Here is a 49,362-nt window from a genome sequence, read left to right as displayed (position 1 = left end):
TAATCTCTTCTTTAGAAAATAGTTTTTTGTTCATAATTACTCAACTCCTTAATGAATATTTTACACAAAAATAAACCCTATACAAGTAAACACTTTTTCTAGTATCCACTTTATAGGGTCCATTTTATTATGCTTAATAACTACATTCTATTTAGTATGCTACTATTTCTTTAATTATAAACTCTTTTCCACTAAGTAAGTCCCAAACTTTGCTGTCACAATGTGGACATACTCCTTTGTTTTCTTTTATATTAAATACTTTATTACAACTTTTACACATACCATTTCCTGGCATAACTTCTATTTCTAGCTCTGTGTTTTGCAATACTGTATTTTCTATTGCTGCTGGATAACAAGCTTCTATATATTTAGGAATCATTGATGATAATTCTCCAATTTGCAATACTAATTTCTCTATTTTAGCTAAGTCATTTTCCACTGCAACTTTTTCTACAGTTTTAACAACTTCTATTACTACTCCTAGTTCATGCAAATTTTTCACCTACTCTCATTGTCTATCTACTTATTTTCAAAAGCTACTTCTCTATAAGCATTTGACTGTCTATAAATTTCATCTTTTAAAGGATTAAGTTTATTTTTTCTTATTTTGCTAAATTGATAAATAGCTAAAGCTGCGTTAGCTACTAAAGATACTAAACTTACTACAAAGAATGCTGTTGGATTATGTGTTGTAGCAACTGGTGCTATTCTATCAGCAAATTGCGGTACAGTCATAACAAACATAATCCAAAGAGCTAGTGTTTGAGCACGATGTTGTAGCCAAGCTCCTTTTTTTATAAAGAATGTTGGTATAGTACATGAAAGTAATAATGCTGCTCCACAATAAATTGAGTGATCTGATATGCAGTTATAAGTATAAGCAAAGTTCCATAAATCATAAGCTATTATCCATGCCCATATCATATCTGGCCATATCATATCCTTTGTTTTATCTTTTGATATGAATATTCCACACCAACCACATATTGTGATTATGTTTAGTATTCCTGCTATACCATTCATAATATTCCACGGTCCAGAAATAGTCCAAAGATTATCAACTACTCCCCCTCCAGTTAATCCATAGCTGAATATTTGAAAATCTCTAACTGCAGCTTCTAATATGTTAACTGCTAAAATAATTGCTGGTAAAGCTAGTGCCCATTTTTTCTTTTGTAAAGATGGTATATATCTAATTGCCATAAACCAAATACATCCAGCTAGTGCAGAATATGTTTTTACCCAGTTAAACCAAGTTCCTGTTCCATATTCATTCCCTGCAGCTGCCGTAGTTGGCCATACATAAATTGTTAAAAATGTAGGTACTATTATAAATAACAATATTCCAGTCCATTTTGTTGATCTTCCAAGTTCATTAAAAGCCATAAGTGCTAATAATACAAATAGGAATATTGCCCATCCCTGAAATGTCATCTGTTCATATAAAATTCCCATAATAAGTACTCCTATCTATTGTTTTATTTTACAAATATATCCTTAACTTTCTTAGCTACAATTCTACCTTGACGTTTTATAGTTGTTTTAACTACTGCTGGTTTAAGCTCTTCATAAGCTAAGCCTTCTGCGTCATATTTTCTAACTAAAGATATGGCATCAAATTTACATTTAGTAGTACATTGGCCACATCCTACGCACATATATTCATCAACAACAGTTGCACCACAACCTAAACATCTTTCTGTTTCTTTTTTCATTTGTTCTTCTGTAAAAGTAAGACGAATATCTTTGAATGATTCTTTTGCTTTTATATCTGTTTTATGTTCAGCTTTTTGTCTTGGTGTATTGTCATATCCTTCTATTTGTAAACTTTCTTTATCAAATTCATGATAATCTCTTCTGTCACGTCCATTTACTAAACTTTGTCCTGGTTGAACAAAACGGTGAATTGATATAGCACCTTGTTTACCTGCTGCTATGGCATCAATTGCAAATCTTGGACCAGTATATGAGTCTCCACCAGCAAATATATCTGGTTCATTTGTTTGATAAGTGAATGAATCAGCTTTAATTGTATTGTTAGGATTTAACTCTACTTTGCTACCTTCTAATAAATTACCCCAGTCTATACTTTGACCTACTGAAATTAAAACATAGTCTGCATCTACTACTTTTACATCAGCTTCATCAAATTTTGGAGAGAATCTTCCATTCTCATCAAATACAGAAATACATTTTTTAAATTCTACCCCTACTACTTTACCTTTTTGTGTAATTACTCTACTTGGTCCGTAAGAGTTGTTTATTACTATATCTTCTTGTAATGCCTCTTCAATTTCCTCATCTAAAGCTGGCATTTGTTCACGACTTTCTAGACAGAACATTTCTACACTATCTGCCCCTACTCTTACAGCATTTCTTGCCACGTCTATAGCAACATTTCCGCCACCGATAACTACTACTTTTCCATTAAGCTTAACATCATTTCCTAAATTAACATCACGTACAAATTCTACCCCTGGGATAACCCCTTTTGCATCTTCACCTTCTATATTTAATCTTCTACCAGCTTGTGCCCCTATTGCTACGTAGAAAGCTTTATATCCTTCTTTTCTTAATTCATCTAAAGTAATATCTTTACCTACTTCTACCCCTGTTTTAAATTCTACGCCCATTTGTCTTAGTATTTCTATCTCTGCATTAACTACTTCTTTTTCCAATCTGAAAGAAGGAATTCCTAGAGTTAACATACCTCCTAGAGCCTTTTGTTTTTCAAATACTGTTACTTTGTATCCATCTATAGCTAAGTAATAAGCACATGAAAGTCCTGATGGACCACCACCTATAATTGCAATCTTTTTACCATAATCATGTCTCTTTTTAGGAACAAATCTATGCTCTTCTTTTAAATCTTGTTCAGCTACAAACTTTTTGATTTCGTCTATAGCAAGTGGTGAATCTATGTCCCCTCTTGTACAAGCTGATTCACACTTTCTAGGACAAATACGTCCACATATTGCAGGGAATGGATTTTCCTTTTTTATAAGTTCTAACGCTTCTTTGTATCTTCCTTGTGAAGCAAGTTTTATATATCCTTGAACAGCTATATGAGCAGGACATGCAGTTTTACATGGACTTGTTCCACTTTCTACTACATCCTCTCTATTAGTTCTATAGTCTTCATTCCATCTTTCTGGCCCCCACTTAGTATTTCTTGGAGTTTCTTTTCTTTCTATTTTGTCTACAACTGGTTTACTAGAACATAGTTTTTGACCAAGTTTTAGAGCATTTGTTGGACAATTTACTACACATTCACCACAAGCAACACATTTGTCTTTGTCTACTTTAGATACGTAGTTAGAACGTACCATATCAGAATTGGCAAACATATTTGCTCCTTTTAATGCTAAACAAGAACATCCACAACAGTTACATATTGCATGAGTTTTTCCTGATCCATCTAAATTTGGTATCTGGTGCATTAATCCATTTTCTTCTGCTCTTTTTATTATTTCAAAAGCTTCTTCTCTAGTTATTTCTCTACCTCTACCTGTTCTTATATAATATTCAGCAGCATGACCTAATTGAATACACATGTCTTCTTTTAAGTGACCGCATCCTTCTCCCATACTTTCTCTTGCTGTACGACATGAACAGTCTGATACTGAGAATTTATCACTATCGTTTAAATATTTTGATATTTCTTCATAAGATGCTCTTCTTGTTTCACCATCTATGGCAGTTTCTATTGGAATAACACGCATAAGCCCTACTCCAGGAGGAAAACTTCCTGTAGATCTTGGTCCATTTTCTACTCCATAATCATGAAAAGCCTTAGGAATTTGCGGATATTTTTTTGCTTGATCCTTCCTATTAACCATCATTTCCATAATTCCTGGTACCCAAGTTTCATACCAGAAAGTATCTACACCATCTATTTCATTAACAAATACTACACCTATTTCTGATAATTCTAGTAAAAGTTCACTACATCTTTCAACACTTTTACCACATAAAGGTGCCACTTTTTCTGCAGTTGTTTTTTGTCTTATTTTCATACAAAGTAAAACTTCTGCCATCTCCTCAGTCACTACTGGTTCTAAAATTTTATAACGTGCATCTTCTACACCAAAGTACCCTCTAGATCCGGGCTTCTTTCCACTTACTTGATTTGCAAATTGAAGAACCTTTTCTTTTACTGCCATAATAATCCCCCTCTAAATTTTAATAAAATATTAATTATTCCACTCTTTTACTTCTTTTCTTAACCAGTTAATCCATTCCTCAATACCTTCACCAGTTTTTGCTGATATTGGTATAACCTTTATATTTGGATTTAGTTTTTTAATATATTTTTTTACTAAATCTAAATCAAAATCAAAATATTCTATGGCGTCAATTTTATTTATTAAAACTACGTCAACAATTGAAAACATTAGAGGATATTTTAAAGGTTTATCATGTCCTTCTGGTACACTAAGTATCATGGCATTTTTTGAAGAACCTGTATCAAATTCTGCTGGACATACTAAATTTCCCACATTTTCCAATATTGCAAAATCTATATCTTCAGTTCCAAGTTCTACTAAACCTTGCTTTGTCATATCTGCATCAAGATGGCACATGCCTCCTGTATGTAACTGTATTACTTTTGCTCCTGTTTTTGATACAGTAGCAGCATCCACATCAGAATCTATATCTGCCTCCATAACTCCTATTCTCATCTCATCTTTTAAAGATTCAATCGTTCTTAAAACTGTAGTCGTCTTACCTGAACCTGGAGAAGACATTAAATTCAATAAAAAAGTATTATCATTTTTTAGGTCTGCTCTTAGTAAATCTGCTTGTTTATCATTGTTTCCGAAAACATTTTCCTTTATCTCGATTACTTTGTATTTATCCATAATTCTCCCCTTAACATTTTGTTAAATTTGTAACACTATTTCATATAGAATAAGATTCACCGAATCTCGTTCTGTAATTAAAATATATCACAGTTTACCATAATTTGTAAACATTGTCTTATGGTTTTTATCTATTTTTTTACCACAAATAATATTATATATTTGCTTTTTTTTATGCTATACTAAATAATCATATAACTTACTGTATTAACATTGCAGTTTTATAAAGAGGTATTTTACATGGAAAAATTAACGCATAGACAAAGGCAAGCTATTGCAACTAAAATTAGAATCACTCAAGTAGCCACTGAACTTTTTAAGTTAAAGGGCTTTGAAAGTGTAAAAATTCAAGATATTTGCCAAGCTGCAGAAATTTCAACAGGAGCTTTTTATCATCATTTTAAATCGAAGATGGAAATAATTAATACAGCTTATGAGCAAGTAGATATATTAGTAATGGATCGATTTAAAGCAAGAAATTTTTCTTCTAACCTGGAAAAATTGTTATTTCTCTTATGCGAAGGCGCTAAGATGATGGAGGAGCTTGGATGGGTATTTGTAGGCGAAATATACAAAAACTTACTTTCTATTGAGGGAAAATACTCTACAAAACCTGATCGACATATTGCTCTAAAGGTTAAATCTATAGTTGAGGATTCGCTAAAAAGTGGAGAGCTAGACAATTCTATTTCTCCTACAAACTTAACTATGATAATAATGAGAATCTCCCGAGGCGCTATATTTGATTGGTGTCTTTATCAAGGCAGTTATGATCTTAAATCTAGAATGGAATTTGACTTAAATTTAATACTCTCTAATTTTAAACCAAAAGATTCAGATAAAAAAGTTCGTCCTTAAGACGACTTTTTTTATTTATTTTTACATTTTTTAGATAATTTTTTAACATTATTAACGTTGATTTTCCAGTGTTTTCAGCTTAGTTTCTATTTTGTCAGAATTATTAAATTATATTTTTACACTTGTGTTTTATAATTTAATGGTGCTAATATTATAATAATTTTATAACTAATAAAATTGAATCATTATTTAATATTGGGGGACAGTAAAATGTTTTTATTTGAAGCACAGCCAATAAGCAATTGGCTAATGTTATTATTAGTATTTGCAGTACTTATGCTGCTTAATGAATTCAGCCGTCGCTGGAAATGGGCAGGATTAGCATGTTTTTTAGTATTACCTATAATTTTAACAGTTTTTGTATGGCCTAAAACTACAAAAGGTACAAGTGTTGGAACATGGTTCCACTTTGCAAAAGTTTATTCAGCTTTAGCTGGATGTATGGGATTTTGGTTAATTCGCTATGTTAAAGGTGCAATTAATCATAAATGGGTTTTATATTTCCCGCCTTTAATCCTTGCAATTAACATTATGGAAGCAGTTATACGTGATTTCCAAATTGGTGGATTAGGTTATAAAGCTCAAATTTTTGAAGGTATGATGGTAACTAGTGGTTCTTGGAATTATATGAATGGTATAGCAGGTATTTTAAATATTATAACTATCACTGGTTGGCTTGGAATTTGTATTAGTAAGAAAAAAAGCAAAGATATGTTATGGCCAGACATGTGTTGGTTCTGGATTATAGCTTATGATTTATGGAACTTTGCTTATACATACAACTGTTTAGGAGATCATGCTTGGTATTGTGGTATAGCTTTATTATTTGCACCTACTGTATGTGCATTTGTATTTGGAAAAGGTGCTTGGTTGCAACACCGCGCTCATACACTTGCATTTTGGGTAATGTTTGCTATGACTGTACCATCATTTATAGACCAATCACAATTCTCAGTTAAAGCATCACAAAATACAACTGCATTATTTATAGTAAGTTTAATTGCTTTACTTGCTAATATAGCAGTATTTATTTATATGGTTTGCAAAGCTAGAAAAACTAAGATAAATCCATATACAAGTGAACTTTATACTGATTTAGATTGTTATAAAGAAGTAAAATCTTTAGCTTAAAGATACAAAGCCATTTATTGTTTGAAGTAAATATACTCTTTAAACAACAAATGGCTTTTTTGAAATTAAAACTTTTTTAATTTCAATTTTTTATTAAAATATAATTTTTATTTTTTATAAATCAAAATCAACACAGAAATTATTTTCAATCTTTTTATCTAGTATTTCTCTGCTTAAATTAATCCAACTTTTGCATTTATTTAAAATAATTGCGTCACTACTAATAACATTGTCCAATGTTTCTAAAGTTGAATCCACATTATTAATATTCATAACTTCCACTTCAAAATCAAAGTTATTCAATAATTCTTCTATCTTTTTCTTTAAATTTCCCGAGTTAGAGACTGGCGCATCTAAATAAAAATTAGCTTTTTTAATTTTATATTTTTCTAAAGTTTCTCCTATTTTCATAATTGATAATTCTGTCTTATCTATAATACGATACGTTCTTCGAAGGCCTGCTAAATCTCTTATTGTTCCATCCATACACTTAATTAATAGTGAATTAGATAGGGCAACTTCCAGTGTTATTATAGTATTAAATCCATCAATATTCACAATACTATTTTCCATATTATTCTTAATTTCTTTATCTTTTCTAATCTTTATATTTTTCTCAGGAGAAATTGCTCTTGATAAAGCTAATCTTTGTCTTTTAGACAATAAGTAGTGATTTCCCACAAAAACTGATGCTCCTTTTATGTTATATCCTTGATTTAATAAATAATATAAATCCTGTCCAGCCTTATATAATTTATCAAGATGTTTACCTGTAAACTCTTTTTCATCACTGGGAAAATGCCCTCTTTTAACAATTTTGCACATAATCACACTCCAATATTTTAATTTACTCTATAGTTTTCACAAAATTAAGTATTATCATCATTAATTATACTTTTATTTATTTTTTACATATAAATCCTTTTTTTATACTTCATATATAAAATTATCAATCAGTCTAGTTTTGTTTATATATACAGCTATTGCGACTAATACAGATCTGTCAAGTATATAGATCTCCTCTTTCTACTGCACCTGTCAAACTGTCTACCAGACCTTGTTTTTTAATATTTTCCACATTATTTTCTATCAAGAGGAAAAATGGCATTTAAGCTATCCTCTCTGGAGAAATCACAAGTTTCTACGAAATTAACGCCAATACTAAATTACTCACTGTAACACAAGCAGTATTATACAAAATCTTATTTTCGCTGGAAATAGCACCTACTTGGTTTCCTAAGTTTTTAAACAAACTCACAAAATAGTCTTTAAATTTTTCATCACCTTCTATGATAATAAACGCTTTTTGAAAATCTTTATAAGAATTACACTTGCTACAAATAGCAAACATTGGATGGATAGAATAAGCATATGCATTGTAGTTATTTACATTCGAAAAAATTGTTGAGGAAATTGAACCGCTACAATGGCTGATAACCTTATCTCTTATATTCAATTGTTTTAATTCATCATACACCTGTTGTATATGTGAATCAGGTGTAGTAATAAATATAACATCACTGTTATTAACTAATTCATTTAAGTTTTGAAATTGTTTAGTATTTGTAAAAAATGCCTCTTCTTACTATAATACCCTACTACATTTATTTTATTTTCTTTTAAATATTTGCCAATAATTTTTGTATTTATAATTTTTATAGTATATAAATAGCTCATACCCTTATTTGGTATGAGCTAAAATTTATAACTTTTATAATAATAAACATTTATCTCCAACTTGTACAGTTCCACTATTAAGAACTTTAGTAAATATCCCATTCTTAGGCATAATACATTCTCCTACTTGATAATATATCTGACATTTATCATGGCACTTCTTCCCAATTTGAGTTACTTCAAGTAAAACATCGCCTATTTGTATTTTCTGACCTATTGGAAGAGTATGTAATTCTATTCCTTCCACAACTAAATTTTCTCCAAAAGCTCCAAAATCTACATTGGCACCTTTTTTTCTAAACTCATCTATTTTATTAAATTCCAATAAGCTAACTTGCCTATGCCACTTTCCTGCATGGGCATCATTTTCTATTCCAAAATCTTCAATAAACTCAGCTTCATTTATTTCAGTTTTTAATGTTCCTTTTTTCTCGCTTATACAAATTGCTAATACTTTCCCCATTGTCTATCCTCCAATTTGGTTCATATATTTATTTTATTCTTTTACATCTTTAAACTTTGATTTTATTATATTTAGTATTTCTTTATTATTTGTTCCCTTATGTTTTTTTGCTGCTCCTATTTACCAAATGAGCAATGAGGGAAAGTACAAACTCCACAACTCAAACACATTCCACCATTTCCATAGGATGCTATATCTTCAAAAGATAATTTTTCATCTGCTAAAACCCTTGGTAATACTAGATCAAATATGGTTCTTTTGGAATACATGGCACAGCTTGGAACTCCAAGAATAGGTGTATTTTTATAATATGCAAGTAAAAACATTGCCCCTGGAAGTACTGGTGCACCATAAGTTACTATCTCGCCATTAAAATCTTTTATAGCTGAGGGTGTAACGTCATCTGGATCAACTGACATTCCCCCAGTACAAATTATCATATCAGCTTTTTCTTCCTCTATTGCTTTTAAAATATTCAATCTTATTATATCTTTATTATCAGGTAAAATAATTTGTTTTACTATCTCTCCACCATAATATTCTAGCTTTTCTTTCATTACAGGTAAAAAAGCATCTTTTATTCTACCTTTATAAATCTCATTTCCTGTAGTTATAAGAACTGCTTCCTTAGGCTTTATTTCTTTTACACTTATTATTTTTTCTTTTATTAATTTTTCAGCTTCTATTATTTTTTCTTCATTTATTATTAAAGGAATAACTCTAGTTGATCCTATTTTTTCACCAACTTTTACCGGAGTATTGTTATGCATCGTGGATACTATTATTTCACCTAACATATTTAATTTTAAAAGTAAGTCCTTATTTACCTTTAATACCCCTTGTTTAGCAGAAAAAAAATCTATTTTACCCTCTTTTATTTCATCTGATATGTAGCATTTTTCACCCAAAACTAAATTTTTTATTCTTACTGCTGCATCATTTTCATGAACCTCGCCTTCCTTTGGCTCCCAAACATATATATGTTCTTTTCCTATATCTAAAAGTTTAGGTATGTCTTCCTTTTTAATAACATGACCTTTTTTAAATAATCTTCCTTTAAATTCTCCAGGTACTATTTTTGTAACATCATGAGATAAAATACAACCTATAGCATCTTCTATTTTTATTTGTTTCATACTCTGCTCTCCTAAATTATGTCTATTTTCGATATTTAATTAAATTTTACTAATAGCGTTTAATATTTTTATACATCAATTATTATAACACATATTTTTAGATCAAATAAGCGTTTATTGTACGTATTTTTATAATAAATACGTTTTGAATGTAATATATTAGTTTAAAACATGTTTGACTTCCAATAAAAAATTCACTTCGCTTAAGCCACTGCGTGGGCGCTATGAAATTTCAGGCAACGACCTTAATCAAAAATACATTTCTCATATTTTCTAAATGAGTTATATAACTTAATTCCAGAGTTTATCAACAGCGTAAATTCAACTATAATATCCTAACATAAAAAAAGGCATATTTCTTTCAATATACCTTTTTGATAACTTATTCACTTCATACCGCTTCACTATATTCATATTCTATACTTTCTTTGCTCTTCTTAAGTACATTTTTAGAAATCGCAAGTACAATAAGCTCAGATACAAGCGTTGCTATCCATATACCAAATCCACCAAATATAAGAATCATCACTATTAAAGTTATTGTTATTACAACAACTCCCCTACCTAATGATACTATTCCTGCTTGAACCGGCATATCTACAGCCACACAGAATCCTGAAGTTATTACATTATATCCCATTATTAAAAATGCTGGTGAAAATATCCTTAAAACATTTACTGTATAATTAAATAATCCTTCGTCTACATTGTTAAGAAATAATGATACCAATTGATTTGCAAATACAAATACTATTAAAAATGACACAATTGATGAAATTTTTATTGTTTTCATTCCCATTTTTAAAATTGATAAAACAGAATCTTTATCTTTTTTGCCATAATAATAACTACAAATTGGTTGTATTCCTTGTGATATTCCCATCATAGTTGTTAGAACCAATGTGTTTATATAACAAACAACACTATAACTTACTAATGCATTTTCACCAATTACTCTTAATATACTTTGATTAAAAATTAAAATTACAACTGCCACACTTAATTCTGTTGCAGAATCTGGAATACCTATAAATAGTACTTTTTTGACAACACCAAAATCAAAATGGAATTTCGTAAATTTAAGCTTACCTCTTTTTCTTAAAAAATGTATAAAGAAAAATGAGAATGAAAATACTCTTGCTATTCCCGTTGCATATGCAGCTCCTTTAACTCCATAACCAAGTTTTATTACAAATATATAATCCAATACTATATTAGTTATTGCAGATATTATTACACCTATTGTTGCAAGATGAGGATAACCATCACTTTTTATTAAGACCTCTAAGTAGTAGGAAGCTAAATAAAATAAAACAAACAGCATTATAGTTCCCACATATTCTTTAACATAAACCACTGTTGAGCTAGTTGCACCTAAGAATACTGCTATTTTATCTAAATTTAATAAACTGATTAACATTATAATTACTGCTAATATTACCATTACAACTAAATTTAATGTAAAATACTCATTTGCTTTTTTATTCTCTGAACTTCCTAACTTAATAGCAACTACAGTACTTGCCCCCGTTGCGAATAAAATAGATATTGCAAATAACATATTAATGTATGGTGTAGATATATTTACTGCTGCCAGAGCATCACTGCCTACTCCTTTACTTACAAATATCCCGTCTACCATTGAATATAATGAAAATACCCACATTGCTGCTACTGAAGGTACTACATACTTTTTAAATTGCGATTTTAAACTTATTGTATTTTCCATATTATTCATCTCCTTCCACTATAAAACTATAAACTGTGGTATAATACACATGTCAATAAATATTTTTTAATTTTTTTGAGGTGATTTTTTGAAAAGAAAATATTATAAAACTGGTGAACTTTCAAAGATATATAAATTAGGTAGAGATTCAATAAAATACTATGAGAAACTAGGTCTTTTAAATCCTACTAGAGACACCAATTCCTATAGAATGTACACAATTAAAGATATATGCAACTTAAATCTTATTCGTGAGCTTAGAACTCTAGATTTTTCTATGCAAAGAATCAAAGAATATATTGAAAATAGAAATATTGAAACTACTAGAAAAATGCTTTCTGAAGAAATTGATTTAATAGAAAAAAAGGTAGAAGTTTTAAATTCTCACAAAGACTCTTTAAGCAAAAGATTGTCCTCTATAGACAAATGTATAGAGCATACTACTTTTAATAGAATTGAACTTTTATATATGACCAAAAGAAAAGCACTTACAGTAGATTCCAACGAGTCTTTTGCAGAAAATAATGATTATTTAATCCAAAAATTAAGCGATAAATTTGAAGATAAGTTTTATGTATTAGGTAATAGCAACTTTGGAGCTGTTTTTGATTCTAAAAGTATTTCCAACGGAATTTATAATTATTACAAGCATACATTTTGTTTATTAGATGAGGATGCTTCTGATTATAACTTTGTCTTAGATGAAGGGTACTATGTTACGTATACTTACAAAGGTGACTATAATCAGTATGAACAAGTTTTTGAAATACTTTACAAATTTATCGAGATTAATAAATATACTATTTTAGGTGATCCTATAGAGATTTACAAAATAGATGTTTACGAAACTTCCCTAGAAGATGAGTACGTTACACAAGTTCAGATTCCAGTTAAACTTTTAAGCGACCTTTCTTTCTAAAATATAAAAAGATATTGTCTTTAGGCAATATCTTTTTATTAATTTCAATGTTGGATAAAATAAAGAATCACTCTAATGGCTATCAGAGTGATTCTTTTAAAATTAATGTATCTTTGTATTACTTTTCTCTAATATTAACTATTTTTGTAATCAATAAGCTTAAAATCACAAAAGCTATACTTCTAATCCAAGTTTTTATTTCAAAATTATATAATAATAAATTAATCCCTGAAGCAGCAATCAAAACATAGCTAACAGATAGTACTATTATATTTTTAGCATTTTTTTTAGATAAAATCATTCGTATACTTAATGCAAGCATCCGTATACCTATAAACGCCATGAGTATGCCTATAATATCTTGAATTATATAGTAATAATGAAACTCCATATATATTTACTCCTCTTTATATAGCGTCTACAGATTCAGCAATTATATCAAATTCTTCATCTGTATAAGTAGTCATTGTAAATCCAGTCACACCATATATAAATGTTATTATTGGAGTTATCCAACTTATGAAACAGTATGGTATAAACTCATATGGACTAACACCTAATGTTTGACTACAAAATATGGCATTAGAATTCCAAGGTATTAATGGTGCACCAATTGTTGCAGTATCTTGTATTATTCTAGATAAATTTTCTGGCTTTAACTTAAATTCCTTGTATAAGGGTGACATTACAGTCCCAACAAATACAGAAGTAAACATCATAGATGAACTAAATGCATTTGCAAGATAACTAGCTATAAATGTACTTCCAATTAGTTTAGTTCTTGATTTTCCTATTTTATTTAACATAGGCTCTAATAACACTTCTAAGAACCCTGTCTTTTGTAGTATACCAGCTATTACAAATACTACAAACACTAAAAGTACAGTCTCCGCCATGCTCATTATTCCACCTCTATTTAGCAATCCGTCTGTATAAGTAAGGCCTGTCTCTATAGAGTAACCATTAAGCATATAACCTAGTAATTTGTTAACACTTTCTCCTTCTTGAATAAATGCTATAACTGAACCTACTACTGCAGAAGATAATATAGAAACTATAGGTGGCTTTTGCAATAATAATAAAATAAATAAGAATATTATTGGAATTACTGCTATAAATCCTATATTAAAATTAGCTTTTATAACTTCCATTACTTGATTTATTTGATTATAATCTATAGTGTTATTAGCATATTTAAATCCCATAACTGCATATAAAACAGTACATATTATATAAGATGGCACCGTTGACGAAGTCATATGTTTTATATGAGTTATAACATCTGTTTTACAAACTGCGGCTGATAAGTTTGTAGTATCTGAAAGTGGTGAAATCTTATCACCAAAGAATGCACCAGATATTATTGCTCCAGCAGTTAAACCAGCAGGAACTCCCATACTAGTACCTATACTCATTAAAGCTATACCAGAAGTTCCTAAAGTCCCCCAAGAAGTTCCCGTGGCTACAGATGTTAAAGAACATACTATAAATGTTGTAACTAAAAAATATTTAGGTGTTATCATTGCAAGCCCACCATAAACTATAGTAGGAATTGTACCTGCTGCTATCCAGGCAGCAATTAACACTCCAACAGAAAGTACAATTAAGTTGGATTGGAAAGCTCCCTTTCCTACGTCAAATCCTAATTCTTCAATTTCACTATTCGTATAACCTAATTTCATAGCTGCTGGTACTACTATTAACCATGATAACAAAAACATTATTGTTATTGATGCATTAAATACAACCATACCAACTGTAGTTAGAGATATAATTGCGATCATAACTAAAGCCGCAAACTTAAATGTAGGTTTTCTTTTTTCAATATTCATACTCATTTCATATTTCCATCCTTTTTGATTTTTTTACTCAAACGTCCAGATAACGTTATCATTTTAAACGCAGATAACTTTTCCTATTATGACTAGCTTAATTATCATTAAGCTAGTCTGCTGTAACTATCCAATTATAGCTTTTTTTATTCTATTTAATCCTTCTTCGACCATAGATCTTGGGCAGGCAAGGTTTATCCTTTGATACCCTTTTCCTCCAATACCGAAAGAATTTCCACTATTTAAAGCTACCTTCCCTTTTTCAACTAATAATTTACAAACTTCATCATCGCTTAATCCAGTATAACTGAAGTCTACCCATAGTAAATAAGTACCTTCTGGTTTTCTAACTTTTAGAGATGGTATATTTTCTTTTATATAATTTATAGCAAAATCTATATTACCTTCTAGGTATTCAAGATATTCTTCTAACCACTCCTCACCTTCGTTATAAGCTGCTTGAGTAGCTACTAAACTAAATGCATTGTTTCTTCTTATATCTAATCTTATGAAAGCATCATCTAATATTTTGTAGTAATTTTCATTTGGTAGTATAACTTGAGACATTTGAAGCCCAGCTATATTAAATGTTTTAGTTGGGGCCATACAAGTTATACTATTTTGTGCAAACTCTTCACTTATTGAAGCAAAAGGAGTATGTTTATGATTTTTTAATATTATATCACTATGTATTTCGTCCGATATTACTAATACATTGTGCTTCATACATATGTCACCTAATTTTATTAACTCTTCTCTGGTCCAGACTCTACCCACTGGATTGTGTGGATTACAAAGTATAAACATTTTTACATCTTTAATTTTTGATTCTATATCTTCATAATCCATTATATAGTTTCCATCTTCTAATTTTACTAGTGGACTTATTACAAGATCTCTTTTATTTTGGTTTACAACACTATTAAATGGGCTGTAAACAGGCTCTTGTATCATTATTTTATCGTTTTCTTTAGTCATTTCTTGTATTAATATACTTATAGTTGGAATTACCCCTGGACTAAATATTAGCCACTCTGGTTTAATTTGCCAACCATATCTTCTCTTAGCCCAATTCACAATAGACTTATTATACGATGCTGGTCTAGTTGTGTATCCATAAATGCCTTCTTCTAATCTATTTCTAAGTTCATTTATTATGCATGGTGCTGTCTCGAAATCCATATCTGCTATCCACATAGGTAAAAGGTCATTAGTACCATATTTTTTATCCATTTCTGACCACTTTGCTGAAAAATTATTACTTCTATCAATTACATCATCAAATTTATAACTCATAATTGCTATACCTCCAATATTTTTTATTTTATAATTATATATAGCAATATTCATGCCAAGTTTTATCATTATTTTTTATATTTATTAAAAGCATTGAAATTTAAACAGTATTTTTTATTTTAAATTAAATAAATATAATTGTTTTTGTTCAATTTTTTTTAACTTATTAGTTTTTATTATAAAAGTAACCAGCAAATAAAAAAACAGGTTTAACGGTTATACATTTCACCCAATTCAACCTGTTTTTGTCTAGATTTCAATTTCCATGTTCTTTTAAAAATGTTCTTCCTTTTTCAGTAACTATAGATCCTCCACGTCCTGATAAAACTTTTACAAGTTCATATTCTTGAAGTTCAAGGAGAATACTTCTAATTTGTTGTTCGGTTAAAAACACTTGTTCTTCCAATGCATATTCGTATATTTTCTTTCTTCCTATTCTTTGTTTAAGATTATAAGCCTGATTCATTTTGTTAAGTACAAAAATATAATCACTTATAAGTCTCTTAAATTTAAATTTATCATAGCTTTTTTCTTCTTTTGCTATTTCTTCACAAGGATCTTTTTGTTCTAAAGATTCAATGATATATTCTGGTAGATCAGACACTTCAATTATATCTTTACCTGTATATGAAAAATACTCAGCTAAATTACTTAATTCTCTTATATTTCCGTCCCAATTATATCTTTTAAATATATCTACAACTTCATCTGAAAGTATAAAATTAGCATCTAAATTTTTCTTAAATGATTCAAATATTAAAAATAAATCATCTACCCGTTCTCTCAATGGACTTACTTTTAAAGGTAGAACATTTAATCTATAAAATAAATCTTTTCTAAATTTACCTTCACAAACTAATTTCTTTAAATCTCTATTTGTAGCTGCTACAATTCTTATATCTAGATCAACAACCTTATCTGAACCAACTCTTCTAATTTGTCTTTCTTGTATGACTCTAAGCAGGCTAGCCTGTGAATTTAAATCCATCTCTCCAATTTCATCTAAAAATATAGTTCCTTTATTAGCCATTTCAAAAAGTCCTATCTTTCCACCCTTTTTTGCACCTGTGAAAGCTCCCTCATCATAACCAAAAAGTTCACTTTGCAAAAGACCCTCCTGAAAAGTACTACAGTTTACCGCAACAAATGGACCTTCACTTCTATAAGATGCACTGTGGATAGATTGAGCAAAAAGTTCTTTTCCTGTACCACTTTCACCAATTATCAGTATAGAAGAATTTGATTGAGCCATTTTATAGGCAATTTTTTTACTTTCCATAATAGATTCACTGCATCCAACTATATCTTCAAAATTATATTTGCTAACATTTCCAGAATTCATAAGCTGGGCTCTAAGCTTTGCTTGCTTTTTTTCAGATGCATAAAACTTAGCAAGTTTTATTATAAAACCTCTAAATCCGCATATATCTGCATATCTAATATCTAAATTTATATCTATATTTTTAACTCTAACAACCTTTTGTATATTTGCACATTCCTTCTTTAACTGTCTAAAATCAAAAGATTTTATATAATCACCAATATATTTTCCAGTCATTCCATTTTCATTTACATATAGTATCTCTCTTGCCACATGACTGTAAAACTGAACAATTTTATCTTCACTTATACACACAAGGCCTTCATCTATTGATGCCAATAAAAAATCAAATTTATTTTCTAGTCTAGTTTGGCTTAATAAAAGTTTTTCTGTAATGTAGCTAGTAGGAACAACTTTAGCTATAAATTTATTCAATAAATCCTCTCTTATTAAGTGCTTTAAATCTAAGTGAATTGCTATATCAGCTATACATCCTAGATCTATTATTCTATATCCAAGGTCAATTATTTTACAATTATGACAATCTATTAAAATTTCTTCTCCTGGTGATAAAACTATAGAATCCGGTAAAATATTATCAGCTCCAGGGTAGCTAGGTATAAAGTTTTGTATATTAATTCCTAACTTATGTATAATCGTTATAGTTTCAAGTGCCATACTTTTAGATAAATTATATACAAATACCTTCTTGTGTTCATCTAGTTTTGAGATTTTTTTTACACTGGATTTTTCGAAGGTTAAATTAGGTATGATTATTTGTGTATCATGTGCACACATTGCTGAGATTTCATCATATTTTAATCTAACAGAAAGAACGATTAGTTTTTCATGTAATAAATTAAGATTATCTTCTTCAAAAGAATAAAGGTTTATTTTTATATTGTTGCCTAAAAAATACTTTATTTGATTTGAATAAACCTCTCCTGCATCTTTTTTCAGTGTTATTATAGCTAGTTCTCTTTTTTCCATAATCGCTCCTTGTAAACCATCCATATATTTATTAAGTCCAATTATATCAATAATCTATTTGAAAATCAAATTTCATAATAAAATAAGCCACCTTTTATAAAAAGGTGGCTTATCAATATAATCGCTATTAAATTATTTTCCTAATACTTCATTTAAATCTAATGTTTTAGTTCCATTTTCTAATATAAAACATGGTATTCCTATACCATCTGTAGCTCTTACATTTTCATATATATCTAAACCTTGACGAAGAACTAAATATTCTTTTAAATCTGGTAAACTTGCTGACAAATTTTTAAAATCAACCTCTATATTTCTATCTCTTAATTGGCATAATGCATATAATGTATCTGGGCATAAATGACTTCCTACTACAGTTATTTTCATAATAATTCTCTCCTTTTAATTTATAATTTTTATGTAAATTTTTTATTTATTTATAACAGCTATAGCTTCTATTTCGCAAAGCACACCCTTTGGTAATTCTTTAACTGCTACACAACTACGAGCTGGATTAGATATAAAGTATTTTGCGTATACCTCATTAAATGCTGCAAAATCTGCCATATCAGCTAAGAAACATACTGTTTTAAATACATTTTCTATGTTAGTTCCAGCTGACTCTAATATAGCTTTAACATTTTTACAACTTTGTTCCGCTTGTAACGATATCCCTTCTGGTACTGATCCATTTTCTGGATTTACTGGTATTTGACCTGATGTAAATGCAAAGTTGTCTATTTGATATCCTTGTGAATAAGGTCCTATAGCCCCTGGTGCATTTGTTGTTTCAAGTATTTTCATTATAAATTCACCTTCCTTATGTTTATATAAATCTTAATAATCTGGTATCACCAAATTCTTAGTTTATATTAAAGCAAATACCATGCCAACTTATAAAAAATGTTACATTTTTTTTAAAACTCTTTATAATACTCATACTTTTTAGATTGATTAATTATATTAATTTTATTTTTTAATTATTTATTATTCCAGTAGGTTAAATTGTTTAAACTGTTCAATCTTTTCAACCTTTTAATACCCACTATTAAATGCTCTATTTATAAACTCAACAACTATCTAATAATTAGTTTACTTGATTTATTGACTTAATCACTTCATCTTTAAGATTTAAACCTTATACAACAAAAAGACACATATAAGCATTTTGTACCGTAATCAGATTTACGTTCAATGCACTACATGTGTACTTCTTTTGTTTAATATTTAATTCACTTTAATAATAATATTTTTTAATAAAAATTAATATTTGTAAATAAACTGTTGTTTATTATACTTATAATTTTCATATTCTATTTATTTAATTTTTTAAATACTTATTTATATAAATTTATTAAAAACATCACTTACTAGAACTCTATAATATAAATCTCTTTCTTTAATTCTAGAAAATATAATAATTTAAAAAATCATATTAATATCTTTTCGTGGATTTCAATAATTTATAATTCCTAAATTGTATAATTCAAGGAGGAAGCTCTTATTTTTCCATATACCTTTACCCTATTTATCTCTCCTATGAGTAAGAGTCCCTCTATTTTTAACAAAAAGTATCTCAGCCATTATTCCAAAAGCTATCTCATCCACATCGTTAGATGAAATATTTATACCAACAGGAGCATAAACATTATCTAGTTTTTCTTCACTTACATTTTCTTCAATTAAAGTATCTTTAACTTTGATCCATTTTTTTCTACTACCTATCATACCTATATAGTTGGCGTTTCTATTTATTACACTTCTTAAACTTCTAAGATCACCTTCATATCCTCTGGTGGCTATAATCACATATGTATTATCGTTAATTTCCGTATTCTCAACTATTTCACTTATGTCTCCAGCATAAATCTCATCTGCATTTTCAAATCTACCAGTATTTGCAAACTCTTCTCTATCATCTACTACGACAGTGTAAAAGTCTAAATTCTTGGCTATTTTAAATAGTGCCAAACCTATATGTCCACCACCTATTATTAAAAGTTTTGGCTTTGGTTTAAATATTTTTATATATCCATAAGCAGTTCCACCACACTGCATACCTAAATTTCCAGAATCATTTAAAGTATATTCAAAGTTGCAATCGTCTCCACTTGTCAAACATTCAATACATTTGTTTATAACTTTGTGTTCTATCATTCCACCACCAACAGTTCCCATAACATCGCCACCTTCAAATACAGCTATAGTTGCTCCCATTTTTCCAGGTGTAGAGCCTATTGTTTTTGTTATTGTGGCAAAGGCCACTTTGTATCCTTTTTTCACTTCATTGTATATTTTTTTTAATAAATTTTCGTCCATTTATCTAACCTCATGTTTTTGTTTCATATATAATATAGCTTCTAATACTCCCCCCGCTATTGTTCTAGCTTTGTCAGATATGGTATATGAATTTTTTACTTCTTCTATACGTGGGTCAATGTCAGCTATTTTTAATCTTTCTTTTATCTTACTTTTATCTCTAATTATACCTCTCAAAACACCATCTATGGTGGCTTTTACTTCAGTTTCATTTTCAGTATTACTTATTTTTGCTATAACTTCTCCTTTTTTTACTATATCACCAATTTCTCTCGTACTTGATATTATCCCTGATGATGGCGAATATATTACCCTCTCTTCACTTACTCCTTTTACAGGTCCAGGTACACCTGTATTGGCAATAGCGTATCCTACTTCTATTATTCTTCCTAAGTCATGACCTCTCATAGTCTCTATTACCATATCCACATCTTCTCCTGCACAAAACCCCGGTCCTAATGCTATGGTTATTGGTGCCATATCCTTTTTTGTACCTAAATTTTTCTTTGCTAATATAGCATCTACTAATGCAAATGGTTTTAATTTTTCAATATATTTTCCAAATGGGTCTATAATCATAGGAATGTTATTTCTATCTAAGATAGAGTATACTTCCTCTAAATTACTTGCTTTTTCACATACAACATTTTCCACAACAATTTTATTTTCATATACAGCCTCACTAAAGCACACTGATCTCCTTATGGCAGACGGGTTTTCTATTTCTAGAATTACTACTTTAAATCCACATCTATGAAGCTTGTGTATGGTTCCTGTGGCTATATCTCCACCACCCCTAATTACTATTATGTCCTTTTTCATTTTCTGCCCTTCTTCTTAAAAGATTATTAAAATCGTCTATATTATCTATATCAAATAAAGTATTTTCACTAACATTAACATATTTTATTTTGTGTGAAGATTTTATGATACTTTTACCACCTTTATCTCCTCTTAAATTTAACAACTGTTCTTTATATTTACTTGGATATATGACTGGATTTCCGCTACTATCTTTATACTTTGGTATAACAATATAATCTGTATCTTCTTTAAAAACTTTTATTAGCTTTTCTATATCCTTTTTATTTATAAGAGGCTGATCTCCAACAAAAAACATATATCCTTGGCAATAACCGCAGTTTTTTACTCCTAGTTTTATAGACTCACTTTGACCTTTATTAGGTGATATATTACTTACTACTTTATAATTTAATTTTTCTCCAAACTCTTTTATTTCTTCATATTGAGTAACTAATATTTTCTGCTTAAAATTACATTCTGATATTATATTTAAAGTGTACTCAATTAAAAACTTATTATTGTACCGCATAAGAAGTTTGTTTTGACCCATACGTTTTGAAAATCCTGAGGCCATAATTATTGCTGAAATCAAGTTTATCATCCTTTTTGTTAATTCATTAAAAATGTTTTAATATTCTTCATTTATGTAAGTATCAGTATGAGGATTCTCTTCTTCATTTGTATACTCATTATTTTCATTACTATTATCTAAATCTTCATTATTGTCCATGTCTTCATTATCATCTGTGTCTTGGTTATCGTGTATATCTTCGTAATTATTCATGTACTCTTCTAGTACATAATATTTTTCATAATACTCATCTGTACTATCAATTTTTACAGCTAAATTTAAAAATACCGCCAATATTATTAACCCTGCTATATAATATGTAAAATACACATTCTTATCTTTGTTGTAATTTGGTGAACTGTTCAAATTTTTAGTAGCTATATCATTATTATTTACCTTATTATTCATTTCATAATTCTCCTAAAATCATTATTTTTCTAAAAAACTATTCTTCTTCTAATAAGAATACAGGTACTAGTTTATAACCTTCTAATTTTATACTACTACATATTTGAACTCATTTTCTATATTTGTACAATACTTCATAATTTTCTAAGTTCTTTATAACGGTATATTTCTATATTTGGTGCTATGTTTACTATTAATCTAAGAACTCATTTTGTAGTATACTTCCATATATAAATTTATTAATATATGATGAGTTTTCATCTTTTATTTTATTTGTAAGTAAAACAGCATTTTTTTTATCTCCTATGTTTTCTGCTTTATTAATAAATAAAATTTTTTCTCCTTGAGAGAATTTAAATAACCCACTTTTATTTAAAACAAGATTTTTTAAATGTTTAACTTTTACTTTTTGTGATTCTTCATCATTTATAACTTTCAAAAATTCATCCAGTCTATGAATATTATCTTCATTAATATTTAAACCTATAGTTTTAATGTCTACTACTCCTATAGTTTTAGTTGTCTTATTATAAACAATAGGCTCTAAATCTTGCCATCCTTTAAGTGGTTTTTCCTTTGAACCATCACCTTCTATTATTACTATATCAAAGTAAGATGTTATTTTGTCTAATACTTCAACACTTAAACCTTTTATTTTACTCTTATTTGAGGCTTCCTTATTCACTATTTTATTTCCTATTACATAGACTCCTTTGTTACTTTCTTCTATTAGTTTTTTATAATCCTCATCTTTTATTTCACTTAGCATTATCATCTTGTCATAAAACTTTTCCCTTGGAACATATATATTTGTTGTTGTTGTAACTAACACCTTGTACTCTTTTTTAAGTAAAGAGGAAGCAGAGAACATCAAAGATGTTTTCCCCCCTGCTCCCACAATAGTTATTACGTCTTTATTTTTTATATCAAAAGCATCAATTAAGTTCATTACTCTTCCATCATGGCCATAAATACTTTTTCTGGTGTCATAGGTAAAGTATTTAGATTTATCCCTATACCATTATAAATTGCATTTTCTATTGCTGGACATGGTGTATTTACAACAACTTCACCTACAGATTTTGCTCCAAATGGACCTGTTAGCTCATAACTTTCTTCAAAGTCTACTACTATATTTCCCACATCTTTTCTAGTTGGTATTTTATATTGCATAAATGTATTAGATGCTAATTCGCCTTTTTTCGTATAAACAACTTCTTCATATAATGCCATACCTATACCTTGAACGATTCCACCTTCTACTTGTATTTTTGCTAAGTTTTTATTAATTACCGTTCCGCAGTCAACTACTGCCACAAAATCTACTATATCAACTTTTCCAGTTTCTTTATCTATTTCTGTTTCCACAAATCCTGCTATAAATGGTGGTGGCGAAACTGGACTTCCGTGAGTAGCATATCCGATTAATTGATTTTTGTTAGGTCCCATAGTTACATCTACTGCCAAGTCAAATACTGATATGGATTTTTCTCCGTCTTCAGATTTAACAAAGTTTCCATCAAACTCCACATCTTCTTTATCAAGTCCAAGTCTTTCTGCTCCAAGACTAATTATCTTGTTTTTCAACTCAGTTGCAGCCTTTACTACAGCCATGCCAGTAACATAAGTAGTACTTGATGCATAAGAACCTGGATCATATGGCGAAGAATCTGTATCTGCTGAGTTTACTACTATTTTGTCCATTGTAGTTTCTAAAATTTCTGCACACATTTGAGCAAGTATAGTGTCACTACCCGTACCCATATCTGTTGAACCAGTAAGTAGTGTATAGTTTCCATCATCATTTAATTTTATTTCTATAGATGCAGTGTCTATCCCCGCTATTCCAGAGCCCTGCATAGTAAGGGCCATTCCCACACTTCTTACTTTTGTAGGAGATATTTCTTTACACGGATATTTTTCATCCCATTTTATAAGTTCTTTACCTTTTTTAATACACCTATCTAAGGCAACACTATTTAAGTGCTTATCATAAGCCGGAGAAATCTCTCCTTCTTTTATTATGTTTTTAAGCCTTACTTCCACTGGATCCATATTCAATTTAGTTGCTAATTTATTTATAGTTGCTTCAACTGCAAAACATCCTTGAGTAGCTCCATACCCTCTAAATGCGCCTGATGGTGTTTTATTAGTATATACTACATTCCCTTTAAATCTAGCAGCTTTTAACTTTCCATACATAGGCATAGTTTTTTCTCCAACTAGTCCAAATGTAGTAGAAGCATGTTCTCCATATGCTCCCGTATCTGATAGGGCATCTATATCTATCACTTTTATTGTTCCATCTTTATCTGCCCCAACTTTTACATTTAGTTTCATAGCATGTCTAGATGTTGTACATGTAAAAGTTTCTTTTCTATCGTATATTATTTTGGCTGGTTTTCCTGTCTTTAAAGTAACTAATGCAGAAAATATTTCCACACATGCCGTTTGTTTACCACCAAAACCTCCACCTATTCTTGGTTTAATAACCCTTACTTTGCTTGATGGTATATCTAAAGCTCTTGCTACATGTCTTCTTACATGGAAAGGTATTTGTGTAGAACTTACTACGACTAATCTTCCCATATGATCTAAGTAGTTGTAAGCTCTATAAGTTTCCATCATTCCATGAGATTGGGCTTGTGTGTAATATGTATCTTCCACAACTACATCACATTTTGATAATTCTTCTTCTATATTACCTTTTTCATATAAATGTTTAGATACTATATTTCTTTCTCTTTCCATTCCTATATCAAAGTTACAATGTAAATCTTCTGTATGTACTATACTTTCATTATCTATAGATTTTTCCATATCCATTACTGGGTGTAACACATTGTACTTAACTTTTATCATTTTCATAGCTTTTATGGCAGTTTTTTCGTCTTTTGCTGCTATTATAGCTACTTCATCTCCCACATATCTTACTGTTTTATCAAGTATTAATCTGTCATAAGGAGATGGCTCTGGGAATGATTGTCCTGCAAGTGTAAATTTATTTTTTGGTACATCTTTGTATGTTAAAACGCATTCCACACCTGGTACCATCATTGCTCTTTTTGTATCTATTTCTTCTATGGTTGCATAAGGATGCGGACTTCTTAGTATCTTAACTACTAAAGCTTCCTTAGCTGCTAAATCATCTGTGTATACAGGGTTCCCTGTAGCTATTGACATTCCATCTATTTTTGCTATGCCTTTACCTACTATTTTCATATTATTTTACCCCCATATATGTCTTTATTGCTCTAAGTTGCCCCATATATCCTGTACATCTACATAGATTTCCAGTTAAATAATGTTTTATTTCTTCTTCACTTGGATTTTCTAACTCTCTTTTCATAGCAATAACAGTCATTATAAATCCTGGTGAACAAAATCCACATTGTTCTGCACCTTCTTTTACAAGTATCTGTGCAAATTTACTTGCTTCTTCTTGTAAACCTTCTATTGTTGTAATCTTTTTATTATTAGCTCTCACAGATAATGTTGAACATGATAATGTTGGTTTTCCATCTATCCATACACTACATAGCCCACAGCACCCTGTGTCACAGCCTCTTTTTATACTTAGATTTCCAACTCTTCTTAGTGTATCTACTAAATATTCGTCAGCTTCCACATCTATATCAACTTTTTTTCCATTTACATTCATTGTGATTAACATGATGATACCTCCATTAAAGCGTTTTTAACTAATGATTTACATATAGCTTTTCTATATTCCTTGCTAGCTCTCATATTTGAACCAAATACTAATTCTTCAGCAGCTATTTCACTTGCTTTTGTTATATTCTCTTTATTTAATTCATTTTCTGATAAAAATCCACTTGCTTTAACTGCTATAGTTGCCCTTTGAGGTCTAGCACCTACACATATTTTTAAGTTATCATATTCTTTAGATACAGCTACATTTAATATAGGGTAATCACTTCTTGAATTTCGCATACATTTATATACAGCGTTTACATCGTTTTTCTTTATATATAGTTTAACTAGTATATCCTTTTCATATTTTTTATTAAGGAATTCTTCTAATAATATTCTTCCCCCATTATATAACTCTACTTCTGTTTGTAGCGCAAGTAATCCTACTATTAAATCAGAGAAACCATATCTAGAAAATACACTTCCTCCAACAGTTACTACATTTCTAAATTGAACACCTATTATATCTCTAACTGCCTTTGGTAAAACTCCATGGAAGTATTTATTTAATATAGGGCTAACTTCTAGATCCCTTAGTGTAGTCATGGCTCCTATTTCTATATAATCTGAACTTTCTTCTATAATGTCTAAGTTTAAGTCAGATAAATCTATCCCTGTGCCTATTCTTTTTTTCCCCATTCTAAGAAAAGCACTACCTCCTATAACTATATTGTTTTTTCTTTTTGTAAGTATCTCATAAGCTTCTTCAAGTGACTGAGGTTGCACTAATTCCATTAGTGTAAACATAATACTTCCTCCCTAAAATATATTTTGTCATTATAATTTTAACTTTGTATATTATATCATAACTAACTAGATTTTTCTAAACATTTTATTGTTTTTTTAAAATAATGTTCGTATTTATAAGTATTTTATTATTATAATAAAAAAAGACATATAAGAATTTCTTATACATCTTTTTTCTATTTATGCAGTAAGTGCTTTTTCTTCGCACATTTCCTCTTTAGGTAAAACCATGTTAAGTATTACCGCTAATATGGCAGGTAGTACAGTTTTAGATTCTCCAAATATCAATTGTATAGATTCTGGAAAAGCATCAAAAAATCCTGGTACATAAGCAACTCCAAGGCCTAATCCTAATGAAACAGAAATTATCATTGCATTTCTTTCAGTTAATTTATCAGTTGTTATAAGTCTTATACCACTTACTACTATCATAGAGAACATTACTATAGAAGCACCTCCAAGTACACTAGCTGGCATTAAAGATATAAGTGCTCCTACTTTTGGAAATATACCTGCTATTATTAATATGAAAGCTCCTGTAGCAACAACAAATCTATTTACTATTTTTGTCATAGCTACTATACCAACATTTTGGCCAAAAGACGTATTTGGCAGCACATTAAATATAGCGCCTAAGAAACTACCTATACCATCTGCTAAAACCGCTCCAACTATTTCTTTCTCACTAGCCTCACGACCAAGACCAGAATTTGCTATGGCTGTTGTATCTCCTATAGTCTCTACAGTTGAAACCATATATACAAATATCATAGCTATTATAGCATCCATATGGAATGAAAATCCTAATTGAAATGGCACTGGTATAGACACAAACGCTGCCTGAGATAAAGAAGAAAAATCTATTTTACCCATAGGTATAGCTACTAAATATCCAACTATTAATCCGATAAGTACTGATGATATACTAAGCATCCCTTTAGTATATTGTTTAAAAAATATAACTGTTATAAGTACGATTGTTCCTAAAAGCAAATTTGACGGTGAAGCGAAGTCTGCTGCTCCTACACCACCTGCAAAGTAATTAACTCCTGTTGGTAAAAGTGCAATTCCCATAGTTAAAACTACTATTCCTGTAACTACTGGTGGAAAATATTTTCTTATACGTTTTAATACTAGTCCACCCACTAGTATCTCAAATAACGCTCCTACTAAGCAAGCTCCTAATATTCCTTCTATTCCATACTTTACACCTATTGCTGTAGCAGCAGGTACAAAGCCAAAGCTAGTTCCCATTACTATAGGTAGCTTTGCTCCTATCGGACCAAGTGGGTAACATTGCATTAATGTTACTATGCCAGACACAAACATTGCACATTGTATTAGTGATGCTTTTGTAACATCATCCAGGTTTAAAACATTTGAAATTATTATAAGTGGCGTAACATTTCCAACAAACATTGCCAAGATATGTTGCAAACCTAATGGTATTGCTTCTCCTAATTTAGGTCTTCCGTCTAGCTGATAAATTACTTTATTGTTCATAAAATTCTCCCCTAATCAAAACTAAATCGTATATTTTTGTATCATTGTTCGTCTTTTCAGTTTTAATTATATATGTTACTCCAAATTTTTACAAGTTTTTTTACGAACATTTTTATTTTTTTTTAATTTTTCATACGTTACTTGTTTTGATATTCAATATTGTATAACAAAAATCACCTCGTATAGAGGTGATTTTTTATTAATACACATATTTAAAAATATATAAACATTATTAAGTAACAATAATCTAATATATTATTCTTCTTGCAGTAACATATCCTTTTATATAATATGATGTTGACATACTTTCATACTTTACTGATTTTCCTGGACTTGGTGAGTGGATGAACTTACCATTACCAACATACATTCCCACATGTCTAATAGAATTTGTTCCACTATTAAAAAATACCAAGTCTCCTGCTTTTAAATTACTTTTGCTTACATATTTTCCATTTTTAGCTTGATCTCTTGATGTTCTGTTTAAATATATTCCTGCTTTTTTATAAGCATAATACGTAAGTCCTGAACAGTCAAAAGAATTAGGCCCTGCTGCACCATAAATATATGGTTTACCTACTTGCGCTTTAACTGTAGATAATACTTTATCAAGTTTAGAATTACTTGATGGCTTATTAGAAGAAGATGAAGATGTTGTTGTATAACTTACTTTAATATCACTTGAATCTCCAGCATATAGTTTTAAATACTTTGTAGATACATACCCTGTTGATGAACTAGATAGTTTTACCTTAGACCATCCATTACTATATGATGATATTATGCCAACAACGCTATTTTTTTTAATTGTTTTTTTAACATTGTGTTTGGTTGAAGCACCGGATCTTACATTTAGTGCTGACGCTGTAACCTTACCTACTTTCCTTATTGAATCTGATGTAGTTGTTGATCCTGAAATTTTAGTGTAATCGTCAGTAATATATCTTGTTTTTCCTTTATACTCAACCTTATACCATCCATTGCTACATCTTGATATGTATCTAAGCTTTGTTCCTTTACTTACTGTACCTACTATAGAATATTTTGTTCCAGCTCCACTTCTGATATTAACTCTACTTGCTGTAACTTCAACCTTTTTAGAACTAGAAGTAGAGCCATTTTTTACTCTTGAATATTTATTACTTACATATCTAGTACTTCCTTTATATTTAACCTTATACCATCCATTACTGCATGTTGATATATATTCAAATTTTGTTCCTTTACTTACTGTACCAGCTATAGAATGCTTCGTACTAGATCCTGTTCTAACATTAAGAGCATCACATGTAACTTCTACAAACTTACTACTCCTAACTTCACTAGCTTCTACATTTTCATTTATAGCTACTGCTGGTATAATACTTGTAGCTATCATACCTACAGTCATACCTTTTGAAATATTTTTTATATTTTTGTTAAAAATCATATTCCACACATCACCTCATTTTGTAACTTTTCCGTAATTTTTGTAACCCTTTTGTAACCATTGTAGCATAACTACAACAAAAATTTCTATATTTTTACAAAAATAATAAATTAACAAAATAAAACCCCCCTATAGCATAGGAGGTTTTTACAGTTTAGTATTTTAAAATACTTTTAATTTACACGTTATATATATCTGAAAACTCTATATCACATCTTTCTACGTGCTTAAATTTTCTATCAAAATCATAGTCTTTATTATTTTCTTCTTTCATCTTAATAGGAATTGTAAATATAAACTTCGATCCTTCATTAACCTTACTTTTCACACAAACCTTTCCTTCATGCATTTCAACCAAATTTTTCACAAGTGATAATCCTATCCCACTACCTTCACACATCCTATTAAAAGAACCATCAACTTGTCCAAATCTATTGAATATAATATCTATCTTATCTTCTGGAATTCCGATCCCAGTATCACTTACTGAAACAATCACCTCTTTTTCAGTCGCATTAATATCAACTTTAATGCATCCATTCTCAGGTGTAAATTTTACAGCATTTGATAAAAGATTTAACATAATTCTTTCTATTTTATCTGGATCACAAAAAGTAATTAACTCTTCTACATTCGTATCAAATATAAGATTTATATTATTATTTCTTGTGTACTCTGCCACAGAAAGAGTTATATCTTCAATTACATTAATAATATTTTGATTAGATGCTCTTAGTTCATAGACTCCTGTATCCATCTTGCTTATATCTATTAAATTATTCACTAACCTTAATAACCTATATGAATTTTGCTTTATATAATTAAGATGTTTCTTTAGATTTTCTACATCAATATTATTTCTTTCAATATTTTTATTAATAAGTTGCATCGTTCCTAGTAAAATATTTATTGGCGTTCTAAATTCATGAGATATATTTGAAAAAAATTCATTTTTTACAATTTCTAATTGAACAGCTTCTTGTAATTTTCTTTTTTCTTTTTCTATTTCTAATTTATTTGTAATATCTCTTGCTGATGTCACATATAATTCTTGATTAGATATGTACATACTACTCCATTCAAGATGAACATAGTAACCTTTCTTATGTCTAAAACGAATAATACGCCTAGTAATCTCACCATCTTTACCTAAATAATTTTTATCCTTAAAACGCTCTATATCTTCAGGATGAACAATTTCTTGTATTGGCTTCGATAATAATTCTTCTTCTGTCCACCCTAAAACTTTATTCCAGTTTGGACTAATTCTTTTAAAATATGTATCATTTCCAACCATGGATACTAAATCAGCAGAAACTTTTAAATACTGTTCCAACTCTTTTTCCGTATACTTACGCATTGTATTTTCAACAAATACCTGGTTTGAAAGTCTAACATTTTTAACTATCATGGCTATTTTATTACATATATGTTTCATAAACTCATCATAGTTGTATTTAGGTGAATTATCATTACCATAACTTAATGATATAATTCCAATAAATTCATTACTCAACTCTATTCTATAGTTACCTACATAATCCAAACCATCCATACATATTTTATCCCAAATTGGTAAGCTTTTTATTTTTGACTTACAGTACATAATATTAAAATAATTTTTATATTTACTTGAATATAACTCATCTATTTTACACGGTATAAATTTTAAATTTTTAAGATATTTATTAGAATTTTTTAATTTTATAAATGGTACTAAACCTTGTTTATTATTATCATATATTAGTATTGATAGACCATCTGCCTGGGTGTAATCAAGTATTCGTTGCCCAATATTACTTAGTACTTTCTTCAAATCAGTATTGCTTTTCTTAATATCATTGTAATCACTTTTAATTATTGTTCTGTTAAAGTTCTTGTATAAGTCTTCCGAATCATTTTTTGATAAATTCATTTTTTCAGAAGTAGCAATAATGTATTTAAATTTTTTATTTTCATCGTATACTGGACATTTATAGGTTTGATTCCACTGAATATTATGATCAGCTATTAATTTTTCGTCAAATACTTTAGGTTTTTTATTCTCACATATGGCTTTATTATTAAGTTCAAATCCTTCACAAATTTCATTTTTCCTATAATTACTATTATATTTTCCTATAATCTCTTCTCTTGTCAAATCAAACATATTTGCGAACGATTTGTTAACGTATAAATACTTTCCATTCTCATTTATAACAAATGTAGATATTCTAATATTATCTAAAAGGTCTTCTAACATTTCCATTGTATATGATTTTGAATTAACTTCATTACCTACTATAAAAATACCTTTTTCATTATTAAAATATTCTATAGTAACATTAGAATTAACTTTGACTATTTCATTAGATTTAGAATAAAAATTCAAGATTTTATTTTCATCTTTCATTTCTATAAGTTTGTTTATAATATTATGTTCTTTACTTTTTACTATTTTAAAAATATTTGAATTTAGCAAATCTTCTTTATTGTAATTCAATCGTTTTAAAAAGCTTTCATTACAAAAAATTATATCCCCCATATAGTTTAGCACAACAATATAGTCACTAATTTTATTGTATATTGATAACATTTCTAATCCCCTCTTGCCTTATTAGTAATAATATTTCTGTATTATTAATTCATATTTTAACATATTTCTACATTGTTTTATATCATTTGTTAAGTTACACCATATGTTGCCAGTTTTTTAATAAATAATAATTTTAATTTTTAAAATTATTATTTATTACATATATATTAAAATCCAAATTAAATTGCATAATAAAAGGGATAGAACACTATCATATAATAGTTTTCTATCCCTTTATTAGACTTTTTTATATTAATCTTGTTTTCCAAAATGTCTTTCTAATAATCCTAAGAATGCTTTACCATGTCTAGCTTCATCTTTGCACATTTCATGAACTGTATCATGTATAGCATCTAATCCTAGTTCTTTCGCTCTCTTGGCTATTTTTAACTTTCCTTCAGTAGCTCCGTATTCTGCTTCAACTCTAGCTTCTAAGTTTTTCTTAGTATCAGCAACTACTACTTCACCTAATAATTCAGCAAATTTAGCAGCATGTTCTGCTTCTTCGAAAGCTATTCTTTTGTAAGCTTCTGCAACTTCTGGATGTCCTTCCCTGTCAGCTTGTCTTGACATAGCTAAGTACATTCCTACTTCTGTACATTCTCCAACAAAGTTAGCTCTTAGGCCTTCAACAACCTCTTCATCTACTCCTTGAGCTACACCTATTCTATGCTCATCAGCCCAGTTTCTTTCACCTTTCATTTCTTCAAACTTATCAGATCCTACTTTACATACTGGACATATTTCTGGAACAGTTTCTCCTTCATATATATAACCACATACTGTACAAACAAATTTTTTCATTTTTCATTTCCTCCGTTTTTTATTTATATTCTCTCAATTTTAGTAGTCAATTTTAAATGTTAATACTTACTTACAATTTTATATATACCCGTCATCTTTTGCCTTAAACAGAGTTTTTAAATTAAATTTTAAAATTATTTACACAGTCACATTATATCAAGCTATTAAATTATTTATTGTTCATAAAAAATTCCCTTCGTTTAAGTCACTGGGTGGGCCCTATGAAATTTCAGGCAACGATCTTTCTCAAAAATACATTTGTATATTTTCTAAATAAGTTCCAGCTATCAATTTCCTAACATACAAAAAAGTCATTGGGTTTATTTTCCAATGGCTTTTTTATATGATTAATATTTTATTTTATTGATTTTGTTATTTTTAAATCTAGAATTTAACCTTAATATTTTCTCTTTCTGCATTGTTTTCCAATTCGAAGAAAGGTTCTTCTTTAAATTTAAATAAACTTGCAATTACACAACTTGGTACACTTTGTACAGTTTTATTAAGATTCTTTACTGTTCCATTATAATATCGTCTTGATTTTTCAATTTCTGATTCTATATTTTGTAATTCCTTTTGTAAGTTAATAAACTGATTATCAGCTTTTAAATCTGGATAGTTTTCAGAAATCATTAACAATCTACTTAATGCATTTGACAATTCTCCTTCATATTTTGCCTTATATTGGGGAGAACTTGAAATAGCATTTCCTCTTGCCTGGACTACATTTTGCAAAGTTTCTTTTTCATGAGATGCATATCCTTTTACTGTTTCTACTAAATTAGGTATAAGATCGTATCTTTTCTTTAAGAATACGTCTATAGTAGAAAATCCTTCTTTAACATTCACTCTAAGTGATACAAGTTTATTGTACGTTGAAACACCCCATATTACAGCAACAGCTGCTATTACTAATATAATAATCCACGTCATTATTTCACCTCCATTTTATTATACTTTTTTATTTATTTAATTCTACCAACTTGAGCCTCCACCACCACCAGAGCCCCCTCCACTAAATCCGCCACCTCCGAATCCTCCTCCTGAGCTACCAGAAGAAGTATCTATAGTATGGCTTACTGTAGATTCTACTTTATTTAAGTTATTCACAAACATATTTAAAGCAATATAGTTATTTAATGGATAATAAGTATCATAGTAAGATGGTTGCTCCATAGAAATATCCTTAAACTTATCCGTCCACTTTTTAGTTACTCCAAGAACCTGGGCATATGGAAGTGTATTATAAAAATATTCTGGATCCTCTTCTAGCAAAGCTTCCAACCTTTCTTTTTCTGCTACTTCCATAAAGTTTCTAAATCCTACTATTTCACCTAGTAATTCTTTACCATAATCACTTCGTTTTGGAACACAACTACTTAAGATATTTCCAATTAATGATACTACTATACTAAACATTATTATAAACTCATCTAAGTCAGAAAATAAAAATGGTAATCTTATTACAATTAAATAAATACAGCTAATAACAATTACACCAATAATTTTATTATTTTTCTTAATTAATCCATGTCTTTTCTTTAATGATTGATAAAAAATCAAGTAAAATACAAAGTGTACAACTAATAATATGATGCTGAATATAATACCTCCTGCTATGGATCCATGATCAACTTCTCTAGCCACCATCATACATGATATTAGAGGTATTGCAGAGATTATACTTAACATAAACCCTGATTTTTTAGAAGCACTATCTCTCAGTTTTTTCTCATATTTAAATTCTTCTGTAACACCTTTTACTGCCTTACTTACTTCTTCTCCAAAATAAGTTTTTAATTTATCACCAGTTACTTTTTTACCATCACCATATTTAAATAAACTATTAAATAATTTTTTTTCATAAGGTTTATGGTTAATACCTATTTCTTTTAATTTTTCAATAGTAAACTTGTCATTTTCCTTCATAATTATTTTTATATAACCTTCACTGGCCCAATAAAATAATAATGAGGTAACTTGTGAGTTGCTAATACTTTCATTGAAACCATAGGCAACTTCTGCACTATTCATAGATCCAGGCGGATAAAATTGAACCACTGGTGTTACAGGATTTTTATCTTTAAATCTAAAATATAAAAACACAATAATAAGTAATATAACAGGTGTTGTAAACTTAACAACATTTGCAGATACAGGCAAAGGTCTTACAAATAAGTTTTCATCTATATCAAGACTTAGCTTTACATCTTCCCCATCATATATAGTATTTTTATTTGTAAATATTACATTATTATCATTTTTTTCTAAATTAAATCTATCAGTACCATAATTGGCTCCTTTTTCATTAAAATCCACAACTGCATTATTTATTAGAAAGGGAGAATTTACATTTACTTTCAGTTTTTCTAATTTTCCATCTAAAGTTGTTTCTACTATATTAAAAACAATATCATCACTAAGCCTAGGTTCAATTGTATATGATACTTTAAAGTTATATTCATCTTTGCTTTTATCTAAAGTTATAATTCCATGTTTTTCATCGTAAGACACACTTTTATCATTTACATTCATATCTAGTAAATAAAAATTTTTACCCTTTATTATGTCACACAGATCAATCATAAGATTCTCTTCACCCGAATAATTCTTATTTATTTTTATTTTGAAATCACGTTGTATTTCATATTTTTTGTCATCTGTAATATTTATGTCTATGAATTGATGTTCCATTGTATATGGATATTGTTTTATGGGAGCATTTTTAAAGGCACCCTCATTTAACATGGCATTTACTGTTATAGCATTATTAGGCTTTATAGTATTTATTGAATTGATATAAATTTTATTTTTTTTCACCTTATATTGTACGTTTTTTGAATCTTTACTGCCATATTCCCCATCAGTAATATTTATTTTATCTAAATTAGCTTCCTTTGGATAAGTTATTGTAGAGGTGAAATTTTCAATTCTCGTGTCCCATTGATCTCCCAAAACATTGAAATAAATGTAATCACCTTCTGGTTTTTCCTCGTTGTAGTTTTCTATGGTATATGTAATTTTGTAAGTTTTATCGCCACTTAATGTTTCATCTTCATCACCTATTCTAATCTTCATATCAAAGGAATCTTCTACTTCATATGGTGCCCCTACTACAGATACATCTTTTATATTGTAATCTTCTAATCTTGTAGATGTAGGTATGCTTCTAATAATTCCATGTCGTTCTTCATTAAAATACACATCTATCGTTTCTGTTATTTTAAATTCTCTTTTGTCATTTACATCAACATTTACGTCCATTTTTTTTATGTAGTAACCATCATCTTCTGCATAAGCACTAAATAAAAATATGTTAATTGATATGACCATCAAAATTAAAAATAGCACTATTTTCTTCAATCTTACCACTCATCCATCCTCCTTTTTGTCTCTTACCAAATACAATATATATTTACCACTCCAAGAAAATATGTTCATATCAAGTGTTAATTATATATATCAGAAAATTCAATTTTGCACTTTTCTATACTTAAATTATTCTTTTCAAAAGAAGAAATATTTTTTGTTTCATCATTAATTTTTAAATTTTTAGGAAGAAAAAAAGTAAAAATAGATCCTTCATTTTCTACACTTTCAACTTTAATATTTCCACCATGTAGTTTTATTATTGATCGAACAAGGTATAAGCCTATACCGCTACTTTCGTATCTTCTTTTAATGTCTACATTTACTTGCCCAAATCTATCAAAAATAACATCTAGTTTATCCTTTGGTATTCCTTGTCCATTATCTTTTATACTTACAAAAACAAACTCTTCATCATGACTTATATTAACAAGTATTTTGCTATTTTCATTAAGTGAATATTTAATAGCATTTGATAATAAATTTAATACTACCCTTTCTATGGCATCTGGATCACAAGCCATTTCAATTTCTTCACATTCTGTATCAAATATTATTTCCACACCCTTATTTTTTGCATACTCCACTACGGATAAACATATATCCTCAACTATATTTACTATATTATTATTACTCAAACTGATATTATAATAGCCGATATCCATTTTACTAATATCAGTTAAATTATTTACCAGCTTTAAAAGTCTATAGGAATTTTGTTTTATATTTTTTAAATATCTGCATAAATCATCCTTTTGTATTTCACCATAATTTTCAGTACTCTTTTCCATAACTTGCATCGTTCCTAGAATAATATTTAAAGGAGTCTTAAACTCATGGGACATATTTGTAAAGAAATCACATTTCATACCTTCTAACTTTATTCTTTCTTCAAGATTTTTTTGTCTTTCTTCCTCAACTATTTTTTCTGTAATATCTTTTCCTGTAACAAAGTATCCTCTTACTTTTTCCGAGTATTCTATATACCAATGAATCCATTTATAAGTCCCATTTTTACATAAGTATCTTGTTTTAATTTCAGTTTTTCTATCTTTTTTATCATTTAATTTTGATAGATATTTGTTTATATCACTTAACCCTTTTAAATCTTCAAAATACACATAATCGTATATCCCTTTATTTAATAATTCTTCTTTTGTCCAACCTAGTATTTTAGTCCAACTAGAGCTTAGATTTATAATTCGTTTATCTTCATCATATATGCATACTAAGTCTGTCGATTTTTCTAAATATTCATCAAGTTCATTTTCTATTGTTGTTCTTTTTTGATTTTCTAAAATTACCTCTTTATTTAATAACCAACTTCTTAAAATTATTGAAATCAATTTACAAACACCATTCATATAGTCATAAGGTATATTGTTATATACTGTTTCTTCCTTGTAAATAATTTGTAAACTTCCTATAAATTCATTATCCACAGAAAGTTTATATGTACTAAAAATATTGTTTTTATAAGATTTTTCTAGTTCATAGTGTTTATGCTTTTTTCTATTTATTAGCTTTTCAACTCTATCTTTATGATGTAATTGCGTTCTTTTCTGTTTTATAATTTCTAATTCTTCCATGTCAATATTTGTTTCAGTTAATACTTTATTATACTTTATATCATCTCCTAATTCTATGTATGGAATTAAAGCACTTTCTTTTTTATTGAAAATATATATGGATATGCCGTCTGCTTTTGTATTATCTAATATGTCTTTACATATATGACTGATTGTTCCCTTTACACTTTCATCAGATTTTAATGTATTCACACCATTTAAATTTTTATATAAATTCATTTCCTCCATAATATTCCTCCAAAATAAGATAATCTTAAAATTTCCCTTTAATACTAATTATAGATTTAAAAGACTTTAATATCTACGACCTTTTTGAATTTATCCAAAACTTGTTAAATATAAAACAGTAAATATCTTGTATTTTTTTATTATAATACTTATATACTATATATATGTATTGATAAGTTTAAAAAAGTATATAAAAAAGGGATATCTCAAAATAACTTATACTTCAAAATATCACCTTAATATTTTATCAAATTGTAAATTTTTTAAACCTTACTAAACATTGAATCCGCATATCTTAATGACTCTAAATATATAGACGAAATAGTCTCTTTATCTAAGTTATAATTTTCATTAAATTTCTCAACTATATCCCAGTTGCTTAATTCATATTCTTTTACACATTTTAAGGAATCGTATAATACTCCTTCTTTATTTATGAATGCCATTTTAATTATTTCAGATAGTCCTAAAGAATCCAAAATTGACAATATATCTTCCTCTAAAATATTATCTATTAAAGATAATAATCCAGCCATATATGCATCATGTCTCATATAGTTATAATCTAATTTAGTTATGATTTTTTCCATGAATGTTGCTCTAAATAAAGATGATTTTGCAAATTCATCATTATCTTCACCTGTCATATCGCGTAAAAACAAAAGCATTATCCATCTTTGGGTTTCTGTAATTCCCAAACGTACTAAAGCTTGTTTTACTGAATTAATCTCTGTTCCTCTATAATATATAGATGTATGCATCAAAGACAACAGTTTATAAGTCAAACCCACATCTAATTTTATTATTTCCTCTAAAGCATCAAAATCAGGATTTCCTTTTGATATTTCTTCCCATAGTCGTGAATATGATGATGATGCAATACAAAGACTGTCTTTTGATATCATTATTGGTTTACTAAAATAATATCCTTGGAATAGAGTATATCCATCTTTCATTGCATTTATATAATCATCCTCTGTTTCTATTCTTTCTGCAACAAGTTTTTTACTATTTTTGTATTTCTTAGCTATATTTCTTCTTTTATCTGGATCAAGTAGACTATATTCAACTTTTATAATGTCTATATAAGGTAACAGTGCATCATAAGTTCCATCATCAACAAAATCATCAAGTGCTAATTTATATTTTTTATATTTAAGAAAAGCAACTCTATCTATTAATTCTTCATCCATTTCAGTATTTTCTAAAATTTCAATTATAATCTTCTCAAAATTAAAAAGTAAAGGTATATCAGACATTAAGGATTCTTTATTAAAGTTTATAAATCCATGTTTTTGTTTAATCAAAGAATATAAGTCAAATTCTGATAAAACATTATAAGTTAGCTCTCTTGTAGCTTCATCTTCATCAACGTTTGCATATCTATTTTCATTACTATTTCTATGTAATAATTCATATCCAAATAGTAATTTATCACAATTAAAAATAGGTTGCCTTGCTATATAAATTTTCATAAAGCCCCCCTAAGCATTTAAATATTTTAAACTAATATATATATTAATACATGTATCTACAAAATACCATCAATTTAGACATATTAATTATTTTATATAATTATTTTGGTAAATTTTTCAGATATAAGTCATTATTAGAGAAAAACAAATCTATACTTAGGTTAGGTAGTGTATTTTTTATATTTATTTTATGGACTAATGACTTATACTTTTATCTTCACTTCCCATTATAAAAAGTCCAAGTCCCATAACTAATGCTCCTCCTACTATATTTCCAAGAGTTACAGCAACTAAGTTGTAAGCAGCTCCTACTAAAGTTGCCCCTTGAATAGCTGGTGATATTAAAGCTACAGAAAATATTGTCATGTTTGCAACACTATGTTCAAATCCACTAGTTATAAAAGCAAACAAACATAAGAATATCATAAGTATTTTTGCTGTATCGTCGTTAGTTCTAAAAGAACATAGAACTGCTACACAAACTAATATATTACAAAGAACACCTCTAAAGAATAATGCCATAAAAGATGCTGACGTTTTTGCTATGGAAGTTGTTGCAAAAAATTCCATTATGGGACCTTCATTTACAATACCCGTTCCAACAAAAAATCCTGCAACTAGTATAGACCCAAGTAAATTCCCAACAAAACTGAATAACCATACTTTACTCAAATCCCATGTAGAGACACCTTTATTTAATCTTCCTACAGTCATAACCATGTTATTTCCAGTAAATAATTCTGTTCCTGTCATTATTACTAAGCATAGGGCTACTGCAAATGACAACCCCATTATGATTTTTGTTCCAGGAGAGTTTGCTGCACTTAATAATCCCCCTACTGTAAATATCAATATAATTCCAAGTCCCACATATAGCCCTGCAAAAGCTGCTGACACTAAATATTTTAATTTACTAATATTTAATAAATTAATCTTATTTTTTGCTGAGTTACTTAATTTTAATACTGTTTCATTATGCATAATAAACCCTCCTGAATTTTTAATATTTTATACCACTCCAATAAATATTTTTATTTACTTTAACTATGTCTGCAAACTCTACACCTTCTAAAGCCCATTTTTTATATTCCATAAATCCAGTTCTATCAATTATATACCCTATATGCTCTTTGCCCCCTGGAGCATCTTTATCTATATACTCTTTAACATATTTATAAGTATTAAGAACTATTTTAATAATTGATTCTTCATCTGCCCAAACTAAAAAATCTTCAGCAAGTCTTGGATTTTTCTTACCAGTTCTACCCATAATTGCTAGTCTATAATATTTATTTTCATCTCTAGTCCATGCACTTGTTGGGCAGTTTAGTGTACATTCTCCACATCCTATACATTTGTCATGATCTCTTACTATTTTATAGTTTTCCATTTTAAGAGCACCAGTAGAAAGTTTTTCACATTTTTTTACACAAGCACCACAAGATACACATCTATTTTTATCATATAGAGGAAGTGTCATTCCTATTATTCCAAAGTCATGAGTTCTTGCTTTTATACAATCATTTGGACATCCTGTAAAAGCAATTTTAAAATGTAAATCGTTTGGAAATACTGCTTTTTCCATTTTTTTTGCAAATTCAGTAGTATTGTATTGTGCCTTTGGACAGACTTTATTTCCTATACATGCGCATATATTTCTAGTTCCTGCTGCTGGATATCCTGAGTCTTTTGTTTCTTGATTAATATCCATTTTTTCTATAACAGGTTGAATTATTTTATTTACTGCTTCCATATCTTCCATTTTGATACCAAGGATTTCAAAACCTTGTCTAGTTGTAATATGAATTTGTCCATTACCAAACTCATTGGCTATTTTTGAAACTATCATTAAACTTTCTGGATCTACACATCCTCCAGGAATTCTAACCCTTAGAGAAGTTTCATATTTTTGTTTAGTAATTCTATAAGCATTCTTCATTACTTTTTTAGTATTTACATCTCTTAACATTATCTCTCCCCCTAATCCATAAGATTTTTTGCATATGAATAATCAAATACAGGACCATCTATACAAATATAAGTATCATCCATTTTACAGTGTCCACATTTACCAACGCCACAACACATTTTTCTTTCATAAGAAACCCATATATTTTTTTCATCTAAATCTCTTTTTAAAAATTCCCCCACAGTAAACTTCATCATCATTGGTGGTCCAACTACTATGGCAGACATATTGCTTACATCTTCTATATTTAACTGAGGAATATATTTTGTAACAAGACCTACATTTCCCTCATATCCTTCCTCAGCTTTATCAACTGTTACAAGAATATCTAATTTTTCACTCCATTTTTTTAGGTCGTCTTTGAACAATAGATCTTTTGGAGATTTGAAACCTACTATTAACTTAAAGCTTTTGAATCTTTCTGAATTATTGTAGAAGTGCTCAACTATTCCTCTTACAGGTGCTAAACCACTACCTCCAGCAACAACTACAACTTCCCTTCCTTCGTACAAACTTACATCGAAGCCATTTCCATAAGGTCCTCTTATGAAGAATTTATCTCCTACTTTGTAATTAAATAATTCACTAGTTACTTTTCCCACGTTTCTTATAGTAAAATCTATATAACTTTCTCCATATCCACTTACTGAAATTGGTGATTCTCCGTATTTTGGTATGGATATTTCATAAAATTTTCCGGGAAGGACGTTTTTAGTAGAAGTCCCTACTCTAAAAGTCCATTCAATTTCTGTATGTTTTACTATACTTATTATTGGTGCTGCCACTGGTATATAAGCATTCATTTATTTTTCCTCCTCATTAACTACTTTTTTAACTTTATCTATACACTGAGAAAATGATATATATTGTGGGCATGCATCGTCACATCTTCCACATCCTACACACATGTCATAACCAAATCTTTTGTTAAAATCATGAATTTTGTGCATTACTTTAAATCTCATTCTCTCACCTTGTTTTTTTCTAAATGAATGGCCACCTGCCATATCAGTATATCCATCTACTTGACATGATGCCCATACTCTTCTTCTCTCTCCTACTTTCTCATTTTCTTTGTAGAAAATATCTTGCATTGTAAAGCAGGTGCATGTTGGACATACAAAATTACATCTTCCGCAAGCTATGCATCTTGCATCATATTCATTCCACATTTCATTTTTTGATAATTCAACAGGATTTATGTTTCTTGGAACTTCCACTGATATGTTATTTGTTCTAACGTAATCTACTTCAAAGTCCCACTTTTGACCATCAAATACATTTAAATCCTCGTCTTTTATATCTAAGTAAATTTCATCTTCTCTTAAGTTTAATCCCATTGAGTAATTGTCAGATTTGTTTGACTTCATACTTACACAAAAACAATTTCTATAACTTTCTTTGCATCCTATTAGAACAAATTTAATTTTTTTTCTTAGCCTTTCATAGAAGAAATCCTTTTCCATTCCATTATTCAAGTAAATTTCATCTAATCTTTTTATTCCATTTAAATCACAAGCTCTAAGAAAAACTAATAACTTTTTCTCATCCACATCACTTGTTTTAAATTCCTTTTCAGTAAAGTAAAAAAGTATTTGATTTATTGGCAATATTACTTCTTTTGCAGAAAAATTAGACTTTTTATTAAATTCTATATCCTCTATTCTTTCAATTTCTTCGTATTTCGTTAAATCCGTATCAGAAAAAGTGCCTTTGAAGGGTTTTGTCACAGGCGCTAATATTTTGTATTCTAACTTTAATCTTTCCAAACCTTGATTAAATCTTTGTTTATCTAATTTAATTTTCATATATTCTCCTCCCTTTGATTTGTTAAAAAAATAATAACATGACACACTACCCTAAGTCTGTGATATTAATCACAAAATTGTGAAGAATTTATGAATTTAAATAAAAAACAAAAATTCCTTTCGATTAAGCCACTGTGTGGAAGCTACATTTCATGCCGCAGGTTGCTTCGCCCGTTGCTCAAGTTACAAAGTTGAAAATTATACGTTATCCACAAAGCTGATAACATATGATTTTCTTACAATCAAAAAAGCACCTACCAAAAGGTAGGTACTTAGTTCTATGTATTTTTAAAATACAATGATAGTTCATCTTTTTTAATATACACTTTTTTATTTTCTATTTTAACCAAATTTTCATCTTGTAAAACTTTCATAGATCTTGATAAAGTTTCTCTTTTACATCCAAGCATATCAGCAATATATGTTATAGTTAAGTTTGCATTAATTAAAGTCCATTCATCTTTTTCTACACCAAATTCTCTGCCCATTCTATAAAGCTTGGCAGCAAGCTTTTTGTCCATTCTTATGGATATGGAATTTTTAAGTTGCCTATAAAGTCTTCTGTTAATATTTTGTAAGTGATTTAATACGTTTTTAGTTAAAATAAAATCATTTTCCATAATATTTATAAAATCCTTAGAACTACACTCTAGTAAAGTGCTTTTTTCAAAAGCTTCACATGATACTGCACTACTTTTTTTCTCATCTATAAAAATATCATTTATCATTTGTCCTTTTGGAAGTATAAAAATAATTTTTCTTTCACCACTTTCATTTATTTTAAATAAAGAGATTTTTCCTTCCTTAATAAAATAAATTTTATCCACCATATCTCTTTCATAAAAAAGAATTTCTTTCTTTGACAATTTTCTAGTTTTAAGTATTTTTTCTAGATTAACTTTGCTTTCTTCTTTTATATTTTTAAATACTTCTATACTATTCATAGGAGTACCTGTTATTCAAATCTATTTCTATGTATTTTATTTTTATCAAATTTATCTATAAATTTATTTTTTTCATTACTATAACCTATTGGTACAAGAGAATATGGAATTAAATTTTCAGGTAAATTCAAAGTTTCTCTAACTTTGTCCATAACCTTACGCTTAGGGTGAACTCCAACCCAACAAGAAGCCAATCCTTGATTAGTACATTCTATTAAAATATTTTGTGTACATGCTCCTAAATCATGTATCCACTTCCCAGGTTTTAGGAATCTTTCTTTATTTCCTATAACTACTATACATAGTTTTGCATCTTTAATATGATTTGATTTATGATGAGTTTTTGACAAACTAGATAAAATTTCCTTATCATCTATAATAACAAACTCCCAAGGTGATGAGTTCTTCGAAGATGGTGCTTGCATAGCTGATTTTAAAATTTCAAGTATTTTTTTTTCTTCCACCTCTTTGTCTATATATGTTCTTATTGAACGTCTATTTTTTATAACTTCTAACATTTTATCCTCCCCATTAATAGCTTAAAGCTTAATACCAAATTTAAAATCTATTTTTTATTCTAATAAAGTTGTTATCCTACTATAAATATACTTTCAAATATGTCATAACTAAATTAAATGTCTGGGACAGTTAATATAATAACACTCATAATAAATATAATAATCTGGTTTATATTTTACCTCTTCATTATCATTTATAATTCTATAATAACATTTTTTAATTTCTTCAAGCCTATTTTTTTCAGATGTGATATATTCTTCGTAATCCTTATAACTTTCCCAATCATCAAAATTTGGATCTTCATTTATTTCCTCTTTAATATTTTCTATAATTTCTACTAATTTTTTCTCAGCCTTGTTTATTTCATTCATCTGCTTTAGTGAATAAAAGTATTTATTTAGCCACATAGCATCTTCTAAAAGTTTGCTTTTATCATATAACTCAACACAATGTTCATAGTCACCCAAAATAAACATAAAGTCAGCCATATCATCATCACAAATATCACCATACTCATAATCTGTATTTAATAATATACAAGCTATCTTTCTTGCTTCCTCTAAATTTCCTGTAATCGCTAATTCTCTACCTAATACAAAGGCAATCTTCTCATCAATTATTATATCTTCAAAAGGATATGTATATATGGACTTTAATAATAAAATACCCTCTCTTTTATTATCATTTATTAAGTGGCTAACTGCTTCACAATATTTATATTCTTTTCTTGGAGATAACTCAAATGCCCTATGGAATAACTTACATGCTTTTTCATAATTTTTTCTTTCAAAATTTATTCTTCCAAATGCATAATAAGTTTGCTCATAATTTGAATTACGACTTACTGCTTGAGAAAGTAAATCATACCCTCTATTTTCACTTTCCTCCTCACATCCCTCTTCTATTAAAAAGTAAGCCATGCAAGTAGCCCATAATGAAAAACTATTATCAGACAAACTTTTTTTATTTTTAATATAACATTCTTCTAATATTTCAATTGATTTATTTGTACTTTCTCTATATTCACATATTAACATGGCAAGCAAACAATAGGCTTCTACATTTGATGAATTTTGACTTATTTTTTCTTTAAGGATATCTCTGTATTTTTCATAATAAACAGCACTTTCATCAAATTCTAAATTCCTAACACTATAAAGGTCTTCTATTATTTTTTTCAATTCCATTAATGATTCTCCTTAATAAAGAAATTTTATATATCTTTTTTATAAGTATAAATTATTTTCTTAACATAAACTATACAAATTTCAAAACGAGAAAATTTTTTTCATTTGTTTATTTACTATTATCTTGGGTATAAAACATACATAATTAAAAATCGGAGATGATATTATGGAATTATTCACACCTAGATGTAATAAACGAAGTTTACCATTTATAGCTGGATTAGTTTGGATATTTGCTGGTGGTATGGTATCAAAGCTTGGATTTAATATGCTATTTACTTCATCAATACATCCATTTATTTCAATAATTGTTGCTGTTGTCACTTTTTTAATATTTTTTAACTTTATTTTTATAAAATTAGTTAAAAAACATAAAAATAGAATTTCTGAAAAAGAACAGGATAAACTATGTTTATTTTCTTTCTTCGATGTTAAAAGTTATATAATAATGATATTTATGATGGGACTTGGAATTACTATTAGATCTATTGATTCAATAAATCCACTTTGTTGGGCTGCCATATATATAGGAATAGGACTTGCTTTACTTAGTGCAGGTGTTGCCTTTATGGTGGAATGGAAGAACTGGAATTAATTTGCTTACTTTATTAAAATCAACATAAAATAGGGGTGTTACATTTTTGTAACACCCCTGATTTTTTTAACTAACACTTATTTTTCTTTTAAAAGCAAATGCATTATCATACAAATATTCCTTTTTATATTTATACATAAAGATTAAAGATACTATCATAGTAGCAACTTCTACAAAAGGAACTACTAACCAAACTCCATCTACTCCCATAATTCTAGGTAATACAAATATTCCCATTAAGAAGAAAACAAAAGTTCTCAGTAAAGAAAGAATAGCTGATATCTTTCCATTTGAAAAAGCTGTAAACATTCCCGAACCAAATATATTTATTCCAGCCACTAAGAACGAAATTGAAAATATCATAAATCCATTATGACTTATCTCAAATAATGTGCTACCTTTTGTAGCAAATAATGATATTAATATTTCTGACATGGCTCTAGACATTATAAATGTTATTACACCAAATACTATAATTATTATAATACTATATTTAAATAAATTTTCTACCTGATTTTCATCTTGTCTTCCATAATTATAACTAATTCTAGGTGACACACCTGAAGTAAATCCTAAATAAGCTGCATTTAATAAAAATTGCATATAAAGCATGATAGTAATGGCAGCTACACCCTCTTCACCTAATAATCTAATCATAACAATATTAAATAAAAAAGTTGTAAGGCCTGACGATATTTGTGTAACCATTTCTGACATACCATTAGAACAACTTCTTGAAATAATTTTAAAGTTAAACTTAGGTTTTACAAAATGTAGTAAGTTCTTTTTGTTGAAAAAGTAAATTACACCTACTATACTTGGTAAAACATACCCTATGCAAGTAGCTAAAGCAGCTCCTTTAACTCCCATATTTAGCTTAACTATAAATACATAATCTAATACTATATTTAAAATTCCACCTGCAACAGAACTCAAAAGTCCTAAATTAGGTACACCAGCCGTTACTAAAAAATAATCAAAATATAGCTTTAATATTATAAATGGCGTGAAAATTATCATAAAGAATAAATATTCTTTACAGTAAAAAAATAAAGACTTAGTTGACCCTAGCGCATATATTATGTCATTTATAAAAATAATACATATGATTTCAACAACAATTCCTACTATAATAGCGCTTATGGTAATAAGGGTAAAATACTCTCTTGCTTCTTCATTTTTATTTTCTCCCATTGTTTTAGCTACAATTGCACTACCTCCTGTAGCAAACATAACTCCTATTCCTATTAATATATTAATTACAGGATAAACAATATTTGTGGAAGAAAGTGCATTTGCACCTATAAATTTAGATATAAACATACCATCAACAATAGTATATAATGAAAAAAACACCATCATTATTACAGTTGGTAAAGTATATTTTATTAAAGAAGTCAGCGTGACTTTCTTTTCCAATGAATTTTCCATAAAGACCTCCTTGCAATATAAACTTGCTTATTTTATAATAAACTATCCTGTTAATGGATAGTCAATAAGGGGGATTGTAAAATTGAATAATGATATAAAATATTTTTCCACAGGTGAATTTGCAAAACTATGCAATGTTCACAAAAAGACACTTTTTTATTATGATGAAATAAATTTATTTAAACCAGAAAAAGTTATGCCTACTGGATATAGATATTATTCTGAGTATCAATTAGAAACGTTCAATATTATTTATACTTTAAAAGATATAGGTATGCCACTAAAGGAAATAAAAGAATATATGGATAGTAGAACTCCTGAAAATATGTTAGAACTCTTTGAATATGAGACAAAAGAAGTAGAAAAAGAAATAAACAAACTTAAAAGGAAACAAGAGATTATGTCTAACAAAATTAAACTTATTAAGGAAGCAAATAGTATAAAAAATGATATATTACTTGAAGAACAAGAAGAAGAATATATTATTTTAAGTGATTTAATCGACAAAAACAAATTAAATAGTTTAATTAATAAAAATGAAGATGCTTATGATATTGACGCCTATGTCAATCTTTTAAATCTTGCCAATAATAATGATTTAAATTTAGGGCATGCTGGTGGCTCTATAAAAACAAAAGAAGATCTACTTCAAAGTAATAATTACAGTTATTATTACATAAGGGTGAACAAAAACTGTAATTACGAAAATATTATAATCAAGCCAAAGGGAACTTATTTAGTAGGATATTTAAAAGGATATTATTCAAAAGCTCCTATTATTTATAAAAAACTTTTAAAGTTTATACATAAAAACGACTTAGAGATAATTGGATTTGCTTATGAGGACGTTTTAATTGATCAAGTTTGTGTGAAAAATCCTAATGATTTTGTTCTTAAAGTATCTATTCAGGTGAGTGTGTGAAAAAAACTCTGTAAATAACAAAATTCAACAGCTTTCTATGATAATATTTAATTATTATAGGAGGCTGTTTTATTATGGGAAAAAGAAAACAAAAGCTTAGCGAAGGAAAAGGAAATATCATAGCAAATTTAATTGAAGAGTATGATATTCAAAGCGCTGAAGATATACAAGAAGCCTTAAAAGATCTACTTGGCGGAACTATAGAGAGCATGCTTAAGGCGGAGCTAGATAATCACTT

43 protein-coding genes and 2 pseudogenes are annotated in these 49,362 nt (G+C 28.5%); 6 read left to right on the top strand and 39 right to left on the bottom strand.

Annotated features, from left to right (window positions below):
- Positions 1-151 precede the first annotated feature (151 nt).
- From K0040_RS13580 to hypB, 4 genes are read right to left on the bottom strand one after another with little or no spacing between them, the layout of a single operon-like run.
- Positions 152-502, bottom strand: a complete 351-nt coding sequence (locus tag K0040_RS13580) for a hydrogenase maturation nickel metallochaperone HypA/HybF (RefSeq protein WP_331476321.1) — start codon at positions 500-502, stop codon at positions 152-154.
- Positions 503-519: 17 nt separating this feature from the next.
- Positions 520-1,455: a DUF5692 family protein gene (locus tag K0040_RS13575; protein ID WP_228109312.1), complete on the bottom strand. Its 936-nt coding sequence runs from the start codon at positions 1,453-1,455 to the stop codon at positions 520-522.
- A gap of 23 nt (positions 1,456-1,478) precedes the next feature.
- Positions 1,479-4,163 carry an FAD-dependent oxidoreductase gene (locus tag K0040_RS13570; protein WP_228109311.1) on the bottom strand — a complete coding sequence of 895 codons (2,685 nt, stop codon included), beginning with the start codon at positions 4,161-4,163 and terminating at the stop codon, positions 1,479-1,481.
- Positions 4,164-4,193: 30 nt separating this feature from the next.
- On the bottom strand, positions 4,194-4,862 hold the full coding sequence (gene hypB / locus K0040_RS13565) for a hydrogenase nickel incorporation protein HypB (RefSeq protein ID WP_228109310.1): 669 nt from the start codon (positions 4,860-4,862) through the stop codon (positions 4,194-4,196).
- A gap of 240 nt (positions 4,863-5,102) precedes the next feature.
- Here hypB and K0040_RS13560 point away from each other — a divergent pair, with 240 nt between their 5' ends.
- Positions 5,103-5,720, top strand: a complete 618-nt coding sequence (locus K0040_RS13560; protein WP_228109309.1) for a TetR/AcrR family transcriptional regulator — start codon at positions 5,103-5,105, stop codon at positions 5,718-5,720.
- 210 nt (positions 5,721-5,930) lie between these two features.
- Entirely contained in the window at positions 5,931-6,851 is a 921-nt protein-coding gene (locus K0040_RS13555) for a DUF5692 family protein (RefSeq protein ID WP_228109308.1), read from the top strand.
- Positions 6,852-6,965: 114 nt separating this feature from the next.
- Here K0040_RS13555 and K0040_RS13550 read toward each other — a convergent pair whose 3' ends face one another.
- The 5 genes and pseudogenes from K0040_RS13550 to K0040_RS13525 form a co-directional block, all read right to left on the bottom strand.
- Positions 6,966-7,676 carry a DUF434 domain-containing protein gene (locus K0040_RS13550; protein WP_228109307.1) on the bottom strand — a complete coding sequence of 237 codons (711 nt, stop codon included), beginning with the start codon at positions 7,674-7,676 and terminating at the stop codon, positions 6,966-6,968.
- 178 nt (positions 7,677-7,854) lie between these two features.
- Positions 7,855-8,202 (bottom strand): annotated as a pseudogene (locus K0040_RS20730) (DUF2520 domain-containing protein).
- A gap of 360 nt (positions 8,203-8,562) precedes the next feature.
- The gene (locus K0040_RS13535; RefSeq protein WP_228109305.1) at positions 8,563-8,991 is read right to left on the bottom strand and encodes an MOSC domain-containing protein; all 429 of its coding nucleotides are present in this window, start codon (positions 8,989-8,991) and stop codon (positions 8,563-8,565) included.
- A 116-nt stretch (positions 8,992-9,107) separates the two neighbouring features.
- On the bottom strand, positions 9,108-10,127 hold the full coding sequence (locus tag K0040_RS13530) for a molybdopterin-binding protein (RefSeq protein ID WP_228109304.1): 1,020 nt from the start codon (positions 10,125-10,127) through the stop codon (positions 9,108-9,110).
- A gap of 391 nt (positions 10,128-10,518) precedes the next feature.
- Positions 10,519-11,856, bottom strand: coding sequence for an MATE family efflux transporter (locus tag K0040_RS13525; protein ID WP_228109303.1), 1,338 nt, complete (start codon positions 11,854-11,856; stop codon positions 10,519-10,521).
- An 88-nt stretch (positions 11,857-11,944) separates the two neighbouring features.
- Between K0040_RS13525 and K0040_RS13520 the strand changes: the two genes are divergently transcribed.
- Positions 11,945-12,775 (top strand): MerR family transcriptional regulator, encoded by an 831-nt coding sequence (locus tag K0040_RS13520; RefSeq protein WP_228109302.1) that lies wholly within the window; start codon positions 11,945-11,947, stop codon positions 12,773-12,775.
- A gap of 118 nt (positions 12,776-12,893) precedes the next feature.
- Here the strand turns inward: K0040_RS13520 and K0040_RS13515 are convergent, their stop codons facing one another.
- The 29 genes from K0040_RS13515 to K0040_RS13375 form a co-directional block, all read right to left on the bottom strand.
- Positions 12,894-13,166, bottom strand: a complete 273-nt coding sequence (locus K0040_RS13515; protein ID WP_228109301.1) for a hypothetical protein — start codon at positions 13,164-13,166, stop codon at positions 12,894-12,896.
- A gap of 16 nt (positions 13,167-13,182) precedes the next feature.
- Positions 13,183-14,613 carry a Na+/H+ antiporter NhaC gene (gene nhaC, locus K0040_RS13510; RefSeq protein ID WP_228109300.1) on the bottom strand — a complete coding sequence of 477 codons (1,431 nt, stop codon included), beginning with the start codon at positions 14,611-14,613 and terminating at the stop codon, positions 13,183-13,185.
- 120 nt (positions 14,614-14,733) lie between these two features.
- Positions 14,734-15,903: a MalY/PatB family protein gene (locus K0040_RS13505; protein ID WP_228109299.1), complete on the bottom strand. Its 1,170-nt coding sequence runs from the start codon at positions 15,901-15,903 to the stop codon at positions 14,734-14,736.
- Between the two features lie 256 nt (positions 15,904-16,159).
- Positions 16,160-18,214, bottom strand: coding sequence for a sigma-54 interaction domain-containing protein (locus tag K0040_RS13500; protein WP_228109298.1), 2,055 nt, complete (start codon positions 18,212-18,214; stop codon positions 16,160-16,162).
- A 132-nt stretch (positions 18,215-18,346) separates the two neighbouring features.
- Complete coding sequence (locus K0040_RS13495; RefSeq protein WP_228109297.1) at positions 18,347-18,601, bottom strand: glutaredoxin; 255 nt, start codon at positions 18,599-18,601, stop codon at positions 18,347-18,349.
- 42 nt (positions 18,602-18,643) lie between these two features.
- Positions 18,644-19,018 carry a RidA family protein gene (locus K0040_RS13490; RefSeq protein ID WP_228109296.1) on the bottom strand — a complete coding sequence of 125 codons (375 nt, stop codon included), beginning with the start codon at positions 19,016-19,018 and terminating at the stop codon, positions 18,644-18,646.
- A gap of 720 nt (positions 19,019-19,738) precedes the next feature.
- Positions 19,739-20,533 (bottom strand): XdhC family protein, encoded by a 795-nt coding sequence (locus tag K0040_RS13485; protein ID WP_228109295.1) that lies wholly within the window; start codon positions 20,531-20,533, stop codon positions 19,739-19,741.
- Entirely contained in the window at positions 20,534-21,355 is an 822-nt protein-coding gene (gene yqeB / locus K0040_RS13480) for a selenium-dependent molybdenum cofactor biosynthesis protein YqeB (protein WP_228109294.1), read from the bottom strand.
- Positions 21,330-21,938 (bottom strand): molybdenum cofactor cytidylyltransferase, encoded by a 609-nt coding sequence (gene mocA, locus K0040_RS13475; RefSeq protein WP_228109293.1) that lies wholly within the window; start codon positions 21,936-21,938, stop codon positions 21,330-21,332. Before mocA ends, yqeB begins: the two co-directional genes overlap by 26 nt.
- 27 nt (positions 21,939-21,965) lie before the next feature.
- Entirely contained in the window at positions 21,966-22,316 is a 351-nt protein-coding gene (locus K0040_RS13470; RefSeq protein WP_228109292.1) for a hypothetical protein, read from the bottom strand.
- A gap of 193 nt (positions 22,317-22,509) precedes the next feature.
- Positions 22,510-23,265 (bottom strand): selenium cofactor biosynthesis protein YqeC, encoded by a 756-nt coding sequence (gene yqeC / locus K0040_RS13465; protein WP_228109291.1) that lies wholly within the window; start codon positions 23,263-23,265, stop codon positions 22,510-22,512.
- Complete coding sequence (locus K0040_RS13460) at positions 23,265-25,538, bottom strand: xanthine dehydrogenase family protein molybdopterin-binding subunit (RefSeq protein WP_228109290.1); 2,274 nt, start codon at positions 25,536-25,538, stop codon at positions 23,265-23,267. Before K0040_RS13460 ends, yqeC begins: the two co-directional genes overlap by 1 nt.
- A gap of 1 nt (position 25,539) precedes the next feature.
- On the bottom strand, positions 25,540-25,989 hold the full coding sequence (locus K0040_RS13455; RefSeq protein WP_228109289.1) for a (2Fe-2S)-binding protein: 450 nt from the start codon (positions 25,987-25,989) through the stop codon (positions 25,540-25,542).
- Positions 25,983-26,777, bottom strand: coding sequence for an FAD binding domain-containing protein (locus K0040_RS13450; protein ID WP_228109288.1), 795 nt, complete (start codon positions 26,775-26,777; stop codon positions 25,983-25,985). The genes K0040_RS13455 and K0040_RS13450 overlap by 7 nt, the downstream gene beginning before the upstream one ends.
- A 180-nt stretch (positions 26,778-26,957) precedes the next feature.
- The gene (locus tag K0040_RS13445) at positions 26,958-28,280 is read right to left on the bottom strand and encodes a uracil-xanthine permease family protein (protein ID WP_228109287.1); all 1,323 of its coding nucleotides are present in this window, start codon (positions 28,278-28,280) and stop codon (positions 26,958-26,960) included.
- Between the two features lie 247 nt (positions 28,281-28,527).
- On the bottom strand, positions 28,528-29,709 hold the full coding sequence (locus K0040_RS13440) for a C40 family peptidase (protein ID WP_228109286.1): 1,182 nt from the start codon (positions 29,707-29,709) through the stop codon (positions 28,528-28,530).
- A 178-nt stretch (positions 29,710-29,887) separates the two neighbouring features.
- A complete protein-coding gene (locus K0040_RS13435; protein ID WP_228109285.1) occupies positions 29,888-32,284 on the bottom strand; it encodes an ATP-binding protein in 2,397 nt (798 codons plus the stop codon).
- A gap of 252 nt (positions 32,285-32,536) precedes the next feature.
- Positions 32,537-33,088 (bottom strand): NADH peroxidase, encoded by a 552-nt coding sequence (locus K0040_RS13430; RefSeq protein WP_228109284.1) that lies wholly within the window; start codon positions 33,086-33,088, stop codon positions 32,537-32,539.
- Positions 33,089-33,472: 384 nt separating this feature from the next.
- Positions 33,473-34,021 (bottom strand): LemA family protein, encoded by a 549-nt coding sequence (locus tag K0040_RS13425; protein ID WP_228109283.1) that lies wholly within the window; start codon positions 34,019-34,021, stop codon positions 33,473-33,475.
- 42 nt (positions 34,022-34,063) lie between these two features.
- Positions 34,064-36,460, bottom strand: a complete 2,397-nt coding sequence (locus K0040_RS13420; RefSeq protein WP_228109282.1) for a DUF2207 family protein — start codon at positions 36,458-36,460, stop codon at positions 34,064-34,066.
- Between the two features lie 77 nt (positions 36,461-36,537).
- Positions 36,538-38,274 (bottom strand): PAS domain-containing sensor histidine kinase, encoded by a 1,737-nt coding sequence (locus K0040_RS13415; protein ID WP_228109281.1) that lies wholly within the window; start codon positions 38,272-38,274, stop codon positions 36,538-36,540.
- 263 nt (positions 38,275-38,537) lie between these two features.
- A complete protein-coding gene (locus K0040_RS13410) occupies positions 38,538-39,749 on the bottom strand; it encodes an EAL and HDOD domain-containing protein (protein WP_228109280.1) in 1,212 nt (403 codons plus the stop codon).
- 195 nt (positions 39,750-39,944) lie between these two features.
- Complete coding sequence (locus K0040_RS13405) at positions 39,945-40,730, bottom strand: formate/nitrite transporter family protein (RefSeq protein WP_228109279.1); 786 nt, start codon at positions 40,728-40,730, stop codon at positions 39,945-39,947.
- 19 nt (positions 40,731-40,749) lie between these two features.
- A complete protein-coding gene (gene asrC / locus K0040_RS13400) occupies positions 40,750-41,718 on the bottom strand; it encodes a sulfite reductase subunit C (protein ID WP_228109278.1) in 969 nt (322 codons plus the stop codon).
- An 11-nt stretch (positions 41,719-41,729) separates the two neighbouring features.
- Complete coding sequence (asrB, locus tag K0040_RS13395; protein ID WP_228109277.1) at positions 41,730-42,521, bottom strand: anaerobic sulfite reductase subunit AsrB; 792 nt, start codon at positions 42,519-42,521, stop codon at positions 41,730-41,732.
- Positions 42,522-43,526, bottom strand: coding sequence for an anaerobic sulfite reductase subunit AsrA (gene asrA, locus K0040_RS13390; protein ID WP_228109276.1), 1,005 nt, complete (start codon positions 43,524-43,526; stop codon positions 42,522-42,524).
- A gap of 278 nt (positions 43,527-43,804) precedes the next feature.
- Positions 43,805-44,470 carry a Crp/Fnr family transcriptional regulator gene (locus tag K0040_RS13385; RefSeq protein WP_228109275.1) on the bottom strand — a complete coding sequence of 222 codons (666 nt, stop codon included), beginning with the start codon at positions 44,468-44,470 and terminating at the stop codon, positions 43,805-43,807.
- Positions 44,471-44,481: 11 nt separating this feature from the next.
- Entirely contained in the window at positions 44,482-44,988 is a 507-nt protein-coding gene (locus tag K0040_RS13380) for a nitroreductase family protein (protein WP_228109274.1), read from the bottom strand.
- A 108-nt stretch (positions 44,989-45,096) separates the two neighbouring features.
- The gene (locus tag K0040_RS13375) at positions 45,097-46,176 is read right to left on the bottom strand and encodes a tetratricopeptide repeat protein (RefSeq protein WP_228109273.1); all 1,080 of its coding nucleotides are present in this window, start codon (positions 46,174-46,176) and stop codon (positions 45,097-45,099) included.
- A gap of 166 nt (positions 46,177-46,342) precedes the next feature.
- Here K0040_RS13375 and K0040_RS13370 point away from each other — a divergent pair, with 166 nt between their 5' ends.
- The gene (locus tag K0040_RS13370) at positions 46,343-46,771 is read left to right on the top strand and encodes a hypothetical protein (RefSeq protein ID WP_228109272.1); all 429 of its coding nucleotides are present in this window, start codon (positions 46,343-46,345) and stop codon (positions 46,769-46,771) included.
- A 66-nt stretch (positions 46,772-46,837) separates the two neighbouring features.
- Here K0040_RS13370 and K0040_RS13365 read toward each other — a convergent pair whose 3' ends face one another.
- Positions 46,838-48,202, bottom strand: coding sequence for an MATE family efflux transporter (locus K0040_RS13365; protein ID WP_228109271.1), 1,365 nt, complete (start codon positions 48,200-48,202; stop codon positions 46,838-46,840).
- An 82-nt stretch (positions 48,203-48,284) separates the two neighbouring features.
- Between K0040_RS13365 and K0040_RS13360 the strand changes: the two genes are divergently transcribed.
- Both K0040_RS13360 and K0040_RS13355 read left to right on the top strand, forming a co-directional pair.
- Complete coding sequence (locus tag K0040_RS13360) at positions 48,285-49,124, top strand: MerR family transcriptional regulator (RefSeq protein WP_228109270.1); 840 nt, start codon at positions 48,285-48,287, stop codon at positions 49,122-49,124.
- A gap of 74 nt (positions 49,125-49,198) precedes the next feature.
- A pseudogene (locus K0040_RS13355) lies at positions 49,199-49,362 on the top strand (IS256 family transposase); the annotation flags it as partial.

This window comes from Terrisporobacter petrolearius, assembly GCF_020748185.1.
Taxonomy (GTDB): domain Bacteria; phylum Bacillota; class Clostridia; order Peptostreptococcales; family Peptostreptococcaceae; genus Terrisporobacter; species Terrisporobacter petrolearius.
Note: the sequence above shows the minus strand (reverse complement) of the source record. Positions and strands in the feature narration are given on the sequence as shown.

What these genes read in the sequence shown, in the direction of transcription:
- K0040_RS13440 (WP_228109286.1), bottom strand. Translation starts at nt 29,709, where the DNA reads ATGATTTTTAACAAAAATATAAAAAATATTTCAAAAGGTATGACTGTA.
- yqeB (WP_228109294.1), bottom strand. Translation starts at nt 21,355, where the DNA reads ATGAAAAAGGACATAATAGTAATTAGGGGTGGTGGAGATATAGCCACA.
- K0040_RS13365 (WP_228109271.1), bottom strand. Translation starts at nt 48,202, where the DNA reads ATGGAAAATTCATTGGAAAAGAAAGTCACGCTGACTTCTTTAATAAAA.
- K0040_RS13435 (WP_228109285.1), bottom strand. Translation starts at nt 32,284, where the DNA reads ATGTTATCAATATACAATAAAATTAGTGACTATATTGTTGTGCTAAAC.
- mocA (WP_228109293.1), bottom strand. Translation starts at nt 21,938, where the DNA reads ATGATAAACTTGATTTCAGCAATAATTATGGCCTCAGGATTTTCAAAA.
- K0040_RS13550 (WP_228109307.1), bottom strand. Translation starts at nt 7,676, where the DNA reads ATGTGCAAAATTGTTAAAAGAGGGCATTTTCCCAGTGATGAAAAAGAG.
- K0040_RS13470 (WP_228109292.1), bottom strand. Translation starts at nt 22,316, where the DNA reads ATGAATAATAAGGTAAATAATAATGATATAGCTACTAAAAATTTGAAC.
- K0040_RS13575 (WP_228109312.1), bottom strand. Translation starts at nt 1,455, where the DNA reads ATGGGAATTTTATATGAACAGATGACATTTCAGGGATGGGCAATATTC.
- K0040_RS13530 (WP_228109304.1), bottom strand. Translation starts at nt 10,127, where the DNA reads ATGAAACAAATAAAAATAGAAGATGCTATAGGTTGTATTTTATCTCAT.
- K0040_RS13555 (WP_228109308.1), top strand. Translation starts at nt 5,931, where the DNA reads ATGTTTTTATTTGAAGCACAGCCAATAAGCAATTGGCTAATGTTATTA.
- K0040_RS13380 (WP_228109274.1), bottom strand. Translation starts at nt 44,988, where the DNA reads ATGTTAGAAGTTATAAAAAATAGACGTTCAATAAGAACATATATAGAC.
- K0040_RS13425 (WP_228109283.1), bottom strand. Translation starts at nt 34,021, where the DNA reads ATGACGTGGATTATTATATTAGTAATAGCAGCTGTTGCTGTAATATGG.
- asrB (WP_228109277.1), bottom strand. Translation starts at nt 42,521, where the DNA reads ATGAATGCTTATATACCAGTGGCAGCACCAATAATAAGTATAGTAAAA.
- K0040_RS13485 (WP_228109295.1), bottom strand. Translation starts at nt 20,533, where the DNA reads ATGGACGAAAATTTATTAAAAAAAATATACAATGAAGTGAAAAAAGGA.
- K0040_RS13490 (WP_228109296.1), bottom strand. Translation starts at nt 19,018, where the DNA reads ATGAAAATACTTGAAACAACAAATGCACCAGGGGCTATAGGACCTTAT.
- K0040_RS13515 (WP_228109301.1), bottom strand. Translation starts at nt 13,166, where the DNA reads ATGGAGTTTCATTATTACTATATAATTCAAGATATTATAGGCATACTC.
- asrA (WP_228109276.1), bottom strand. Translation starts at nt 43,526, where the DNA reads ATGAAAATTAAATTAGATAAACAAAGATTTAATCAAGGTTTGGAAAGA.
- K0040_RS13430 (WP_228109284.1), bottom strand. Translation starts at nt 33,088, where the DNA reads ATGAAAAAATTTGTTTGTACAGTATGTGGTTATATATATGAAGGAGAA.
- K0040_RS13570 (WP_228109311.1), bottom strand. Translation starts at nt 4,163, where the DNA reads ATGGCAGTAAAAGAAAAGGTTCTTCAATTTGCAAATCAAGTAAGTGGA.
- K0040_RS13500 (WP_228109298.1), bottom strand. Translation starts at nt 18,214, where the DNA reads ATGGAAAAAAGAGAACTAGCTATAATAACACTGAAAAAAGATGCAGGA.
- K0040_RS13415 (WP_228109281.1), bottom strand. Translation starts at nt 38,274, where the DNA reads ATGGAGGAAATGAATTTATATAAAAATTTAAATGGTGTGAATACATTA.
- K0040_RS13450 (WP_228109288.1), bottom strand. Translation starts at nt 26,777, where the DNA reads ATGTTTACACTAATGGAATTAGTGCAACCTCAGTCACTTGAAGAAGCT.
- K0040_RS13370 (WP_228109272.1), top strand. Translation starts at nt 46,343, where the DNA reads ATGGAATTATTCACACCTAGATGTAATAAACGAAGTTTACCATTTATA.
- hypB (WP_228109310.1), bottom strand. Translation starts at nt 4,862, where the DNA reads ATGGATAAATACAAAGTAATCGAGATAAAGGAAAATGTTTTCGGAAAC.
- yqeC (WP_228109291.1), bottom strand. Translation starts at nt 23,265, where the DNA reads ATGAACTTAATTGATGCTTTTGATATAAAAAATAAAGACGTAATAACT.
- asrC (WP_228109278.1), bottom strand. Translation starts at nt 41,718, where the DNA reads ATGTTAAGAGATGTAAATACTAAAAAAGTAATGAAGAATGCTTATAGA.
- K0040_RS13410 (WP_228109280.1), bottom strand. Translation starts at nt 39,749, where the DNA reads ATGAAAATTTATATAGCAAGGCAACCTATTTTTAATTGTGATAAATTA.
- K0040_RS13455 (WP_228109289.1), bottom strand. Translation starts at nt 25,989, where the DNA reads ATGTTAATCACAATGAATGTAAATGGAAAAAAAGTTGATATAGATGTG.
- K0040_RS13535 (WP_228109305.1), bottom strand. Translation starts at nt 8,991, where the DNA reads ATGGGGAAAGTATTAGCAATTTGTATAAGCGAGAAAAAAGGAACATTA.
- nhaC (WP_228109300.1), bottom strand. Translation starts at nt 14,613, where the DNA reads ATGAGTATGAATATTGAAAAAAGAAAACCTACATTTAAGTTTGCGGCT.
- K0040_RS13525 (WP_228109303.1), bottom strand. Translation starts at nt 11,856, where the DNA reads ATGGAAAATACAATAAGTTTAAAATCGCAATTTAAAAAGTATGTAGTA.
- K0040_RS13560 (WP_228109309.1), top strand. Translation starts at nt 5,103, where the DNA reads ATGGAAAAATTAACGCATAGACAAAGGCAAGCTATTGCAACTAAAATT.
- K0040_RS13385 (WP_228109275.1), bottom strand. Translation starts at nt 44,470, where the DNA reads ATGAATAGTATAGAAGTATTTAAAAATATAAAAGAAGAAAGCAAAGTT.
- K0040_RS13405 (WP_228109279.1), bottom strand. Translation starts at nt 40,730, where the DNA reads ATGCATAATGAAACAGTATTAAAATTAAGTAACTCAGCAAAAAATAAG.
- K0040_RS13505 (WP_228109299.1), bottom strand. Translation starts at nt 15,903, where the DNA reads ATGAGTTATAAATTTGATGATGTAATTGATAGAAGTAATAATTTTTCA.
- K0040_RS13460 (WP_228109290.1), bottom strand. Translation starts at nt 25,538, where the DNA reads ATGAAAATAGTAGGTAAAGGCATAGCAAAAATAGATGGAATGTCAATA.
- K0040_RS13495 (WP_228109297.1), bottom strand. Translation starts at nt 18,601, where the DNA reads ATGAAAATAACTGTAGTAGGAAGTCATTTATGCCCAGATACATTATAT.
- K0040_RS13445 (WP_228109287.1), bottom strand. Translation starts at nt 28,280, where the DNA reads ATGAACAATAAAGTAATTTATCAGCTAGACGGAAGACCTAAATTAGGA.
- K0040_RS13375 (WP_228109273.1), bottom strand. Translation starts at nt 46,176, where the DNA reads ATGGAATTGAAAAAAATAATAGAAGACCTTTATAGTGTTAGGAATTTA.